Source organism: Burkholderia puraquae, from assembly GCF_002099195.1.
GTDB lineage: Bacteria > Pseudomonadota > Gammaproteobacteria > Burkholderiales > Burkholderiaceae > Burkholderia > Burkholderia puraquae.
Genome location: NZ_NBYX01000015.1, coordinates 1 through 57,671, shown reverse-complemented (window position 1 = coordinate 57,671; position 57,671 = coordinate 1). Strand labels below are relative to the sequence as shown.

Annotated in this window: 49 protein-coding genes and 1 pseudogene (1 of these 50 running past the window's edge); 13 read left to right on the top strand and 37 right to left on the bottom strand. The window is 68.0% G+C overall.

From position 1 onward, the window contains the following. Nucleotides 1-477, bottom strand: the 5' portion of a protein-coding gene (locus B7G54_RS25705; protein ID WP_085041628.1) for an MFS transporter. 870 nt of this gene lie to the left of the window's left edge; the window shows 477 of its 1,347 coding nt (coding positions 1-477); the start codon lies at nt 475-477; its stop codon lies beyond the left edge, outside the window. Between the two features lie 299 nt (nt 478-776). On the opposite strand from B7G54_RS25705, the gene B7G54_RS25700 reads away from it, so the two are divergent. From B7G54_RS25700 to dctA, 5 genes are all read left to right on the top strand, one after another. After that, a complete protein-coding gene (locus tag B7G54_RS25700; protein ID WP_174242182.1) occupies nt 777-1,814 on the top strand; it encodes a LacI family DNA-binding transcriptional regulator in 1,038 nt (345 codons plus the stop codon). 197 nt (nt 1,815-2,011) lie between these two features. Further along, the gene (locus tag B7G54_RS25695) at nt 2,012-3,793 is read left to right on the top strand and encodes an IlvD/Edd family dehydratase (RefSeq protein WP_085041627.1); all 1,782 of its coding nucleotides are present in this window, start codon (nt 2,012-2,014) and stop codon (nt 3,791-3,793) included. Nucleotides 3,794-3,826: 33 nt separating this feature from the next. After that, complete coding sequence (locus tag B7G54_RS25690; protein ID WP_085041626.1) at nt 3,827-5,008, top strand: fumarylacetoacetate hydrolase family protein; 1,182 nt, start codon at nt 3,827-3,829, stop codon at nt 5,006-5,008. A 172-nt stretch (nt 5,009-5,180) separates the two neighbouring features. After that, nucleotides 5,181-6,104, top strand: a complete 924-nt coding sequence (locus tag B7G54_RS25685; RefSeq protein WP_085041711.1) for a LysR family transcriptional regulator — start codon at nt 5,181-5,183, stop codon at nt 6,102-6,104. Nucleotides 6,105-6,138: 34 nt separating this feature from the next. Further along, nucleotides 6,139-7,467 carry a C4-dicarboxylate transporter DctA gene (gene dctA / locus B7G54_RS25680; RefSeq protein ID WP_085041625.1) on the top strand — a complete coding sequence of 443 codons (1,329 nt, stop codon included), beginning with the start codon at nt 6,139-6,141 and terminating at the stop codon, nt 7,465-7,467. A gap of 24 nt (nt 7,468-7,491) precedes the next feature. Here the strand turns inward: dctA and B7G54_RS25675 are convergent, their stop codons facing one another. After that, nucleotides 7,492-8,274 (bottom strand): substrate-binding domain-containing protein, encoded by a 783-nt coding sequence (locus tag B7G54_RS25675; protein WP_085041710.1) that lies wholly within the window; start codon nt 8,272-8,274, stop codon nt 7,492-7,494. A gap of 71 nt (nt 8,275-8,345) precedes the next feature. Further along, on the bottom strand, nt 8,346-9,641 hold the full coding sequence (tcuC, locus tag B7G54_RS25670) for an MFS transporter (protein WP_085041624.1): 1,296 nt from the start codon (nt 9,639-9,641) through the stop codon (nt 8,346-8,348). Between the two features lie 359 nt (nt 9,642-10,000). Here tcuC and B7G54_RS25665 point away from each other — a divergent pair, with 359 nt between their 5' ends. The 3 genes from B7G54_RS25665 to B7G54_RS25655 all read left to right on the top strand — a co-directional run bounded on the left by B7G54_RS25665 (nt 10,001) and on the right by B7G54_RS25655 (nt 15,399). Then, nucleotides 10,001-11,521: a sensor domain-containing diguanylate cyclase gene (locus tag B7G54_RS25665; protein ID WP_085041623.1), complete on the top strand. Its 1,521-nt coding sequence runs from the start codon at nt 10,001-10,003 to the stop codon at nt 11,519-11,521. A gap of 138 nt (nt 11,522-11,659) precedes the next feature. Next, nucleotides 11,660-13,246, top strand: a complete 1,587-nt coding sequence (locus B7G54_RS25660) for a methyl-accepting chemotaxis protein (protein ID WP_085041622.1) — start codon at nt 11,660-11,662, stop codon at nt 13,244-13,246. Nucleotides 13,247-13,437: 191 nt separating this feature from the next. Beyond that, a complete protein-coding gene (locus tag B7G54_RS25655; RefSeq protein ID WP_085041621.1) occupies nt 13,438-15,399 on the top strand; it encodes a phosphatase PAP2 family protein in 1,962 nt (653 codons plus the stop codon). Between the two features lie 62 nt (nt 15,400-15,461). On the opposite strand, the gene B7G54_RS25650 is transcribed toward B7G54_RS25655, so the two are convergent. The 9 genes from B7G54_RS25650 to B7G54_RS25610 form a co-directional block, all read right to left on the bottom strand. After that, nucleotides 15,462-15,740: a hypothetical protein gene (locus tag B7G54_RS25650; protein ID WP_085041620.1), complete on the bottom strand. Its 279-nt coding sequence runs from the start codon at nt 15,738-15,740 to the stop codon at nt 15,462-15,464. Between the two features lie 55 nt (nt 15,741-15,795). Beyond that, nucleotides 15,796-17,319 (bottom strand): UxaA family hydrolase, encoded by a 1,524-nt coding sequence (locus tag B7G54_RS25645; protein WP_085041619.1) that lies wholly within the window; start codon nt 17,317-17,319, stop codon nt 15,796-15,798. Beyond that, on the bottom strand, nt 17,316-18,497 hold the full coding sequence (locus B7G54_RS25640; RefSeq protein ID WP_085041618.1) for a mannitol dehydrogenase family protein: 1,182 nt from the start codon (nt 18,495-18,497) through the stop codon (nt 17,316-17,318). Before B7G54_RS25640 ends, B7G54_RS25645 begins: the two co-directional genes overlap by 4 nt. Nucleotides 18,498-18,528: 31 nt before the next feature. Continuing rightward, nucleotides 18,529-19,539: a zinc-binding alcohol dehydrogenase family protein gene (locus tag B7G54_RS25635; protein WP_039356079.1), complete on the bottom strand. Its 1,011-nt coding sequence runs from the start codon at nt 19,537-19,539 to the stop codon at nt 18,529-18,531. Between the two features lie 22 nt (nt 19,540-19,561). Further along, on the bottom strand, nt 19,562-20,437 hold the full coding sequence (locus B7G54_RS25630) for an amidohydrolase family protein (RefSeq protein WP_085041617.1): 876 nt from the start codon (nt 20,435-20,437) through the stop codon (nt 19,562-19,564). Further along, complete coding sequence (locus B7G54_RS25625) at nt 20,434-21,450, bottom strand: aldo/keto reductase (protein WP_085041616.1); 1,017 nt, start codon at nt 21,448-21,450, stop codon at nt 20,434-20,436. Before B7G54_RS25625 ends, B7G54_RS25630 begins: the two co-directional genes overlap by 4 nt. 74 nt (nt 21,451-21,524) lie before the next feature. Next, on the bottom strand, nt 21,525-22,472 hold the full coding sequence (locus tag B7G54_RS25620) for an ABC transporter substrate-binding protein (protein ID WP_085041615.1): 948 nt from the start codon (nt 22,470-22,472) through the stop codon (nt 21,525-21,527). Between the two features lie 42 nt (nt 22,473-22,514). After that, a complete protein-coding gene (locus B7G54_RS25615; protein WP_085041614.1) occupies nt 22,515-23,546 on the bottom strand; it encodes an ABC transporter permease in 1,032 nt (343 codons plus the stop codon). Further along, nucleotides 23,539-25,083: a sugar ABC transporter ATP-binding protein gene (locus tag B7G54_RS25610; protein ID WP_085041613.1), complete on the bottom strand. Its 1,545-nt coding sequence runs from the start codon at nt 25,081-25,083 to the stop codon at nt 23,539-23,541. Before B7G54_RS25610 ends, B7G54_RS25615 begins: the two co-directional genes overlap by 8 nt. 233 nt (nt 25,084-25,316) lie before the next feature. Here B7G54_RS25610 and B7G54_RS25605 point away from each other — a divergent pair, with 233 nt between their 5' ends. Both B7G54_RS25605 and B7G54_RS25600 read left to right on the top strand, forming a co-directional pair. Then, nucleotides 25,317-26,018, top strand: coding sequence for a FadR/GntR family transcriptional regulator (locus B7G54_RS25605; protein WP_034209092.1), 702 nt, complete (start codon nt 25,317-25,319; stop codon nt 26,016-26,018). A 442-nt stretch (nt 26,019-26,460) separates the two neighbouring features. Further along, on the top strand, nt 26,461-28,566 hold the full coding sequence (locus tag B7G54_RS25600) for a TonB-dependent siderophore receptor (RefSeq protein ID WP_085041612.1): 2,106 nt from the start codon (nt 26,461-26,463) through the stop codon (nt 28,564-28,566). 36 nt (nt 28,567-28,602) lie between these two features. Here B7G54_RS25600 and B7G54_RS25595 read toward each other — a convergent pair whose 3' ends face one another. The 6 genes from B7G54_RS25595 to B7G54_RS25570 form a co-directional block, all read right to left on the bottom strand. Further along, entirely contained in the window at nt 28,603-29,856 is a 1,254-nt protein-coding gene (locus B7G54_RS25595; RefSeq protein WP_085041611.1) for an arsenic transporter, read from the bottom strand. Nucleotides 29,857-29,893: 37 nt separating this feature from the next. Next, entirely contained in the window at nt 29,894-31,153 is a 1,260-nt protein-coding gene (locus B7G54_RS25590; protein WP_085041610.1) for an MFS transporter, read from the bottom strand. Nucleotides 31,154-31,174: 21 nt separating this feature from the next. Continuing rightward, the gene (locus B7G54_RS25585; RefSeq protein ID WP_085041609.1) at nt 31,175-31,723 is read right to left on the bottom strand and encodes a hypothetical protein; all 549 of its coding nucleotides are present in this window, start codon (nt 31,721-31,723) and stop codon (nt 31,175-31,177) included. 42 nt (nt 31,724-31,765) lie between these two features. Beyond that, complete coding sequence (locus B7G54_RS25580) at nt 31,766-32,293, bottom strand: hypothetical protein (RefSeq protein WP_244289424.1); 528 nt, start codon at nt 32,291-32,293, stop codon at nt 31,766-31,768. Between the two features lie 408 nt (nt 32,294-32,701). Further along, nucleotides 32,702-34,078: a sigma-54-dependent transcriptional regulator gene (locus B7G54_RS25575; protein ID WP_085041607.1), complete on the bottom strand. Its 1,377-nt coding sequence runs from the start codon at nt 34,076-34,078 to the stop codon at nt 32,702-32,704. Further along, the gene (locus B7G54_RS25570) at nt 34,060-35,550 is read right to left on the bottom strand and encodes a sensor histidine kinase (RefSeq protein WP_085041606.1); all 1,491 of its coding nucleotides are present in this window, start codon (nt 35,548-35,550) and stop codon (nt 34,060-34,062) included. Before B7G54_RS25570 ends, B7G54_RS25575 begins: the two co-directional genes overlap by 19 nt. Before the next feature lie 194 nt (nt 35,551-35,744). Between B7G54_RS25570 and B7G54_RS25565 the strand changes: the two genes are divergently transcribed. After that, complete coding sequence (locus B7G54_RS25565) at nt 35,745-36,701, top strand: mannuronate-specific alginate lyase (protein ID WP_085041605.1); 957 nt, start codon at nt 35,745-35,747, stop codon at nt 36,699-36,701. A gap of 16 nt (nt 36,702-36,717) precedes the next feature. On the opposite strand, the gene B7G54_RS25560 is transcribed toward B7G54_RS25565, so the two are convergent. The 15 genes from B7G54_RS25560 to xylA all read right to left on the bottom strand — a co-directional run bounded on the left by B7G54_RS25560 (nt 36,718) and on the right by xylA (nt 53,433). Then, on the bottom strand, nt 36,718-37,839 hold the full coding sequence (locus tag B7G54_RS25560; protein ID WP_085041604.1) for a porin: 1,122 nt from the start codon (nt 37,837-37,839) through the stop codon (nt 36,718-36,720). Between the two features lie 160 nt (nt 37,840-37,999). Continuing rightward, nucleotides 38,000-38,974, bottom strand: a complete 975-nt coding sequence (gene speB, locus B7G54_RS25555) for an agmatinase (protein WP_085041603.1) — start codon at nt 38,972-38,974, stop codon at nt 38,000-38,002. A 45-nt stretch (nt 38,975-39,019) separates the two neighbouring features. Continuing rightward, nucleotides 39,020-40,609, bottom strand: coding sequence for a gamma-glutamyltransferase family protein (locus tag B7G54_RS25550; RefSeq protein WP_085041709.1), 1,590 nt, complete (start codon nt 40,607-40,609; stop codon nt 39,020-39,022). A gap of 14 nt (nt 40,610-40,623) precedes the next feature. Then, nucleotides 40,624-41,994: an aspartate aminotransferase family protein gene (locus B7G54_RS25545; RefSeq protein ID WP_085041602.1), complete on the bottom strand. Its 1,371-nt coding sequence runs from the start codon at nt 41,992-41,994 to the stop codon at nt 40,624-40,626. Between the two features lie 79 nt (nt 41,995-42,073). Continuing rightward, nucleotides 42,074-42,838 (bottom strand): ABC transporter ATP-binding protein, encoded by a 765-nt coding sequence (locus B7G54_RS25540; protein ID WP_085041601.1) that lies wholly within the window; start codon nt 42,836-42,838, stop codon nt 42,074-42,076. Then, the gene (locus tag B7G54_RS25535) at nt 42,835-43,575 is read right to left on the bottom strand and encodes an ABC transporter permease (RefSeq protein WP_085041600.1); all 741 of its coding nucleotides are present in this window, start codon (nt 43,573-43,575) and stop codon (nt 42,835-42,837) included. The genes B7G54_RS25540 and B7G54_RS25535 overlap by 4 nt, the downstream gene beginning before the upstream one ends. Further along, a complete protein-coding gene (locus B7G54_RS25530; protein ID WP_085041599.1) occupies nt 43,572-44,270 on the bottom strand; it encodes an ABC transporter permease in 699 nt (232 codons plus the stop codon). Before B7G54_RS25530 ends, B7G54_RS25535 begins: the two co-directional genes overlap by 4 nt. Before the next feature lie 85 nt (nt 44,271-44,355). Further along, the gene (locus tag B7G54_RS25525) at nt 44,356-45,141 is read right to left on the bottom strand and encodes an ABC transporter substrate-binding protein (protein WP_046546481.1); all 786 of its coding nucleotides are present in this window, start codon (nt 45,139-45,141) and stop codon (nt 44,356-44,358) included. 141 nt (nt 45,142-45,282) lie between these two features. Next, on the bottom strand, nt 45,283-45,960 hold the full coding sequence (locus tag B7G54_RS25520) for a GntR family transcriptional regulator (protein WP_085041598.1): 678 nt from the start codon (nt 45,958-45,960) through the stop codon (nt 45,283-45,285). Between the two features lie 342 nt (nt 45,961-46,302). Then, nucleotides 46,303-46,620 (bottom strand): hypothetical protein, encoded by a 318-nt coding sequence (locus B7G54_RS25515; RefSeq protein ID WP_085041597.1) that lies wholly within the window; start codon nt 46,618-46,620, stop codon nt 46,303-46,305. A gap of 37 nt (nt 46,621-46,657) precedes the next feature. Beyond that, nucleotides 46,658-47,869, bottom strand: coding sequence for a sugar ABC transporter permease (locus tag B7G54_RS25510; RefSeq protein ID WP_085041596.1), 1,212 nt, complete (start codon nt 47,867-47,869; stop codon nt 46,658-46,660). After that, nucleotides 47,866-49,425 (bottom strand): D-xylose ABC transporter ATP-binding protein, encoded by a 1,560-nt coding sequence (gene xylG / locus B7G54_RS25505; protein ID WP_085041595.1) that lies wholly within the window; start codon nt 49,423-49,425, stop codon nt 47,866-47,868. The genes B7G54_RS25510 and xylG overlap by 4 nt, the downstream gene beginning before the upstream one ends. Before the next feature lie 66 nt (nt 49,426-49,491). Further along, complete coding sequence (xylF, locus tag B7G54_RS25500; protein ID WP_085041594.1) at nt 49,492-50,520, bottom strand: D-xylose ABC transporter substrate-binding protein; 1,029 nt, start codon at nt 50,518-50,520, stop codon at nt 49,492-49,494. A gap of 107 nt (nt 50,521-50,627) precedes the next feature. Then, the gene (gene xylB / locus B7G54_RS25495) at nt 50,628-52,106 is read right to left on the bottom strand and encodes a xylulokinase (protein ID WP_085041593.1); all 1,479 of its coding nucleotides are present in this window, start codon (nt 52,104-52,106) and stop codon (nt 50,628-50,630) included. Between the two features lie 4 nt (nt 52,107-52,110). Continuing rightward, nucleotides 52,111-53,433, bottom strand: coding sequence for a xylose isomerase (xylA, locus tag B7G54_RS25490; protein ID WP_085041592.1), 1,323 nt, complete (start codon nt 53,431-53,433; stop codon nt 52,111-52,113). A gap of 266 nt (nt 53,434-53,699) precedes the next feature. Between xylA and B7G54_RS25480 the strand changes: the two genes are divergently transcribed. Both B7G54_RS25480 and B7G54_RS25475 read left to right on the top strand, forming a co-directional pair. Continuing rightward, complete coding sequence (locus tag B7G54_RS25480; RefSeq protein ID WP_085041591.1) at nt 53,700-54,893, top strand: XylR family transcriptional regulator; 1,194 nt, start codon at nt 53,700-53,702, stop codon at nt 54,891-54,893. A 27-nt stretch (nt 54,894-54,920) separates the two neighbouring features. Then, the gene (locus B7G54_RS25475) at nt 54,921-56,009 is read left to right on the top strand and encodes an aldose epimerase family protein (RefSeq protein WP_085041590.1); all 1,089 of its coding nucleotides are present in this window, start codon (nt 54,921-54,923) and stop codon (nt 56,007-56,009) included. 128 nt (nt 56,010-56,137) lie between these two features. On the opposite strand, the gene B7G54_RS25470 is transcribed toward B7G54_RS25475, so the two are convergent. From B7G54_RS25470 to B7G54_RS25460, 4 genes and pseudogenes are all read right to left on the bottom strand, one after another. After that, entirely contained in the window at nt 56,138-56,830 is a 693-nt protein-coding gene (locus B7G54_RS25470) for a YoaK family protein (protein ID WP_085041589.1), read from the bottom strand. Next, a complete protein-coding gene (locus tag B7G54_RS39170; RefSeq protein WP_165765620.1) occupies nt 56,827-56,970 on the bottom strand; it encodes a hypothetical protein in 144 nt (47 codons plus the stop codon). The genes B7G54_RS25470 and B7G54_RS39170 overlap by 4 nt, the downstream gene beginning before the upstream one ends. A 37-nt stretch (nt 56,971-57,007) precedes the next feature. Further along, nucleotides 57,008-57,454 carry a DoxX family protein gene (locus B7G54_RS25465; protein ID WP_085041588.1) on the bottom strand — a complete coding sequence of 149 codons (447 nt, stop codon included), beginning with the start codon at nt 57,452-57,454 and terminating at the stop codon, nt 57,008-57,010. Nucleotide 57,455: 1 nt separating this feature from the next. Continuing rightward, nucleotides 57,456-57,671: pseudogene (locus tag B7G54_RS25460) on the bottom strand (amidohydrolase); the annotation flags it as partial.

Below are 57,671 nucleotides of genomic sequence, written 5' to 3'. Positions count from 1 at the left end.
CTGGCGGCGCGCCGGGAACCAGTAGTTCATGTACAGGATCACGCCCGGAAAGAAGCCGGCTTCGCACAGGCCCAGCAGGAAGCGCAGCGCGTAGAACATCGTGGACGTCTGCACGTGGAAGAACTGCGCGAGCGGCACGATGAACGCCATCGACGACGACACGATGCCCCACGTGACCATGATCCGCGCGATCCAGAAGCGCGCGCCGTAGCGGTGCAGCAACAGGTTGCTGGGCATCTCGAACAGGAAATAGCCCCAGAAGAAAATGCTGGCACCGAGCGCATAGACGCCGTCGCTCAGGCTCAGGTCGTCGAGCATCTGCAGCTTCGCAAAGCCCACGTTCACGCGATCCAGATAGGCCACGACGTAACAGAGCAGCAGCAACGGCAGGATGCGCCGCATCACCTTGCGATACAGGGCGTCGTCGGATGAATCGGCCGCGGCCGGGGCGGCAGCGGCCTGCGTAATGGATGGCATCGGTCTGTCTCCTGATTGTGTAGGTCTTCTTCGTACCGGCGGGTTCTTCGACACATCGATGTTACCGATAACATTTCGTGGCAAAAAAAACGCCGACGAGGCAGCGGGGAGCAATCGACGCAGTGATACCGGTAACGAACCGGAAGGTAGCACGCGTCAACCGGCGCGTACAAGGGCCGGCGAACGCGTGGTTTCCCCTAGTGCGCGCATCGCCGCGACGGAGCGGCGCGGCACGCATGAACGCGGATGCGGCACCGGTATGATGTAGCCTTTCCAGCTTCCGTCCGATCGCGATTCCGATGCCCAGTCCCACCGCCGTCCGGCCTGCCGGGCCGCCCCGCATGTCCGACGTAGCCCGCCTCGCCGGCGTATCGAAGATGACGGTGTCGCGCGTGCTCGCCGGCCACAGCGTGGCCGCCGAGACGCGCGCGCGGGTCTGCGCGGCGATCGACCAGCTCGGCTACGTGGCGGACGCGGCCGCAGGCGCGCTGTCGTCGGGACGGTCGGAATTCGTCGCGGTGCTGGTGCCGTCGCTGTCGAGCTCCAACTTCTCCGACACCGTGCGCGGCCTGACCGACGCGCTCGAACCCGAAGGTCTCCAGCTGCTGCTCGGCGACACCGACTACGATCTCGAACGCGAGGAGCGGCTCGTGCGCTCGATGTTGCGGCACCAGCCGCGCTGCATCGCGCTGACGGGGGCGCAGCACACCGATGCGACACGCAAGGTGCTCGAACGCTCGGCGATCCCGGTGGTCGAGATGTGGGACCTGCCCACGCATCCGATCGACACCGCCGTCGGCTTCTCGAACGTGCGCGCCGCCCGGGCGATGGTGCGCCACCTGGCCGAGCGCGGCTACCGGCGCATCGGTTTTCTGGGCGGCGCGAGCGAGCTGGATCGGCGCGGCCTCGACCGGCTCAAGGGATACCAGGCGGAGATCAAGGCGCTGAAACTCGGTGAGCCGCGCATCGTGCGGCTGGGCGAATCGCCGATCACGATGGGCCATGGCGGGCCCGCGATGGCCGCCCTGCTCGAACAATGGCCGGATACCGATGCGGTGATGTGCGTGAGCGACATGTCCGCGTTCGGCGCGATCATGGAATGCCACCGGCGCGGGCTGTCCGTGCCCGCGGACATGGCCGTGGCCGGATTCGGGAATTTCGAAGTGGCCTCATGCTGCCACCCGGCCATCACGACCGTGTCGGTCGACGCGTACGGCATCGGGCGACGCACGGGCGAAGCGTTGCTGGCCGCGCTGCAGGCGCGCGACGGCGGCGAGCGCATCGAGCCGCAAAGCATCCGCATCGACTATACGATCGTCGCGCGAGAAAGCGCGTGATGCGCTGACGATCGGGGCGGGGCGGCGCGTCGGCGGGTCGCGATGCACGCAACAACGCCCCGTCCCCTGCCCTCGCGCCGCCCGTCGCGCACAACACTCCCTTCCTCCGTACAAAAAACCCGTGCTAACATCCAACCGATGTTACCGGTAACTATCCGGTGCGCCAGAACGAAAAGCCCCTTCGGAGACAGCCCGCCATGTCACACACCCCTCGCCGCCTGCGCAGCCAGGAATGGTTCGACGATCCCGCGCATGCCGACATGACCGCGCTCTATGTCGAGCGCTTCATGAACTACGGGTTGACGCGCGAGGAGTTGCAGTCGGGCCGCCCCGTGATCGGCATTGCGCAGACGGGCAGCGACCTCGCGCCGTGCAACCGCCACCACATTGAACTGGCCGAGCGCACGAAGGCGGGCATCCGCGATGCGGGCGGCATTCCGATGGAATTCCCCGTGCATCCGCTGGCCGAGCAAAGCCGCCGGCCGACCGCCGCACTCGACCGCAACCTCGCGTACCTCGGGCTGGTGGAAGTGCTGCACGGCTTTCCGCTGGACGGCGTGGTGCTGACGACCGGCTGCGACAAGACCACGCCCGCCTGCCTGATGGCGGCCGCGACCGTCGACATGCCGGCGATCGTGCTGTCGGGCGGGCCGATGCTCGACGGCTGGCACGACGGCAAGCGCGTCGGCTCGGGCACGGTGATCTGGCATGCGCGCAACCTGCTCGCCGCCGGCGAGATCGACTACGAAGGCTTCATGCAGCTGACCACGGCTTCGTCGCCGTCGATCGGCCATTGCAACACCATGGGCACCGCGCTGTCGATGAACAGTCTGGCCGAGGCGCTCGGCATGTCGTTGCCGGGCTGCGCGAGCATCCCCGCCGCGTACCGCGAGCGCGGCCAGATGGCGTACGCGACCGGCAAGCGCGCGGTCGAGCTCGTGCGCGAAGACGTGCGCCCGTCGGCGATCATGACGCGCGCGGCGTTCGAGAATGCGATCGTCGTCGCGTCCGCGCTCGGCGCATCGACCAACTGCCCGCCGCACCTGATCGCGATCGCACGCCACATGGGCGTCGAACTGGGCCTGGACGACTGGCAGCGCCTCGGCGAGGCCGTGCCGCTGCTCGTCAACTGCATGCCGGCCGGCGAGTACCTCGGCGAGAGCTTCCACCGCGCCGGCGGCGTGCCGGCGGTACTGCGCCAGCTCGATGCGGCCGGCCTGCTGCGGCGCGACTGCGCGACCGTTTCCGGGCGCGCGATCGGCGAAATCGCCGACACCGCGCCCGACGCCGACAGCGACGTGATCCGCACGCCCGACGCACCGCTCAAGCATGGTGCGGGCTTCATGGTGCTGTCGGGCAACTTCTTCGACAGCGCGATCATGAAGATGTCGGTGGTCGGTGAAGCGTTCCGCCGGACCTATCTGGCCGAGCCGGGCGCGGAGAACACGTTCGAGGCCCGCGCGATCGTGTTCGAAGGCCCCGAGGACTACCACGCGCGCATCAACGATCCCGCGCTGCACATCGACGAGCGCTGCATCCTCGTGATTCGCGGCTGCGGCACGGTCGGCTACCCGGGCAGCGCGGAAGTCGTCAACATGGCGCCGCCGGCCGAACTCGTGAAGCGCGGCGTGACCTCGCTGCCCTGCATGGGCGACGGGCGCCAGAGCGGCACGTCGGCCAGCCCGTCGATCCTGAACGTGTCGCCCGAGGCGGCGGTCGGCGGCGGCCTGGCGCTGCTGCGCACGAACGACCGCATTCGCGTGGACCTGAACCGCCGCAGCGTCGACGTGCTCGTGGACGAGGATGAACTCGCGCGCCGTCGCGAGACGGCGAGCTTCACGGTGCCGCAGGCGCAAACGCCGTGGCAGGCACTCTATCGCCAGTTCGTCGGCCAGCTGTCCACCGGCGGCTGCCTCGAGCCCGCCACGCTGTACCTGAAGGTGATCGAACAACGCGGCAACCCGCGCCATTCGCACTGACCCTCCCTGTCCACGACCCTTGCCGAGCTGACCATGCGTACTCTTTCCGTTTCCGACTGCCTGCCGCACGACCTGGCGCAAGCGCTGCTGATCGGCCGTGTGTGGCGGCACGACGGCGCCCATGCGGGCCCGAGCGTCGTTGCCGTGCGCGACGGCGAAGTGATCGACATCACGCGCACCGTACCGACCACCGCGGACCTGTTCGACCGCCCCGACGCGGCCGCCATCGCTCGCACGGCGCCCGGCGAATCGCTCGGCCGCGTCGAGCCGCTGCTGCAGGCGGCGCTCGACGGCACGCGCGGCGCGACCCCCCTGCTCGCACCGTGCGACGTGCAGGCCGTCAAGGCATGCGGCGTCACCTTCGCCGTCAGCCTGATCGAGCGCGTGATCGAGGAACAGGCCGGCGGCGACCCCGTGAAAGCAGCGGACGTGCGCGCGACCATCGCAGCCACCATCGGCACCGATCTGTCGAAGATCGTGCCGGGCTCGGACGCCGCGATGCGGTTGAAGGCGGAACTCGAGCGCCGCGGCGCGTGGTCGCAATACATGGAAGTCGGCATCGGCCCCGATGCCGAGGTGTTCTCGAAGGCGCAGCCGATGTCGGCGGTGGGCTTCGGCGCGGACGTGGGGCTGCTGCCGGTATCGGTATGGAACAACCCCGAACCGGAGATCGTGCTCGCGGTTTCCAGCGACGGCAGGCCGGTGGGCGCCACGCTCGGCAACGACGTGAACCTGCGCGACATCGAAGGCCGCTCGGCGCTGCTGCTCGGCAAATGCAAGGACAACAACGGCTCGTGCGCGATCGGCCCGTTCGTGCGGCTGTTCGACGACGGTTTCACGCTGGATAGCGTACGGCAGGCCAGCGTGTCGCTGCACGTCGAAGGCGCGGACGACGGCTTCGTGCTCGACGGCATCAGCCACATGCGCGAGATCAGCCGCGACCCGGCCGACCTCGTCGCCCAGACCTGCGGCGCGCATCACCAGTATCCGGACGGCTTCATGCTGTTCCTCGGCACGATGTTCTCGCCGATCCAGGACCGCGACGCGCCCGGCGGCGGATTCACGCATCACCTGGGCGACCGCGTCACCATCTCCACGCCCGCGCTCGGCGCACTCGTCAACACCGTGCGGCTGTGCACCGAGATCGCGCCGTGGACCTTCGGCGTGCGCGCGCTGTATGCCAATCTGGCCGCACGCGGCCTGCTTGCGCCGTAAGAGACGCAGCCTCGACGCCCCCATCGACATCGACGCGCAGCGGATCGACGGCCAGGCCGCACGCTCACGCACGCGGTTGCGATCAAGGGTTGCGCGGATGCGTGCCGCGCCGATGCGGCCGCCCGGCGAAATCATGCAAAATACGCCCCATCTGAGATGGGGAGACGCGCCCGTGGGAATCAACTTCGATTTGAACGACTTGCAGGCGTTTCGCGCGGTCGTGGAAACGGGCAGTTTCCGAAAGGCCGCGGAATCGGTCAGCATTTCCCAGCCCGCGTTGAGCCGCCGGATCGACAAGCTCGAGGAAGCGCTCGGCGTGCGCCTGTTCGAGCGCACCACGCGTCGCGTCGCGCTCACCACGGTCGGCCGCGTGTTCGCCCAGAGCGCGGAACAGCTGCTCGACGATCTCGATGCGGCCCTGCTCGGCATTCGCGACGTGTCGTCGAGCCGCCTGGGCCATGTGACCATCGCGTGCGTGCCCTCGGTTGCCTACTACTTTCTGCCGGCCATCATCGCGCGCTATCATCACCGCTTTCCGCGCATCCGGGTCAAGCTGCTGGACGCGAGCGCGAACGAGGTGCTGGGCGCCGTCATCAGCGGCGAGGCCGATTTCGGCGTGAGTTTCATGGGCAGCCAGGAATCCGACATCGAATTCAAGGTGTTGCTCCAGGAGCGGTTCGTTGCTGCCTGCCGCCGCGACCATCCGCTCGCGCGCAAGAAGCGCGTGACCTGGAACGAACTGTACGAGCACGATTACGTGTCGGTGGACAAGACTTCCGGTAACCGTCTGTTGCTCGACCAGGCGCTTGCCGCCGTGGCGCCGCGTGGGCCGAGCGTATGCGAAGCGCGCCACGTGACGACCCTGCTCGGATTGATCGAGGCGGGGCTCGGCGTCGCCGCGGTGCCCTCGATGGCGATGCCCGGGCACGACCACCCGATTCTCACGAGCGTGCCGCTCGTCGAGCCGGTCGTCAAACGCCGCGTGGGCATCGTGAAACGGCGCGGACGACCGCTCACACCGGCCGCCGAAGCATTTCACCGGATGATCGTCGACGCGAAGCGCGGCGGTATCGCAAGCAGCGATGCATCGGTGTGACAACGACAGACGAGACACGAAGGAAGACCGTCCAGTGAGGCTGGCCAGGCTGCTTAAATCGCTTTACGTGCAGGTCCTGCTCGCGATGATGCTCGGCGTGACCGTCGGTCACGCATGGCCGGGAGCAGGCGCGATGCTCAAGCCCCTCAGCGATGCGTTCGTCGGCCTCGTGCGGATGACCATCGCGCCGATCGTCTTTTGCACGATCGTGTCGGGCATCACGTCGCTGGCGAACGGGAAGGCCATCGGCCGCACGATCGTTCGGGCGCTGGCACTTTTCTATCTGCTGACCGCCGTCGCGCTCGCGATCGGGCTCGCCGCCGCGTTCGTGCTGCGGCCGGGCGCCGGCCTGCACATCGATGTGCACCATCTCGATTCGAGCGTCCTGGCTCAGTACGCGAGGGAGGCGCAGCCACGCGGGCTCGTGGCGTTCGCGCTGAGCGTGATTCCCGATACGATGCTCGGCGCGTTCGAGCAAGGCGAAGTGTTGCCGGTACTGCTGCTGTCGCTGCTGTTCGGCTTCTCGCTGAATGCGCACCGGAAGGCCGGCCGGCCCGTTCTTGCACTGATCGACGGTGTGGCCCAGGTTGTCTTTCGCGTGCTGGCGATGATCATGCGGCTCGCGCCGCTCGGCGCATTCGGCGCGATGGCCTTCACGGTGGGCCGCTTCGGGATCGGCTCGGTCGGCTCGCTTGCGAAGCTGGTGGTGTCCTTCTATGTGGCGTGCGCGCTGTTCGTCGCGCTGGTGCTCGCACCGCTCGCGCGGCTGCACGGCTTCGCGCTGTGGCGGCTGTTGCGCTACCTGCGCGAAGAGTTGCTGATCGTCCTCGCGACGTCCTCTTCGGAGCCCGTTCTGCCGCGCCTGATCGTCAAGCTGGAGTCGCTCGGCTGCGACAAAGGCGTCGTGGGGCTCGTGCTGCCGGCAGGCTATTCGTTCAATCTGGACGGTACCGCGATCTATCTGACGCTCGCCGCATTGTTTATCGCGCAGGCGTGCGACGTGCCCCTTTCCGCAACGCAGATCGCGATGATGCTCGCCGTCATGCTGCTCACGTCCAAGGGCGCGGCCGGTGTTTCCGGTAGCGGGCTGGTTGCGCTGGTCGCCACGCTCGCCGTCATGCCCGACCTGCCCGTTGCCGGGGTGGCCCTGCTGGTCGGGATCGACCGCTTCATGTCCGAGGCGCGCGCGCTGACGAGCGTGATCAGCAATGCCTGCGCGGTGATCTTCGTTTCGATGTGGGAAGGCGCGTGCGATCGCGCGCGTCTTGCGCAGAGGCTCGCCGTGGGCGGTTCGGCATCCCTGAATGGGGCCGATGAAGACCGTGTCGCGGCAGATGCGGACGGTAACGGGAAGGCCGTCTGACGCAAGCCCTCCCGTCGGTTGGACTCAGTGAGCGGAAACGGAATCGAGCCCGGTCGAGTTCACGTCCGCCTGCACATCGGGCGACGCAAGATAGTCGAGCAGCGCCTTCGCTTCCTTGGGATGCTGCGCGCCAACGGGGATGCCGGCCGCGAAACGCGTGACCGATTGCAACGATTCGGGAATCTTGCCGACGAAGGTCGCCCCCTTGACCGGCAGCAGCTCGCTCACCTGCTGGAAGCCGATTTCGTAGTCGCCGTTCGCGACGACCGATGCCACCGGAATCCGCGGAATCATCTTCGCCTTCGACTTCACCTGGTCCTCGATGCCGAGCTTCCTGAACAGCTCGCGTTCGATATAGACGCCGCTTGCGCTGTCCGAGTAGGCGATCGACTTCGCGTGCAGCAGCACCTGCTTGAGGCCGTCGGCGGAGCTGATGTCGGGCTTGGCCGCCCCGTCGCGCACGACCATGCCGATGCGCGAGTCGGCCAGCTCGACCCGGGATCCGGGGACGACCTTGCCCTGCTTGATCAGCTCGTCGAGTGCGTAGCCGACCATGATGACGGCGTCGGCGGGCTCGCCGCGCGCGAGCCGGTTCGGAATCGCTTCGGGCGACTTGCCCATCGACGGGCCGAGCGCGGTATCGAGCGTATTGCCCGTCGTCGTCGCAAACCGGGGGCCGAGCAGTTTGTACGCGGCGGTGAAGCCGCCCGAGCTCATCACGTGCAGTTCGGCAGCCTGCACGTTGGCCGCAACCGCCGTGGTGGCAACGAGCGCGGTCGCACAAAATTTCAGGAGCAGATTTCTCATGGTCGTGGTCTTGGTCGTGCGGATTCGCATGGGTTCGTGTGGTTTCCTGAGCATTCCGGGTGGGGCGGGCATCAATGCGCCGGCGTCAGCGTCGCGGCACGGTGCCGATAGAGCGCGAACGTCGCAAGAAGCGCGCACACCGCGGCGAAGCTCATCCAGTAGCCCGGGGCGGCCTTGTCGCCCGTCATGTGAATGAGCGCGGTCGAGATGGCAGGCGTGAAGCCGCCGAACACGGCCGTCGCGAGGCTGTAGGCGAGCGAGAAGCCCGCGACACGCACCTGCACCGGCATCACTTCCGTGAGCGCCACGACCATCGCACCGTTATAGATCCCGTACATGAACGAGAGCCAGAGGAGGACGAGCAGCATGTTGACGAACGACGGCGCGTGAGCGAGCAACGACAGCGCCGGGTAGGCGGTCACGATGGTGAGCACCGTCATGCCGACCAGCAGCGGCCGGCGGCCGATCCTGTCGGACAACGCACCGCCGATCGGCAGCCACACGAAGTTCGACACGCCGACGCAGAGCGTCACGAGCAGGCTGTCGGCGGTGCTCAGATGCAGCACCGTCTTGCCGAAGGTCGGCGCGTAGACCGTGATCAGATAGAAGCTCGTGGTAGTCATCGCGACCAGCATCATGCCGGCAATCACGATGCCCCAGTTCTGGACCAGCGTACCGAACACTTCCTTCATGCCCGGACGATGCTTGCGCGCCTTGAACTCCTGGGTTTCCTCCAGGTTGCGGCGCAGCATGAAGATGAACGGCACGATCATGCAGCCGACGAAGAACGGCGCGCGCCATCCCCATGCGGCGATGGCCGACGCGCTCAGCCATTGATTGAGCGCAAAGCCGAGGCCCGCGGCAACGACGATCGCGACCTGCTGGCTGGCGGACTGCCAGCTCGTGAAGAAGCCCTTGCGGCCGGGCGTGGCCAGCTCGGCGAGATAGACCGATACGCCTCCCAGTTCGGCGCCGGCGGAGAAGCCCTGCAGCAGCCGCCCCAACAGCACGAGCGCGGGTGCCAGCAGGCCGATCGTCGCGTAGCCCGGCACGAACGCGATCAGGATGGTGCCGCTCGCCATGATGGACAGCGTGACGATCAGGCCCTTGCGCCGGCCAACGTCGTCGATGTACGCGCCCAGCACGATTGCGCCCAGCGGCCGCATCAGGAAGCCGGCGCCGAACACGGCGAAGGTCATCATCAGCGAAGCGAACTCGCTTTGCGCGGGAAAGAAAACGTTGGCGATTTGCGTGGCGTAGAAGCCGAACAGGAAGAAGTCGAACTGCTCGAGAAAATTCCCGGCGGTGACGCGGAAAACTGCAGCGGCCTTCGAACGTTCGTTCGGAAGGCTGGACGAGGGGTGCATCGGGGTGTCTCCTGAAAATCCGGAAATACGCGGGAGGGTGGATCGATTGTCGTTTTCCGGCATGTTCGCTCGTCGCCAGGCAAACGATAAGTGCAATTTTTGGAAGGATTGATGTCGATGGGTTATCAATCGACGGGGTATCGGCGCGTGTCGCCGCACATCGTTCCGCGCACGGCGAACGCCCGATGCAGGGCTTTGCAGGACCAGCCAGACGGGCTCGCACACGTTTGCGCGCCCGTGCGCGATCGCTCGCGCCCACGGACGGCCCTGCGGACCTCGATTTTCTGTTAACCGTGCCGTTAACCCAGGTTTGACCCGCGCCGGCCCCACTGCCGCCGGCATCCCATACGAGCACGAGCATGGCCGCAACCACCTCGATCGAGAAAATCGCCGACTGGGCCGGACGCAACCATCTTGTCGTCGGGGCACTGGGCACGTTGATGTCGCTGGCGGCGCTCGGGATCAGCGCGGCGACACTGTGGGTCGGGCGCAGCGAAGTGATCGACCACGCGCACGAGACGTCGCGCAACGTCGCCGCCGTACTGGTGAGCCAGATCGCGCGCACCGTCGAAACGTCGAACGACGCGCTGGTCGCGCTCGCGTCCGATCTCGGCAACCCCGCGGTGCGACGCATGGATGCCGGGCTGCGGCACGATCTGCTGTTCGAGCGCACCGCCGCGCAATACGTGACCGGCATGGGCGTGACCGACCGGCACGGCCGGTTGATCGACGGATGCTGCGGCACGACCCATCGTTGGGATTTCAGCGATCGCGACTACTTCAAGGTCCATCGCGATGCCGACAACGTCGGCCTCTACGTGTCCGAGGCCTATCGCGCACGCTCGCGCGGCGGCAAGGAATCGATCGCGCTGTCGCGGCGCATCGACCGGCCGGATCATACGTTCAACGGCATCGCGGTGGTCGCCGTCGACATCGCCTATTTCGAGCAGCTCCTGGCCGGTCTCGATGTCGGGCCGAACGGAGTCAGCGCGATCCTGCGCGCGGACGGCACGATCCTCGCGAGAAATCCGTCGTTGAACGACAACCAGATGAACCACCTGCGTCGCTCGAAAGCCTTCGACCGGATGGTGCACAGCGAATCGGGCTTCTACCCCGCTCGTTCGGTCATCGACGGCACCGTGCGGCTGTATACGTACCAACGGGTGCCGGGCACGCCGCTGATCGCCGTCGTCGCGCCGGCCGAGCGCGACGTGCTGGCGAGCATCGCGCGCCTGTCGTGGACGGTAGGCGTGTCCGCCACCATGATCAGCGCGCTCTTCTGCGCGGTGGTCTGGCTGCTCGCGTTTTCGCTGCGGGACAACCTGCGCAAGCAGACGCTGCTCACGGACCTCACCCGGACCGATCCGCTGACGAGCCTGTGCAACCGCCGCGCGCTCGATATCGCGCTGGCCGACGAATGGGAACGGCTGCAGCGGGGCAACAACGGCAGCCTGTCGATCCTGTTCATCGATGCCGACCACTTCAAGCAGTACAACGACCGGCACGGTCATGCGGTGGGCGACACGGCACTGCGCTTTCTCGCCGAATGCATCCGCGCGCACACGCGGCGGCGCGGCGATCTCGCCGCGCGCTACGGCGGCGAGGAGTTCGTCGCGGTGCTGCCGGATACGGACGAAAGCGGTGCCGCGCAGGTCGCGGAGGCGATTCGCCGCGAAGTCGAACGCAACCGGCTCGACGGGTTCGCGGAAACCGTTCCGGCCTTCACCGTCAGCATCGGCTGCGCGACCGGCCATCGCGCGCGCCCACCGTCCGTGCATGCGCTGTCGCATCAGGCGGACATGGCGCTTTATCGTGCGAAGCGCGAAGGCAGGAATCGGGTGTGTTGCGCGGAAACGGAGCAAATCGCTCACCGGGCTTGACCGGCCACGCAGCGGGCCCGCATTTTTTCGGCAGCGGAGCATACGCAAACGATTGCTTCGAAAACTGTCCCAAATTGTTCATGTACCATTCAGATAATAAGGAAAACTACTCGATGTCAACGAAACTGGACTTTTCACGTGAATGATCAACGATTAACGGTTCGCACGAAGCTGACGCTGGCTTTCAGTCTCCTGACGTGCATGGTTCTGCTCGTCTCCATTCTCGGCGTCGTATCGCTCGGCAATGCGAACGCGGCATTCGAGAACTATGTCAACGGCATCAACGCCCGCGCGACCCTGGCGGACAAGATTCTCGCGGCGGTCGACCGGCGTGCGATCGCCGCCCGCAACCAAGTCCTGGCGAACGGGACGCGCGATGCGGACATCGAGAAGGAAGCGGCGCTGCGGGCGGATCGCGAAGTCGGCGCGCTGCTGGGCGAACTGACGAATGCAGTCCGCGAGGGCAGCGGCGCGACCGACAAGGCCCGCGAACTGGTTCGGCAAATCGGGGCGGTCGAGGCGCAATACGGCCCCGTGGCGCGCGCCATCGTCGAAGCAGCGGCGAACAACCAGCGCGATCAGGCGATCACGATGATCAACGAACAGTGCCGACCGCTGCTGGCCCAGCTCGTCGCGGCCACCGACGCGTATGCGACGTTCTCGCGTACGTTGGCCGCCCAACTGGTGAAGGACTCGGACGACCGTTATACGTCGCGGCGACTGATGCTGATCGCGATCTGCATCGCCGCCGCCGCGGCGGCCGCGATCTCGGGCCTCTTCATCACCCGCGGCCTGCTGCGCTCGCTGGGCACGGAGCCTGCCGTGCTCAGCGAGATCGCCGGCCATATCGCCGCCGGCGATCTCGGCGCCGAATCCACGACCGGCGCCGCGCCCGCCGGCAGCGTCCTGGCTTCGATGCGCGACATGCAGGCGAACCTGATCCGCCTGATCTCGGAGGTCCGTACCGCATCGAGCAACGTCGCGACGGGCGCCGGCGAAATCGCGTCCGGCAACCAGGACCTGTCGTCCCGCACGGAACAGCAGGCCGCCTCGTTGCAGGAAACCGCGTCGAGCATGGAGCAACTGACCTCCACCGTGCGCCTGAACGCCGATAACGCGCAGCAGGCGAGCGGGCTGGCCAACAACGCATCGGAAGTCGCCCAGCGCGGCAGCACGGCAGTCGGCCTGATGGTCGACACAATGACGGACATCAGCGCCAGCTCCGCCAAAATCGCCGAGATCACCGCGATCATCGAAGGGATCGCATTCCAGACCAACATCCTCGCGCTCAACGCGGCCGTGGAGGCCGCCCGCGCCGGCGAACAGGGCCGCGGCTTTGCGGTGGTGGCCAGCGAAGTCCGGAGTCTCGCGCAGCGCTCGTCGAGCGCCGCGAAGGAAATTCGCGAGCTGATCTCGCAATCGGTCAGGAAGATCCAGGACGGCTCGCATATCGCGAACAACGCGGGCGAGACGATGAACCAGGTCACGCACGCGATCTCGCGCGTGACCGACATCATGGGCGAGATCGCTGCCGCGTCGAACGAGCAGAGCCGCGGCATCGAGCAGGTGAATCTGGCCATTACGCAAATGGATGAAGTCACCCAGCAGAACGCCGCGCTCGTCGAACAGGCGGCCGCCGCATCGAAGTCGCTCGAAGAACAGGGAGGCCGGCTTGCCGAGGCGGTATTGCTGTTCCGGCTCGACACGCGGGCGGCCGGCGCATAGGCCGGTGCCCGGCGCCCTGTCTCGATGACGGACGACGCATGAATTCCGGTGTCCGTCATGGTCAGCACTGGAAATTAACCAAATAGTGGGAACTTTCGCCCGCTGCGTGCGAAACGAAACAATTCCGTAACGGCCGCGTAACGATCGCTCACCACAATCCTCCATCTTCTACCATCAGGATGGAGTCTTGCATGTTTGCGTCACGAAGCCGTTTCCCGCTGCACGTTGCAGCCTTGTCGAGTGCGATCGTGCTGGCTGCCTGCGGCGGCGGCGATGATGTCGTGTCGACCGGCACGATCGCCGCGGCCGTTCCCGCGCCGCCCGCCGACCCCGGCTTCGTCGACAGCGCGCCGATTCCGAGCGCGCCCGCTTTCGTCGACAACGTCGCGACCAACCAGCGCGGCGATGCGCGCTATGCGACGCTGTCGACCAACGCAGCGGTGCGCGTGTTGAGCCGCTTCCTCGATCTCTGGCAGCCGGCGACGATGCTGGTCGACGCGGGCGTGAGCGCGCCGGCGAACGGCGCGTTCCCGGCCATCTCGCCGTCGACCTGCTCCGGGCTGCCGAACAGCGGCGTGCCGTGCGGCACGATCCTGAACGATGCGGTGCTGTCGGCCAACGTGCAGTACGTGATCAACGCGACGACCGCCCGCACGCCGCAGCAGGCCGATGCCGCGTACTACGACGACCGGCGCGGCAAGGGTTACAGCGTGACCGACGGCATGGGCCCGCTCACCGCCGCGTGGCGCACCGCGGCCCAGCAGACGACCAGCATCACCAGCGTGCCCGCCGATGCGACCACCGTGCTGTACAACGACTCGGGCAACAACGTCGGCGTCGGCAGCAGCAGCGGCAACGCCAGCTTCGGGAAGGTCGTCGACCTGCTCAACGAAATGGGCAACAACGCGTCGACCGAACCGTCGAAGCGCTTCTTCAAATATGCGCGCCCGTACCGCTGGAGCACGAGCGTGATCGTCGCGCCGACGCTCGTGCCGGCGGAAAGCACGACGCCCGCGACGGACGGCGGTTTCATCAGCGGCCATACGGCCGAGGCTGTGCGCGATGCGACGACGATGGCGTGGCTCGTGCCGGAGCGCTTCCAGGAAATGATCAGCCGCGGCCTCGAGCTCGGCGAGAACCGGATCCTCGCCGGCATGCATTCGCCGCTCGACGTGATCGGCGGGCGCATGCTCGCGCTGGCCGTCAGCGCGGCGAACCTGACCGCGTATGCCGGCGACGCGCAGGCCGCGTACACGCAAGCCCATCAGACGCTGCAACAACTGACGGGGACGAGCGCCACGACCTTCTCCGCATTCGCCCACTCCGGCACGACGGCCACCGACCGGTTCGCCGACTACACGACGAACCAGGCCGCGTTCCTGCGCCGCATGACGTTGGGCTTCGGCGCGATCGAATCGACGAACGCACCGCCGGTCGTGCCGAAAGGCGCGGAGATCCTGCTGCAGACGCGCTTCCCGTACCTGAGCGCCGACCAGCGGCGCGTCGTGCTGAAAACGACCGAACTGTCGTCCGGGTATCCGGTCATGGACGATGCGGAAGGCTGGGGCCGCCTGAACCTGTTCGCGGCAGCCGATGGCTACGGCGCGTTCAACGGCAACGTGATCGTGTCGATGGATGCGTCGCAGGGCGGGCTCAATGCGGCCGACCTGTGGCGCAACGACGTCGCGGGCGCCGGCAAGCTGACGCTGCAAGGCAGCGGCACGCTGACGCTGGCGGGCAACAACAGCTACACGGGCGGCACGCAGGTGAGCGGCGGCACGCTCGCGGCCACGTCGGCGACGGCGTTCGGCAAGGGCGACGTGTACGTCGGCTCGGGCGGCGGCGTGAAGATCGCGGCCAATGCACCGGTGACGATCGCGACCCGCTATACGCAACTCGACAACACGACGCTCGAACTCGACATCGACGGCAACGGCGGCGGACGCCTGCGCGTGGGCGGCCCGCTCACCGTCACGGGCGGCACGCTGCATGTGAAATTCGTGAACGGCTACACGCCGAAGGCCGGCGACACCATCGCGCTGATCGACGGCGCGGCGGCTGCCGCGAAGTTCTCGACGGTGACGGTCGACGGGTTCAAGGCAACGCCCGTTTATACCGCGACGGGCGTGTCGATCACGCTGTCGGCGGCGTAACCGGCAGCGAAGAGCGTTCCTGCAACGGCGCCGCCCACGGGCGGCTCCGGCTTCGGGTCGGGCTACGCGAAGCGACCGGACGCTGTCATGCCGGCGCCGTCCGGGCCGGATCGCGCACCGAAGCGCCGTTGCAGTTCGATGATCGTCGGCAGGTTGAAATCGTGGACGTCCGGCGCGGCGCCGCCCTGCCGCCGGCTGACCTCGACACAGAGTTCCAGCGCACGCGCGCGCGTCTCGGCGAGCAAGCGCAGCGCCTCGGCCAGCAAGCCCTTCTCGAGTTCCGACAGCGAGCCGTCGTGGCCGGTTTCGCCGATCATCGGCTCGCTCATGCTGGTTTCCATCGCGGGTTCTCCTTCGCTGTCCGATTACGCACGCGGACGCACACCGCCTTTCCCGTCACATGACCGCGCCGCGCAGCCACGGCACGAACTCGCGTTCGCCGATGCCGTTGTCCTCGCTGCGGGACCGTCGCCCGGACGCGACGTCGAGCATCAGCCGGAACAGCCGCTCACCCGCTTCGCCGACCGAGAGCGAACCGGCGACGATCCCGCCGCTGTCGAAATCCATGTCCGATTGCATCCGCTCGAACAGTCCGGTCGTCGTCGCGATCTTGATCGTCGGCACCGGCTTCGAGCCGAACACCGAACCCCGGCCCGTCGTGAAGCACACGAGATTCGCGCCGCCGGCGATCTGCCCGGTGGCCGACACCGGGTCGTAACCCGGCGTATCCATGAACACGAGCCCGGCTTGCCGCACCGGCTCCGCATAGTCGTAGACCGCGCGCAGCGGCGAGCGGCCGCCCTTCGACACCGCACCGAGCGACTTCTCGAGAATCGTCGTGATGCCGCCGGCGAGGTTGCCGGGCGACGGGTTGTTGTTCATTTCGCCGCCGTTGTCGGCGACGTAGCGCTCCCACCACTGCAACCGGCCGAGCAAGCGCTCGGCCACGTCGCGCGACGCCGCCCGCGCGATCAGCAGATGCTCGGCGCCGTAGATCTCGGGCGTCTCGGACAGAATCGCGGTGCCGCCGTTGCGGGCCAGCAGATCGACGGCCGCGCCGAGCGCCGGGTTCGCGGTGATGCCCGAGTAGCCGTCCGACCCGCCGCATTGCAGGCCGACCGTCAGCCGCGAGGCCGGCACGGCGCTGCGACGCGCGCCGTCGGCCGCCTCCACCAATTCGCGCACGATCGACACGCCTTTGGCCACGGTGTCGCGCACGCCGCCCTCGTCCTGGATCACCAGCGTGCGCACGGTACCGGGCGCTGCCGCGTCGAGCCGTTGCGCGAGCGCGCCGACCTGGTTGACCTCGCAGCCGAGACCGACGAGCAGCACGCCGGCGAAATTCGGGTTCCGCGCATAGCCGACGAGCGTGCGCCGCAGCAGTTCGATGCCGTCCCCGGTCGCCGACATGCCGCAGCCGCTCTGATGGGTGATCGCGACGACGCCGTCGACGTGACCGAACGCATCGAGCGCGCCGTGCCGGTATGCATCGGCGATCGCATGACAGACGCTCGCCGAACAGTTGACGCTCGCGATCACGCCGACGTAGTTGCGGGTCCCCACGCTGCCGCCGGGCCGCACGAAGCCGTCGAAGGTATCGCGGCGATCCGTCTCGACCTCATGCGCGTCGCCGATCGGCCCGTCGTCGTGCGCATGCCGGTCGGGCATCCCGACGTTGTGCACGTGCGCGTGCTCGCCCGCGGCGATGTCGCGCAGCGCGACGCCGATCGGCTGCCCGCATTTGACGATCGCGTCGCCGCGCGCGATCGGCGCGGTGGCGACCTTGTGGCCGGCCGGTATCGCGTCCGCCGGTCGCAACGGTTCGCCGCGCACGTCGATCGGCACGTCGGGCGCCAGCGCGTCGAGCGCGACGGCGACGTTGTCGTTGCCGTGAAGAATCACGATTGCCGGTTGCTTCACGATGCCTCTCTCCCTGTCGTTGCGATGCCGGCCGCCGCAGCGCCGGCCGCCGGTTCATAGCGGGCGACGAGTTGCCGCAACCGCGGTTGTTCGGCCGGCAGCGCCAGCGAATCCGCGAGCGCGAGCAGCGGCTCGATCCGCCGCGCCACCTTCTCGCGATGGTTGACCGCGATATCGGCGATGCGATGCGCGAGAAACGGATTGAGCAAGCGCTCGCGCACGCTGTCGACGTAGCGTTCGGCCGTTTCGCGCAAGCCCAGCGCCACGAATACCGGCGCGACTTCATCGCGCCACACGGCCTCGAGACCGTCGCGCAGCCGCGCATCGTTCATCGCGTTCAGCACCGTTTCCGATGCGTCGCGCCCCGCCGCGAGCCACTGCTCCGCGAGCCAGCTGTGCCCGAGATTGAGGAAGAACAGCTTCAGGCGCTCGTGGCTGCGCAAATCGTCGGTGACGACGATCTGCGCGTGCCGGCACGGCAGCGCCATGCCGGCACGCCGTTCGATCGCCCATAGCGCGTAAGGCTCCGCGATCGCGCCGACCGGATGAAGCGGCTCGGACACGATGCGGTCGACGAGCGAGTTGACCCATATGCAGCAGTTGCCCAGATAGTCGGCGAACGCGTCGGGCAGCCGCCACTGGCGCGCGAGGCCCAGCACGATGTCGCGCAGCGTGTCGCCGTTGTTCGTCACCAGTTCGCAAGGCAGGATGGAAACGCCGTCATCGGGCCGCGCCTGCCAGCGCGCATGCAGCAGCGCGAGCAGCTTCGCCGGAAAACCATGCGGTGCGTGCTCGGGCTCGGCCAGCAGGTCCGCGGCGTCGCGCGGATCGGCGCGATAGCCTGCGTCGCCGGTGTTCGACACGATCACGCGTACCGTCTCGATCGCGGCGCCGCGTATTTCTGCCCAGTCGCGCTCGGCGTCCCACGCGCGCTGCACGGCGCGGCACTCGACGACTTCGTCGACCACGCCGCCGCGCTCGCGCCCGCGAATCCGCACCGGATAGCGGCCGGTGGCGCGCAACGCGTCGATGCGGGCGCGGCTGGCCGGATTGCCGGTCGTCTGCACGATGCCGATGCCGCCGATCGCGTTGCCGTCGTCCAGCGCCTGGGAGACGAACAGGTCGACGTGCGCGAGCAGGAAGCGGCTCGTGCCGAACTGCAGGATCGGCGGCGTCATCGCGTGCGCTCCGCGTGGCGGATTCGACGGATCAGCATTCGACGAGCGCCTTCACGACGGTCTGCCCGGCATCCAGCAAACGCGGCAGCGCGTCCGGCACCTCATCGAGCCGCATCCGGTGCGTGTTCAGCGCGCGGTCCGGAATGCGCCCCGCGCGCATCGCGTCGAGCACCGTCGCGAAATCCTCGGCCGTCGCGTTGCGGCTCGCGAGCAGCGTGGTTTCCCGCTTGTGGAATTCGGGATCCGAAAACGCGACATGCCCGCGCACGATCGAGATCAGCGTGTATTTGCCGCCGTGCGCGACGAATTCGAAACCGCGATTCATCGCATCGAGGTTGCCGGTCGCGTCGAACACCGCGTCGAAATACTCGCCGTTCGTCAACGACGCGAGACGCTCCGCGTCGCCTTCCCCGACCTCCACCGCCGCATCGACAGCCAGATGCTGGCGGCAGAACGCCAGCCGGTCGGCCCGCGTGTCGAGGCACGTGACGTCGGCGCCGCGCAGCTTCGCGAAGATCATCGCGGCCATGCCGATCGGCCCCGCGCCGACGACCAGCGCGCGCTGCCCGGCGCGGATGTCCGCGCGCCGCACCGCATGCGCGCCGATCGCGAGAAATTCGAGCATCGCCGCCTGGTCGAGCGAAATGCCGTCGGCCTTGTGAACGAACTGCGCGGGCACGCTCAGGTATTCGGCGAGTGCGCCGTCGCGATGCACGCCGAGCACCTTGATGTTCACGCAGCAGTTCGTGTTGCCGTGCCGGCAGGCGACGCAGTGTCCGCACGACAGATACGGCATCACGTACACCGCGTCGCCGGCGCCGAGCCCCGATTCGGCTTCCGCCTCGACGACGACCGCCGAAAGCTCATGGCCCATCACGCGCGGATAGTCGAGGTACGGCTGGTTGCCGGTGAAGATGTGCAGATCGGTGCCGCAGATGCCGACCCGTTGCACGCGCAACAGCACTTCGCCGCTGCCGCGCACGGGCAGCTCGCGATGCTGCACGCGCAGCACGCCGGGGGATTCGCAAATCACGCTGAGCATGTCGGTTTCCTTTCGTTCTGGTTCATTCGTCGTGGCGTGCGGTGTCGATCCGGTAGAAGCGGCGCGCGTTGCCGCCGAAAAGGCCGTCGAGCGCCGCGGCGCCGAGCGACTGCGCGCAATCGTCCTCGCACGCGGCCAGCCATTCGCCGTAGCCGCCGCACGCCGACGCCAGCCTAAGCACCGGCCAGTCGCTGCCCCACATCAAGCGCGCCGGCCCGAACAGATCGGCCAGCGCGTGGACATACAGCCGCGTGCGTGTGCGCACGGCATCCGGGCCGGCCGACGGCCCGGCCTCCGTCCAGAGGCCGGACAGCTTGCAATGCAGGTTCGGCAGGTTCGCGAGCCGGCGCATCGACGTTAGCCACGGCTGCATCTCGCCGCGCTCGATGAACGGCTTCGCGCCGTGGTCGATCACGATCGGCAGATCCGGATGGCGTCGCGCGAATGCGAGCAGCGCATCGAGATGGCGCGGCATCACCAGCGCATCGAAGCGCAGCCCGTGCTCGAGCATCGCGGCAACCGCGCGATCCAGCCGCGGATCGTCGATCCACGCGTCGTCGGGCAGATCCTGCAGCATCGGTCGCAAGCCGCGCGCCTTCGGCGCGGATGCGAACGCCGCGATCCGCGCGGGTGCGTCGTCGGCCTTCAGGTCGACCCAGCCGACCACGGCGCCGACGCTCGGCGTTTCAGCCGCGAGATCGAGCAGAAAGCGCGTGTCGGCTTCGCTCGGCAGCGACTGCACGAGGACGGTGGTGTCGATGCGCGCGGCGTCGAGCAGCGGCGCCAGATCGGCGGGGCCGAAATCCCGGTGAATCGCATCGAGCTCGGCCGGCGGCCAGCAGCCGGCCCGCGCGCCGATGCGCCAGTAATGCTGATGGGCGTCGATCCGTGCGGTCATGCGCGTGCTCCCGGCACCGGCGCGTGCGCATCGATCAGCCCTTCGTCGCGCAGCGCATCCCACAGTTCGGCCGGCGCGGGGCGCTCGAACCATGCGATGTTCTGCTTCAGTTGAGCCACGCTGCGCGCGCCGACCACGCACGACACGACGGCCGGATGGCCGAACGGGAACTGCAAGGCCGCGGCCGGAAGCGGCACGTCGAAGCGGTTGCACAGCGCGCCGAGCCGCGTCGCCTTGTCGATCACGTCGGCGCTCGCGTCCGCATAGTTGAACTTGCCGTTGCCGGCGAGCAAACCGGAATTGAACACGCCGCCGATCACGATCGCCGTCCCTTCACGGGCACACGCGTCGAGCAGCGGTTCGAGCGCCGTCTGTTCGAGCAGCGTATAGCGGCCGGCCAGCAGCACCGCATCGAGCGCCGCTTCGTTCAGCGCGTCGGCCGCGACCTCCCATTCGTTCACGCCGAGACCGAACCCGCCGATCTCGCCGCCCGAGCGCAGCGCATCCAGCGCGCGAAGCCCGCCGCCGCGGGTCAACTGGTCCCAGTAGTGCGCGTGACGATCGCCGTGCGTCATCGCGCCGATGTCGTGCACGTACAGCATGTCGATCCGCGCGAGCCCGAGCCGTTGCCGGCTGTCGTCGTGCGAGCGCATGATCCCGTCGTAGCTGTAGTCGTAGACCGGCCGGAACGGCAGCGGCTCCGCCCAGCCGTCGTCGCCCGGCCGCACGCTCGCGTCGGCCCGCATCAGCCGCCCGACCTTCGTGCTGAGCGTGAAGGCGCGACGCTCGCGCGGGGCGAGCCCCGCCCCCACGCGCCGCTCGGACAGCGTGTAGCCGTAATACGGCGCGGTGTCGAAATAGCGCAGGCCGGCCGCCCACGCGGCGTCGACGAGCGCGGCGGCATCGGCGGCCGACATCGGCCGATAAAGGCCGCCGAGCTGCGAGCAGCCGAGGCCGAGTGCGGACACCGTCAGCCCGCTGCGCGGCAATGTGCGCGTATCGTTTGCGTTCATGAGTCGTGACTGGATGCGAAAAAAGAGGCACGGCCGCCGGTCGCCGCCCGCGCGCGGGCGGCTGGCGGGGCCGCTCAGTACAGGACATTCTTCGCCGCCTCCGAATCGAGGTTCTGCTTGTCGACCATCACGACGCCGGTATCGATCAGCTTCGGCGCGGGCTTGCGCTCGATCACGTCGAGCGCCGTACGCACGCCCTGGTTCCCCATTTGCCACGAGCCCTGCACGGCGATCGCCTGTACGGTGCCGTCGCGCACGAAGCCCTGCAGGTCCTCGTTGCCGTCGAACCCGATCGCCACCACCTTGCCCGCCTTGCCCGACTGCTTCAACGCACGGCCCATCCCGACCGCGGTCGGCTCGTTCGCGCCGAAGATGCCCTTCAGGTCTGGGTTCGCCGACAGCACGTCGGTCGTCTGGTTCAGCGCGGTCGCCATTTGCGATTGCGAGTAGTACGGGCCGACGACCTGCAGCTTCGAATGGCTCTCGATGTACTTGCGGAACCCGCCGACGCGGCTGACCTCGGACCCCGCGCCCGGCACGTACGACATGATCGCGATCTTGCCCGACTGCCCGACGCGGTCGATCAGCGCCTTCGCGCACAGTGCACCCGCCTTCTCGTTGTCGGTCGACAGGAATGCCTGGTAGTACGGCTTGCCGGCGTCCGCGATCGCCGAGTCGATCAGCACGACGGGAATGTGCGCTTCCCATGCCTTCTTGATCGCGGGCACCAGCGCATCGGGATCGGACGGCGCGAGCACGATGCCTGCCACGTGACGCGTGACCGCGTTGTCGACCATGTTGACCTGGCCGCTGATGTCCGACTCGGCCGCCGGCCCCTGGAACGTCATCGTGTAGCCCTTGGCCCCGTCGAGCGCCGCCTTCGCGCCTTTCTGCACGTTCTGCCAGTAGTTCGAATTGACCGTCTTGACGATCACCGCGATCTCTCCGCCCGCCGCATACGCGCCGCTGCTGCACACCGCGAACACGCACGCCGAGGCCGCCAGCAGGATGGATTTGTTCATGTCTCGCTCCGCTTCTCGTTGGTGGGGACTGCTTGCTGCCGGTCAGGGCCGGCGATTGCGCAACTGGTCGATCCACACCGTGCCGAGGATCACGACGCCGATGATGATCTGCTGGATGAAGCTCGATACGCCGTTCATGTTCAGGCCGTTGCGCAGCACGCCGATCACGAACGCGCCGATCGCCGTGCCGGAAATCGTCCCGACGCCGCCCATCAGCGACGTGCCGCCGATGACCGAGCTGGCGATGGCGTCGAGTTCATACATGACGCCCTCGTTCGGCTGCCCGGTGACGAGCCGCGACATCAGCACGCAGCCGGTCACGCCCGCGAGCGCGCCGGACAGCACGTAGGTGAAGAGTTTTACGCCCTGCACGTTCACGCCCGACAGCCGGGCCGCTTCCGCGTTCGACCCGACCGCGTAGATATGGCGGCCCAGTGACGTTCTCGACAGCAGCACCGACACCACGACGAACAGCACGACCATGATCACGACCGGATACGGAATGCCGGGAAATGTCGTGTCGGGGAACCCGTCCGCGCCGATGCGCGAGATCCGCAGCAGCGCGCCGTTGCCCAGCGCGCCGAACGCGTCGCCGAGATCCGATACCGGCCGCGCGCCGGTGATCTGGAGCGCGATGCCGCGCGCGACGAGCATCATGCCGAGCGTCGCGATGAACGGCGGCAGGCCCATCTGCGTCACGCAGATGCCGTTGACGAGCCCGCACAGCGCGCCGACCAGAATCCCGGCCGCCATCGCGGCGGGCACCGGCACGCCGGCCTTGACCAGCAGCGCCGCGCAGACGCCGGCCAGCGCGAGCACCGAGCCGACCGACAGGTCGATGCCGCCCGTGATGATCACGCAGGTGGCGGCCACGCCCAGATAGGCGATGGAAGTCACCTGCAGGCCGACGGTCATCAGATTGTCGACCGAGAAGAACGCCGCGCTCGATACCGAAAACGCGAACACGAGCACGACCAGGCTGCCCAGCGCCGCGAACTTCTGGATCAGGTCGCGCCGCCGCTGTCGCGCCGCCCGTTCGTCGGCCTGGCTTCGATCCGATGTCATTTCAAGCATGGGTACGCCCCGACGCATAGTGCATGATCTCCTCCTGACTGGTGTGTTTCGTGTCGAGAAACGCGGTCAATCGACCTTCGTGAAAAACGGCGATCCGGTCGGTCATGCCGAGCAGCTCCGGCAGCTCAGAACTGATCAGCACCACGCCGACGCCATCGGCGGCGAGCCGGTCCATCAGCCCGTAGATCGCGAATTTCGCGCCGACGTCGATCCCGCGCGTCGGCTCGTCGAAGAACAGGATCTTCGAGCCGCGATAGAGCCATTTGCCGATGACGACCTTCTGCTGGTTGCCGCCGGACAGGTTGCGCACGCGCTGGTGCACGGACGGCGTGCGAATCGCGAGGTCCTGCACGTAGCGGCGCGCGACGTCGAGTTCGTCGTCGAAGCGCAGGAACCCGAAGCGCGACGTGATGCCGCGCACGTTCGCGAGCGTGAGGTTCGCCGCGACGGGCATCGGCAGCGCGAGCCCCTCCGTCTTGCGGTCCTCCGACAGATACGCGATCCCGTGCCGGATTGCCTCGCGCGGCGAGCGGATCGTCACGGGCCGGCCGTGCAGCGCGATCGTGCCGCCGTCGGAGCGATCGGCGCCGAAGATCGCGCGGGCGATCTCGGTGCGCCCGGCGCCCATCAATCCCGCGAAACCGAGGATCTCGCCGCGGCGCAGCGCGAACGACACCGGCCCGAACACGCCGTCGCGGCGCAGGTCCCGCACGTCGAGCAGCACCTCGTCGGTCGGCACCGATTGCCGGGACGGATAGGCGTCGTCGAGCGTGCGTCCGACCATGCGCGCGACGATGTCGTCGATGCTCACGTCGGCGAAATCGTCCGTCGAAATGTGGCGCCCGTCGCGCAGCACCGTCACGCGATCGACGATCTGCGCCATTTCGTCGAGCCGGTGCGAGATGTACAGAATCGCCACGCCGCCGGCACGCAGTTCCTCGATGATGCGAAAGAGCTGCACCGTTTCCGCTTCCGTCAGCGACGACGTGGGCTCGTCCATGATCAGCACGCGCGCGTCGTGCGACAGCGCCTTCGCGATCTCGACCATCTGCTGCTGCGCGATGGACAGCACGCCGACCTTCGTCGTCGGAGCCACGTTCAGCCCGATGCGCGCGATGCAGCGCGCCGCATCCGCGTTCATGCGTTTCGTATCGACGAAAGGCCCGCGCCGCGGCTCGCGCGCGAGGAACAGGTTCTCCGCCACGCTCAGGTGCGGGACGAGATTGAGTTCCTGGTGAATGATCGAGATGCCCGCCGCCTGCGCTTCGGAGGCCGAACGAAAGCGCACCGGCGCGCCGCGATAGTGAACGACGCCGTCGTCGGGCAGGTACTGCCCGCTGATGATCTTCATCAGCGTCGATTTGCCCGCGCCGTTCTCGCCGCACACCGCATGCACCTCGCCGCGGCGCAGGTCGAGGCGAATCCCGTCGAGCGCGAGGACGCCCGGGAAGCGCTTGCGAATCCCGTCTAGGCGCAGGATCTCCCGGTCCGATTCATCGTGCGCGGCCTGACCGGGCAGATTGCGAGGCATTGCCATTGCGTCTCCTTGGGTTGGATCGACCTCGGCGCTATCTGGTCAGTCCAATTTGGATGAATTACAGCAATCAAACCACTTTTGGTCAAGCCAATTTAACTATTCACATCTGATCTTACCAATGGTGAAAACCCGGACATCTGGATGAACGCCCCGCCGCACGGGGTAATGCGGCAAGCGTGATAGACTCCGCGACACGCGCTTGCGCCCAAAGCGCATTGATCCCAATCAATCGGATGAAATCGACAGAACCCAAGCGGCTTTACCAATCGGTCGCGGCCCAGATCGTCGCGTTGATTCGTCAGGGCGAATTCGCGATCGGCGAGCGGCTGCCGCCGGAGCGCGAGCTGGCGCTGACGCTCGGCGTATCGCGTCCGTCGCTTCGCGAGGCGCTGATCGCGCTGGAAATCGGCGGCCAGATCGAGATCCGGATGGGCTCCGGCGTGTATGTGCGCGACACCGCGGCCGACGCCGTCGGCCCGATGGCCACGCTCGGCGACAGTCCGTCGGAATTGATGCAGGCTCGCGCGGCCGTCGAAGGCAGCGTCGCCGCACTGGCCGCCGCGCGGATGACGGCTGCGATGCTCGAACGACTGCGCCGCACGGTGCAGCGCATGAAGCGGCTCGCGGAGGCCGGCAAATCCCCGGTCGAAGCCGACCGGCAGTTCCACATGCTGATCGCGGAAGCCGCCGGCAACTCGGTGCTCACCCGCTTCGTCGGCGAGCTGTTCGACAGCCGCCACGACCCGATCGCGACCGCGATGCGCGGCCACGCGGAGAATCCGCAGACGTGGACGGCCGCCGTGCGCGAGCACGAGGACGTGCTGCTCGCATTGCAAGCCGGCGATCCGATCGCGGCGCAGACGGCCATTCGTGCGCATCTTCGCGCGTCGGAAGCGCGGTGGATCGAGGGTGGGCTGAAAGCCGATCCGGATTGAGCCGCGCATGGGTACCGGCACGCTCGTCGTCACTGGAAAACGCACGGCATCACGACGGCGGGACGGCGTCGATTTTCATGAAATCCGTCGATGCGTGATTCGAAAAAAGTGCCGCGACGCGCGCCGGCGTTACATCGGTTGACGTCGACTCGCGGAAATCGAACGGCGCAAGACGCGACGAACTGAACATTGCCGATCGACGACTTGCCGCGCGGCGAAGCGGATTCCGGCAGCCCGGAATGTCGTGTAAGCCGGGCCCCCACATCTTCCGAGACTATCGCCGCACCCGTCGGCGGTCCTGCCCATCGCCCATCCTGAAATTACGATTGCAAATGCCTCTCATTTGCATTAAATTGCCGCGCAAATGTACTGTTTGGAACACAGATGTCGGCGCGAGGCCGCCCGCCGTGCCCGAACGCGAATCACACAAAAAAGGAGGGGTATGAGCAGGAGGAACTGGGCGGCCGCACCGATGGCCATCGTCGTCGGCACGGCCGGCATGGGCGCCGCCGACGCGCAGGAAACGGCGCTACCCACCATCGAGGTGTCCGCCCAACGCGCGACGGCGCCGTTCCGCACGCGCGAATCGACGAGCGCGACGCGCAGCGAGGCGGACGTGATGGAGATTCCGTTCGCGGTCAGCAGCGTCGATACGAAGCTGATCCAGACCGTGGCCGCCACGCGCGGCGACGATCTTTACGACTGGGTCGCGGGCGTGTCGCGCCAGAACAACTTCGGCGGCCTGTGGGACAACTACGCGGTGCGCGGCTTCGCCGGCGACGGCAACACGTCCGGCACCGACTACCTGGTCAACGGCTTTTCGTGGAATCGCGGGATGAGCGTGCCGCGCGACACCGTCAACCTCGAGCGCATGGAAGTGCTCAAGGGGCCCGCGTCCGCGCTGTATGGCCGCGGCGATCCGGGCGGGATCATCAGCTATACGACGAAGCAGCCGCAGTTTGCGCGCGCGAACACCATCGGCGTGTCGGCCGGCAGCTACGGCGCATTGCGCCAGACGCTCGATTCGACCGGCCCCGTCACGAAATCGCTCGCATACCGCTTCGTCGCGATGAACGAGAACAACGGCAGCTTCCGCGACACGGTGTCGAGCAAACGCTACCTGTTCTCGCCGTCGTTCACGTGGGACATCGGCGCGGACACGACGCTCCACTACGAATTCGAGAGCGCGCGTCAGCGTGCGCCGCTCGATCGCGGCGTGCTGGCGGTCAACGGCCAGCTCGGCGTGATCCCCGCGTCGCGCTTCCTCGGCGAGCCGCGCGACGGCGATTACGACGTGCGCAACACGGGCCACCAGTTCACGCTCGAGCATCGCATCGATTCAAGCTGGTCGATCAACGCGGGCGTCGCGCAACGCAACACCGACCTGACGGGGCGCTCGTCCGAGGCATTCGCGTTGCAGCCGGACGGCCGCACGCTATGGCGCCGCTACCGGCAAGTCGCGTTTCACTCGAACGACCTGCAAGGCCGCGTCGAAACCACCGGCTCGTTCCGCACGGGCGGCATCGGCCATACGCTCGTGATGGGCGTCGACGCGTATCGCTTCAACTACGACCAGTTCGTCGCGCGCTCGACGCCGAGTGCCGCCGCGCCGTATGCGATCGACATCTTCGATCCGGTCTACGGCCAGCCCGCGCCGACGCCGCGCACCGCGACCAACCTGCTCGAACGCGATGACGGACAAGGCGTCTACGCGCAGGACACGCTCGCGTTCGGGCCGCACTGGAAGATCCTGGCCGGGCTGCGCTGGGATCGCTTCCACCAGTCGATCGACAACCGCCTGAAGGGCGTGACGACGAGCCAGTTGCAGACCGCGGTGAGCCCGCGTATCGGCGTCGTGTATGAAATGAGCCCCGCGTGGTCGTTCTATGCGAACACCGCGTATTCGTTCCGGCCGAACAACGGCGCCGACGTCGGCGGCAACGCGTTCGATCCCGAGAAAGGCCACGGCTACGAAGCCGGCGCGAAATGGGCGGGCGCGCGCTCGCTCACGACCGTCTCGGCGTTCTACGTGACCAAGCGCAACGTGCTCACCGCCGATCCGGCGAATGCCGGCTTCTCGCGCGCGGCCGGCGAAGTACGCAGCCGCGGCGTCGAATTCGAATGGAGCGGCGACCTCGGGCACGGCCTGCGCGGCATCGCGAACTTCGCGTACGTCGACGCCGAGGTCACGCGCGATACCGTGCTCGCGCCCGGCTCGCGCCTCGTCGACGTACCGCGCCTGAGCGGCAGCGCGCTGCTGATGTACGAGACCACCCTGCCGTTCGCGGACAAGGCCGGTGCCGGCGCCGGCGTGATCTATGTCGGGCGCCGCGCCGGCAACACGGCCAACACGCAGGACGGCTTCGAACTGCCGGCCTACGCGACCGTGCAGCTCAACGGCTACGTGCAGGTCAACAAGCACCTGCGTGCGTCGGTCGTGCTGAACAACCTGTTCAATCGCACCACCTACGTCAGCTCGTACAACAGCCTGTGGGTCACGCCGGGCGCGCCGCGCAGCCTGTTCGCGTCGCTCGCGTACTCGTTCTAGCGCGGCCGGGACGGCTGACGCGACGCGCCTCGCGCGTCAGCCGCCGATCACGAACCGCGCGCCCAGCGCGAGCAGCACCGCAGGCGGCATCACGCACGCGCCGACCGCGAGAAATTCGCGGAAACCGACTCGCAGCCCTTCGCGCCGGATCGCCGCCAGCCACAGGATCGTCGCGAGCGATCCGGTGATCGACAGGTTCGGGCCAAGATCCACGCCGATCAGAATCGCGTCGACCACCGTTTGCGGGCTGTGCGCGGCGTGGATCGTCGAACTCGCGATCAGCCCGGCGGGCAGGTTGTTGACCCCGTTCGACACCAGCGCGACCGCGACGCCGGCCACGGCCGCGGCGACGTGCTCGCCGCTTTGCATCAGCATGTGCAGCAGGCCCGCCAGCGCGCGCACCGCGCCGGTCCGGTCGAGCGTCTCGACGACGACGAACAGCCCCGCCACGAGCGGCAACACGCTCCATGAAATCGCGCGAACGATCGGCACGCACGCCGCTCGATCCCGCATCGCGACGCACGCGACCGTGACGACGCCCGCCAGCGCGGTCGGCAACCCGAGCGGGCGATCGGCGACCGACACCGCCATCAGCGCGACGGCCGTCGCGGCGATGCCCGCCAGCGCGATGCGCCCGCCGCGCGTCAGCGGCTGCACCGGCAGCCCGGACTCGCAACGGCCGGACAGCGCACGTCGCTGCACGATCCGCAGCATCACGAACGTGCAGACGATCGACGCGACGGACGGCGCCGCGAAGTGCGCGAGCCATACGCCGAGCGCCGGCATGTGCGCGCCGTACAGCACCAGGTTCGCCGGATTCGAAATCGGCAGCACGAAACTCGCGGCATTGGCGACGAGCGCGCAGCTGTACAGCAGCGGCATCGGGTCGGCCTTCGCGCGGCGCGCGGCGGCAAGGACCGCGGGCGTCAGCACGACGGCGGTCGCATCGTTCGACAGGAACACCGTGGTGACGACGCCGACGCCGTAGATCAGCGCGAACAACCGCCGCGGCGAGCCCTGCGCGAGATTCACGACGTGCGTCGCGACCCAGTCGAACAGCCCCTCGCGATGGGCCGCCTCCGACAGCAGCATCATGCCCGTCAGGAAGAGGTACACGTCGCCGCCTTTCGCGACGGCGTCCAGCGCCTGGGCAGCAGGCAACAGGTTCAACACGACCAGCAGCAGCGCGCCGCTCACGGCCCATGTGGCCTCGGGCCAACCGAACGGACGCGTGATGACGCCCGCGGTGGCGAGCGCGGAAATCAGCCAGGCAAGCGAAACAGGATTCATGGGCAAGTGGACGGAGGGATGGGAATCGACATCGCCTTCACGACGATGTCGCCGATAGATCCGCGGGCTTGCCGCACACGCTGCTCAGCGAGCGTGCATGACCGAGCCACAGCGCGAGCGAGCCTGTCGACACGGCGCCCAGCACGACGAACGCGGCCGGATAGCCGAAGTGCTGCGCGAGCACGCCGCCCAGCACGGGACTGAGCGCCGCGCCGATGCCCTGCGCGGTCGCGACGGCGCCCTGCCCGGCATTCACGCGGCCGGAACCGTGCAGCAGGTGAACGACGAGCGCGGGCACGACCACGCTTTGCAGCCCGGCGCCGATGCCGTCGAGCACCTGCACCGGCCACACGCCCGCTTCGCTCATCCACGCCGCGGCGACCAGCCCGCGCACCGGCAGCACGAGGTACGAGAACAGCAGCACCCGCCAGTAACCGTGCGCGCGAATCAGCCGGGGCGCGAGCCACGCCGCCGCGATCATCACGCACTGCGCGATGACGATCGTCTGTGCGGTGAATGCGCTCGCGTTGCTGCGATGCGTGACGACGACGCCCATCCCGTAGAGCGGCAGCATCGCGGCGTTGCCGAGATGAAACAGCGCGAGCGACGCGCCGAGCAGCACCAGCGGCCGATTCTCGGCGAGCGTGCGCAGGCCGCCGACGCGCGACGCCGCGTCCGACGCCTGCGGATGCGCAGCAACCGTTCCCGGTGCGGCACCGGCAGGATCGAGACCCCGTGCGGACGCGTGATCGATCGCGTGCCCGGGGATCGCCAGCGTGCTCACGATGGCGAGGACCGTGAACACGCCGACCAGCGCGAACACCGCGTCGAATCCGACATGCCAGCCGAGCCACCCGGCGAGCGCCGCACCGGCGACGTTGCCGGCGTGGTTCGCCATCTGGTTGCGCCCGAACTGCCGGTCGAAACCCTGCCGGCGCACGATGCCGAGCGTCACGCCCGCGGCGGCCGGCGCGAGCACCGCGCCGCTGACCGCCGCCACGATCTGCGACGCCGCCACCGCCGGATAGCCGTGGACGAACATCATCGCCAGCGACGCAAGCGCCGTCACCGCGGTCGCCACGACGATCAGCGCCCGCTTCGCGCGCACCGCATCGACGAGCGCGCCGGCCAACGGCGTCGCGGCCATCGCGGCGAGCCCCGCCAGCGTCATGACCGAGCCGATCGCATCGGCGCCCCAGCCGCGCGACAGCAGGATGACGCCGATGAACGGGCCGATGCCGGCCTGCACGTCGGCCAGGAAGAAGTTGAGCGCTTCGAGCGCGCGCGCCGGTCTCATGGCCGCCTCACCGTCGCTCAATCATTCGGCATCCGCATCGACGAGCTCGGCGATCTCGCTCACGTCGAGCGTCGTGCCGTGCGGCGTGACGACACCTTGCCCCCACGCCTGCACATGGACACCGGGACGCAGATAATCGTGCAGCGCTTCAGCCGCATGCGGCGGCACCCGCAACGCGACGCCGCTCGTCAGCAACGCGCCGTTCACCTCGCCTTTCGGGCCGTGCAGCGCGAACGCGACTTCGCCGCTCGATTCCATCGGTTTTCGAGCGGCGTGCGTCGGCTTCGGCGGTGCAGCGTGCGCGGGCCCGTCGTCGACGATGTCGACGCCGTCGCGGCCGGTCAGTTGCACGGCCGCGATCATCGCCGCGCGACGCGGCTTGACGCCCCGCACGCGGATGCGGTCGCCAACCGCGACACGGCGCGCCAGTTCGCGGCCCAGATGCGGCGGCACGTGAACCTGCAGGTCGCCGTTCAGGATCAGGCCGTCGATGTCTCCGTGCGGATTGAGCAGGAACTGCGTGACGCGGCCGCGCGTTTCGGGCAGGCAGGCGGGATCGATCCAATGCATGGCAGGACTCCTTTCGATGGATTGGGGAAAAGCGCCGCGCGCTCAGCGCGCGACATCGTCATAGAGATTCACGACATGGCCCGGCGCGCCGAACGCCGTCGCCTGCAGCGCTTCGCCGTACGCGTTGCGCGTGCCGTAGCCGACCGCGGCCACGCGCTCGCCGGGGACGAGCAGCGCGCCGAATTGCTGGGCGGCCGGAACGGTCAGCTTGACGATCGCCCCGCTGTCGAGCATCACACCGTCCGGCTCGCCGCGCGGCGCGCGCGTCACGCGGCGCACGACGCCGGACACGCTCAGGCGGGCAAGGTTGACGCCGCGCAGCATGGGCGGCGGCGCGTGCGGCTGATCGGACAGCGACGCGCCGGTGCCGTCGTTGCGGACTACGCGGGCACGGATTTCATCGTCGACGCGTCGTTCGCCGGCTACCGTCACGCGGTCGCCCGTTTTCACGAGCGCAGTCAGTTGCGAACCGAGATGCGGCGGCAGGCGGACGAGCGTGCCGTCGGTGAGCACGAAGCCGTCGACGGTGCCTTCCGGATTGATCGTCAGGCGCGACAGCGTGCCGGACACCAGCGCATCCGAGGCGGTGTCGTTTCCGGGTACGGCAGGCACAGGCGCGCGAGGCCGAGGAGGAGCAGGAGGCGGCGGCATGGCGCCGGCCGGGTCGTCCGCGCGCGGCGCCGGCGGCACCTGCGCCAGGCTGACCGTTGCGACGGCAACGAGTGCGGCAGCGCAGAGCATGCGATACGAGCGGCGCACGGCGGCACGGCACGGCGGCCGCGATCGAACGACAGGCAGGTACGACTTCATGACGGGCTCCGGCGACGGGTTGCGATGCATCGATATCCGCAATACCCGTGCCAACCCGCGACGCCCCGCGTAGCCATGCGCCGAACGACGACGCGCGCGAAACATGTCGGATTTCCCGACACGTCGCTTCACCCGATGTCGGCATTCCCGACAGTCGAAACGGCACGCCTAGTCGTCGCGCTCGATCCCGAGATTCGCCATGCGCGCATAGAGCGACTGGCGGCCGATGCCGAGCTGCCTCGCGGCTTCCGCGCGGTTGCCGTTCGCGCGCTCGAGCGCGCGCAGGATCGCCGCGCGCTCGACCGTCGCCAGCGCATCGGGCAGCGACATGTCGAGCAGGTGCGCCGGCACCGCATCGGAGACCGATTCACGCGCCGGCACGGCGGCCAGGCCGAGATCGGCCGCGCTGACGGCCGGCCCGGGGGCGAGCGCGGCCGCCCGCTCCATCACGTTGCGCAGTTCCCGCACATTGCCCGGCCAGCGGTGATCGAGCAGCGCGCGCTGGGCGTCGTTCGTCAGATGCAGCGCGCGCATGCCCGCCGCGTTGCGCAGGAAATGCGCGGCGAGCGGAAGGATGTCGGCCACACGCTCCGCGAGCGGCGGCAGGTGCAGCGGAATGACGTTCAGCCGATAGAAGAGGTCTTCGCGGAACGTGCCGTTCGCGACGGCCGCGACGAGGTCGCGGTGCGTCGCGGCCACGACGCGAATGTCGATTGCCGTGGCGCGATCTGCGCCGAGCGGCATCACCTGGCGCTCCTGCAGCGCGCGCAGCAGCTTCGCCTGCATCGCGGCGGGCATGTCGCCGATCTCGTCGAGAAAGAGCGTGCCGCCGTCGGCCTCGACGAGGCGGCCCGCGCGATCGGCATGCGCGCCCGTGAACGCGCCGCGACGATGGCCGAACAACTCGCTTTCGAGCAGGTCGGCCGGGATGGCCGCGCAGTTCACGGCGACGAACGGCTCCGCATGCCGGGCCGATGCCGCATGCAGCACGCGGGCCGCCACCTCCTTGCCCGTGCCCGTCTCGCCGGTCAGGAGCACGGTCGCGTCGCTCATCGCGGCGCGGCCGACCTGCTTTTGCACGTCGCGCATCGCGGCGCTCACGCCCAGCAGTCGCGGTCGGTCCGCTGACGGTTCGCCCGCGAAATCGCTGTCGCGCGGCGTGAGCGCGGGCGGCTGATTCGCCGACACGATGCGTTCGAGCAGTTGCGCGATGTCGCGACGCCCGATCGGCTTCGTCAGGTGATCGAATGCGCCGAGCCGCATCGCTTCGATCGTGTTGTCGCTGGTCGCATGGGCCGTCAGCATGACGACCGGAATCGCGGCCAGCGCGGGATCGTCGCGCAGTTGCGCGAGCACGGCCAGCCCGTCCAGATCCGGCAGGCGGAAATCCAGAAAGATGCATTCGACGCCACCGCCGTCGCGCAGCGTGCTGAGCGCGGCCGGGCCGGTTGCAGCCTCGACGGCCCGATGACCGAGATCGGCGAGCGTTTCGGCGAGGCTGTCGCGAAAGGCCGCGTCGTCGTCGACTATGAGGATGTTTGCCATGGAATTTCAATCACGAATGCGGCGCCCCCGTCGAGGCGCGCGTGCCCGCCGTGCGCCGCCGCCACTTCGCGGACGACGGCAAGGCCGAGGCCCGTGCCATCCGCGCGGCCCGTCACGAACGGCTCGAAAATACGCTCGCGCTGCGCGGCCGGCACGCCGGGGCCGCTGTCCGACACGGTGATGCACAGCCAGTCGCGCCCGGCGAACGCGCGCCGCTCGGCGGCGAGCGTGACCGCGCCGCCGTCGCCCGCGTGGTGCAGCGCGTTGAGCAGCAGATTGTCGAGCGCCCGCCGCATCTGGTCGGGATCGAACGCGGGAAAATCCGACGGCCACGCAAGCCGTTCGCCCTGCCCCGCGAGCGACAGCGTCAGGTCGGTCGCTTGCCGCTGCGCCAGTTCGCGGTGCGCGTCGACGACCTGCGCGAGCCACGCATCGACGTCGACCCGTGTCGCATGCGGGCGCACCGGCTGCGTCAACGCGAGCAGGCTCGACAATTGCGCATCGATGCGCTCGATCTGCGCGAGGATCACGCGCAGCGCGTCCTGCTGCCGCCGGCCATCGCCGGCCAGCGCGTTTTCCGCCTTCAGCCGCATCGCGCCCATCGGATTGCGAATCTCGTGCGCGACCTGCGCGGCAAGCTTCCCCAGCATGCCGAAGCGTTCGGCCTGCGCGAGGCGCGTGCGCAGTTCGTCGGCCTGCTGTTGCAGCAGGTCCGCGCGCCGCGCCCGCTCGTTGAACGCATCGATGACGCGATCGAGATCGGGCTCGCCGACGTACGGCAGGTGATGCTCGCGACCGTCGGGCCCCAGCCCGCTCTCGATCCGCGCGAGATTGCGCTTCCATCGGCGCAGCGCCACGGCCAGCGCCGCCGCGATCGCCAGAATCACGGCGAGTACGGCCGCGAGGCCCGTGGCCAGCAACTCGCCGTGCCGGCCCAGCGGCGGGCGCGCACGCGTCAGCATCCACACGTACAGCCCCGATCCGCCGCGAACCGGGCAGGCCGCCGCGATCACGGCATCCTGCGCGCCTTCGACGACGTTCGCCGTCGCGGCATGCGTCGCGGCCGCGGCGCGCAGCGTGCGGACGATCAGCGGTGTTTCCGCTTCCGGAACGTCGTGTTTGACGCCGCTGCCCTGGTAGGTGGGAAAGGAATATGCGAGAAAGCCGCTCGCCGCAGGGGCGGCGCCGGGCATCCAGAACCCGCCCTCCATGTCGGGCGCGCGGGAGAGCACGATGTCGAGGATCGCGTGCATCAGCTCCGGGGAGGGCCCGGCGCCTGGCGACGCGGAAGACGCGCTGTAACGCGACGCGACCGCCTCGCATGCCGACGCGCCGGCGGCCTTCGCGCCGGCCACCTGCTGACTCTCGGCGGAACTCGCCGTGACCCAGACGACCGCGACCAGCGTCGCGCACAGCGCCGCGACGAGTGCCCAGAGCAGGACGAGTTGGGTGGAAAACGACGGACGCTTCATTAGATCGGGCTGGCGGTTGAGGACGACAGAATAGCGTATTGCCTGTCATGCGAAGCCGACACGATCGCCATGCGTCGCACGGGTGTCCTGCCGGGCCGGCGGCACCGGCTCGCCCCGGAAAGGCGGGCGAAAGCCTCGGGCGCTAGACTGCCTTCGGTCCAGCGTCCAGCCGGAACATCACCGTCGAGCCCCCCATGCGCGCCCGTTCCGTTCGAACCTTGTTCGCCGTCCTGTTCGCCGCCGGTACACTCATCGGCACGGCCTCCGCCAGCCACGCATGCGAAGTGCCTTCCCCCGTGCGGACGATCGACCCGCCCGGCTACTACGACGACCCCACCGGTTATGCGCGCGACGTGAAGCCGATGCGCGACTTCGTCGCCAAGCGGAACACGGCGGCCGATCACGGCGACTGGTCGTGCGCATTGACGCTGCTCGACAGCTGGGCGCAATCGGATGCGTTGATGGGTACCATCTCCGGTTATCAGGGGTACTACGAGCGCTCGTGGGCCGGCACCGATTTCGCGATGGTGATCCTGCGCATGCCGCGCGGGTTGCGCGACGCGAACCGCGGGAAATTCAACGCGATCGACCCATGGCTCGAACGCATCGCGATCGCGACCCGCAATGCGGAAGCGATCAACCACCTGCACAACAATCTCGTGTACTGGGCAGGGCTCAATCTGATCGCGATCGGCACCGTCACCGACAATGCAAGCCTGATCGATTCCGGCTTGCCGCGGGTGCGCGAAGGCATTCGCGACATCCGCCCGGACGGTTCGCTCGAGCGCGAGGTCAAGCGCGGCGACCGCGCGCTCCACTATCACACCTTTGCGCTGCTGCCGCTCGTGTTCGCGGCCGAACTCGTTCAGCGGCGCAACATCGATCTCTACCGAGAAAACGACGGTGCGATCGGCCGCCTCGCGAGCTTCGTGATCGACGCGGTGGAAGATCCCGCGAGTTTCAGGAAGATCACGCCGATCAAGCAGGACCTGTTTCCGTGGACGTTCCGCGACGAGCTGAGCTGGGTCGAGCCGTACTACGCGCGCTTTCACGATCGCCGCCTGCCGGCGATCATCGCGCCGCGCCGCCCGTTCAGCGAATGGCGGCTCGGCGGCGACGTCACGGCGGCATGGGGCGCGCCGCTGCCATGATGCGCGGCGCATTCGATCAGAATCGGTGGCGAATGCCGATGATCGCAAGCTCCTGGGTCGCCTTGCCGCCATCGACGTAGGCGTCCGCGATCACCGCCTGCGCGGGGCCCGCGCCGTTGCTGCCCGACGCGTGCCCGTAGCTCATCGTCGCGTAGAGATCGGTGCGCTTGCTGAGCGCGTAGTCGGCCGCGAGCGTGACCTGCTGGTACGTGGCCGACGAATCGCCGTGCGATTTCAGGTAGTTGTAACCCGTCTCGAACAGCAGCGCGGACGAAGCCTGCCACGCGACGAACACCGAGCCGTTGTTGTAGCGCTCGGCCGTCCCGAACGTCGAATTCCCGTCGCGCAGGTATTCGGCATAACTGTAGTGTCCGCCCACCGTGAATGCGCCGAGCACGTAGCTCACGCCGGCGCGCGCGATATTCACCGCGCTGGCCGTCGCGTACGCGTTGTTGACCGGCGACAGGAAAATCGTATCGGCACTGCTTGTGCCGCGCGTCGACAGCACCGCGTTCCCGTTGTCCAGATGCGCGTAACCGGCCGCGACGGTCAACGGCCCGGCCGTGTACGACATCGCCGCGTTGTACGCCTGCCCCGAGCCGACCGAGCCGGCCACGCCGCCGAACCCGTACATCGCGGCCACCTGAAGGCCGCCCCACGACGGGCTCACCCATTTGACCGCATTGCTGTTGCGAACCGAGCCGTCGGCATTGTCGACGTCGCCGGGCGCCGTGAAGTACTCGAGGAAATTGTTGCCCTGCACCGGCAACACCAGATCCTGCAACGTATCCTGCTGACGGCCGGCCGTCACCGTGCCGAATCCGCCAGCCAGCCCGACGAACGCCTTGCGCCCGAACAGCAGGCCGCCGCTCATCTTGCCGCTGTTCACGTTGAAGCCGTTCTGCAGGTTGAACAGCGCGCTCAGGCCGCCGCCGAGATCCTCCGTGCCTTTCAGCCCCCACTGGCTGACGGACATCTGCCCCGACTGCAGCTTGACCTGGTTGCTCGCGCCGCCGGTGTTGTGCGTGTACTGAATCGATTCGTCGATGACGCCGTAAAGCGTGACCGAGCTTTGCGCGAATGCGTTGCCGCACATGCCGGCCGCGCATGCGAGGGTGGTCGATGCGATCCATTTCATTGCCGTTCTCTCCTGTCGTTGCGTGGTTGATCCATCTGATTGACGTGCTTCGGACATCATTCGTCATTTGATTTGGATAACGAATTGATTAAGGCGATACGGGTCGCTGCATTTCCGCTGAACGCGACGGCGACACGCAGCGCCGGCGCGTCCCGAGGTTCTACCTGTACCGTACCGCGCGAGCGCGGTGCCTGAACAGGCAGATCAGTTCGCTCGCCACGTGCGCGGCGACCAGCGCGGTAATGTCCGCATGATCGTAGGCGGGTGCGACCTCGACCACGTCCGCGCCGACCAGGTCGACCGACGTGAGCCCGCGGATGATCGACAGCGCCTGCGCGCTCGACAGGCCGCCCGGCACGGGCGTGCCGGTGCCGGGCGCGAACGCCGGATCGAGCCCGTCGACGTCGAAGGTGAAATAAGTCGGCCGCGCGCCGACGATCTCGACGATGCGCGCGATGGTCGCGTTCACGCCGTGCTCATGCACCCAAGCCGCATCGAGCACCGACACGCCCATGAAATCGTCGTTCCATGTCCGGATGCCGACCTGCACCGAGTGGGCGGGATCGATCAGCCCGTCCTTGATCGCCTTGTAGAACATCGACCCATGATTGAGGCTGTCCGGCTGATCGTCGGGCCAGGTATCGCAGTGCGCATCGAAATGGATCAGCGCCAGCGGCCTGCCGTACTTTTCCGCATGGGCCACGAGCAACGGATAACTGATGTAGTGATCGCCGCCGAGCGTCAACATCCGGGCACCGGCATCGAGAATCGTGCGCGCATGCGTGACGATCGTCTCCTTGACGGTCGACGGATTGTGCAGGTCGAGCCAGCAGTCGCCGTAGTCGATCACTGCATAGTCGTCGAACGGATTGATCCCCCATGGATACGGCAGCAGCACGCCGAGCTGGCTGCTCGCCGCACGGATCGCGCGCGGGCCGAGCCGTGCGCCCGGACGGTTGGTCGTCGCGATATCGAGCGGCACACCGGTCACCGCGAGATCGATGCCGGCCAGTTCCTTCGTATACAGGCGCCGCATGAACGACACCACGCCCGCATAGGTGTTCTCCTTCGACGAACCATAGGGCGATTCGCGACGGATCGCGCCGTCTCCGCGTACGACCGACTGCTTCTGCATGATGCATCACCCCTTTTTCGTGTGCCGATAACGCGCACGCCCGTGTCAGATGCCCAGCGCGCAGCCGTCCTTGCGATGGTCGGACGCGCCGATCAGCGTGCCGGCCTCCCAGTCGATCCGGATCGCCTGCGCGCCGCCGATCGCCCAGCTCGGCGCGACGAGGTTGAAGCCGCGACGCGCGAGCGCTTCACGCACCGCCGCGGGCATCGTGCATTCGACCTCGACCTGATCGGTGCCCGGCCGCGGAAAAATGCGCGGCAGGTCGATCGCCGTTTGCAGGTCCAGGTCGTAGTCGAGCACCTTCGACAGGAAGTGCGCATGCCCCATCGCCTGATAGTGGCCGCCCATCACGCCGAACGTGATCTGCACCTTGCCGTCGCGGGTCACCATGCCGGGAATGATCGTGTGCATCGGCCTCGCGTGCGGCGCGATCGCGTTCGGGTGGCCGGCTTCGAGCGTGAAGCTCTGGCCGCGGTTGTGCAGCATCACGCCCGTTTGCGCGGACATGATGCCGCTGCCGAACGGATGAAACAGCGAGTTGATGAAGCTCGCGCAGTTGCGATCCTTGTCGACCACGCAGATGTAGACCGTGTCCTTGTGCTCCACCGGCGCCGCGACCGGCGCGCCGATCGCGTGCAGCGCCGCGATGCGCGTACGCAGCGATTCGACGGATGCCTCCGACAACAGCGTATCGACGTCCATCGGCCGCCGGCGCGGATCCGCCAGCAGCACGTCGCGCAGCGCATACGCGACGCGCGCGGCATCGATCTCGCGGTGCAGGCGCTCGGCGCCGAGCGGATCGTCGTTCGCGTCGAAGCCTTCGAGCAGCTTCAGCATCAGCAGCGCGATGACGCCCTGCCCGTTCGGCGGGCACTCGTGCACGTCGTAGCCGCGAAAGCGCGCGGTGATCGGCGTCACGTATTCGCCATGGAACGCCGCGAAGTCGTCCATCATATGCAGGCCGCCCATGCTGCGCAGGCGCGCCACGATGTCCTCCGCGACCCCGCCTTCGTAGAACACGCGCGGGCCCCTTTGCGCGATCGCCTCAAGGGTGCGTGCAAGCAGCGGCTGCCGATGCACGCTGCCTGCCCGCGGCGCGTGGCCGGCCACCAGCATCTGCGCGCGGCTCGTGGCGTCCAGCGACAGCAGTTGCGCCTGATGCGCCCAGTCCGCCGCCGCGCGCGGCGCGACCGCATAGCCGTCACGGGCGAACCGGATCGCGGGCGCGAGCAACGCGGAAAGCGGCAGCGAGCCGTGGTCGCGCGCGAGCGTCGCCCATGCGTCGACCGCTCCGGGCACCGTCACCGCGTGCGGCGAGTGGCGCTCGATCGCCGTGACGCCGAGCGCGCTCAGCCGCTCGACGCTGGCGGCGGCCGGCGCCCAGCCCGACCCGTTGAAGCCGACGATGTCGTCGCCGCCGCCGCGCGAATAGAGCGCGAAGCAGTCGCCGCCGATGCCGGTCGAGCCCGGCTCGACGACGCATTGCACCGCGCACGCGGCAATCGCGGCGTCCATCGCGTTGCCGCCCGCTTCCAGGATCCGGACGGCAGCCAGCGTCGACGCAGGATGCGACGTCGCGGCCATCGCGCCGGTCGACATCACGAGCGAGCGGCCCGGTTGTTCGAAATTCCTCATGGTGCGCTCCCGATTCAGCGTGCCGCCAGCGACCGGCGCCACGCGAGCGTGTCGTCGAGCGCCCGTTTCGACGCGTCGAACAACTGGTCGATTTCGTCGTGCGTGATGATCAGCGGCGGGCAGAAATTGAACGCATCTCCGAGCGCGCGCGTGATCACGCCGTACGCGAGCGCCCGCTCGCCGGCATGGGCGGCCACGCCTTCGGACGGCGGGAACGGCGTTTTCGTCGCCTTGTCGGCAACCAGTTCGACCGCCGCGAGCAGCCCGGCCCCGCGCGCTTCGCCCACGACCGGATGCCCGGCGAGATCGGCCACGCGCTGCTGGAAGTGCGGGATCACGCTGCGCACGTGGTCGAGCACGCCGTCTTCGTCGTAGATACGCAGCGTCTCGAGCGCGACGGCCGCGCAAACCGGATGGCCGCTGTACGTGAAGCCGTGGCCGAACGTGCCGATCTTCTCGCTTTCGGCGACGAGCGCGCGATAGATCGCATCGTTGACCATCAGCGCCGAGATCGGCAGGTAGCCGGCCGACAGCTGCTTGGCGACGACGATCATGTCGGGCTGCATGCCGAAGGTTTCCGAGCCGAACATGTTGCCGGTGCGACCGAACCCGCAGATGACCTCGTCGGCCACGAGCAGGATGTCGTACTGCTTCAGCACGCGCTGGATCTTCTCCATATAGGTGGCCGGCGGCACGATCACCCCGCCCGACGCCATGATCGGCTCGGCAAAGAACGCGGCGATCGTGTCGGGCCCTTCGCGCAGGATCAGTTGCTCGAGCGACTCGGCGCAGCGCGTCGCGAACTGCTCTTCCGATTCGCCAGGCAGCGCATGACGGTAGTAGTGCGGGCAATCCGTATGCAGGATGCGGTCGATCGGCAGGTCGAAGTCGCGATGATTGTTCGGCAAGCCGGTCAGGCTCGCGGACGCGATCGTCACGCCGTGGTACGCCCGCGTGCGTGCGATGATCTTTTTCTTCAGCGGCCGCCCGAGCGCGTTGTTGTAATACCAGATCAGCTTCATCGCGGTGTCGTTGGCTTCGGAACCCGAGTTCGCGAAGAACACCTTCGACATCGGAACGGGCGCCATCGCGATCAGTTTCTCGGCCAGCATGATCAACGGTTCGGACGACTTATGACCGAACGCGTGATAAAACGGCAGTTTGCGCATTTGCCGGTCCGCCGCGTCGGCGAGCCGCGATTCGCTGAACCCCAGCGACGCGCAGAACAGGCCGCTCAGCGCCTCGATATAACGGTTGCCTTCCGTGTCGTACACGTAGACGCCCTCGCCGCGCTCGATCACCATCGGCCCGACATCGCGATGGCGGCTCAGGTTCGTGTACGGATGAAGGACGTGATCGATGTCGTTCTGCTTCAGAGTGTGCATGAGTACCTTCCTGGTTTCGTCTCTTCCATGGTCGTGTCTTGCGTGTACGGCACCGGCCTGAACAGGCCGCCGGTTCCCGCTATTTGAGCCCGCCGGACAGGAACTTCTGCAACCGTCCGCTTTTCGGCGTCTTCAATATGTCACGCGGATGGCCTTCCTCCTCCACGATGCCCTCGTGCAGGAACATCACGTGGTTCGACACTTCGCGCGCGAAGCCCATCTCGTGCGTGACGACGATCATCGTGCGGCCTTCGCGCGCGAGATCGCGCATCACCTTGAGCACGTCGCCGACCAACTCCGGATCGAGCGCCGACGTCGGTTCGTCGAACAACAGCGCATCGGGCTCCATCGCGAGCGCGCGGGCGATCGCGACACGCTGCTGCTGGCCGCCGGACAGGTGCGCCGGATACGCATCGGCAAAGCGCGTCATGCCCACCTGCTCGAGATAGCGTTCCGCCCGCTCGCGCGCCTCCGCGCGGCCGAGCTTCAGTACGTGCAGCGGCGCCTCGACGACGTTCTGCATTACCGTCATGTGCGCCCACAGATTGAAATGCTGGAACACCATCGCGAGCCGCGTGCGCATCCGGCGCAACTGGACGGGATCCGAGATCCTGATCCGGCCGCTGCGGTCGAGCGACGTCCTGACCTCGCCGCCGCCGAGCGAGACGCGGCCCGACGATGGTGATTCCAGGAAATTGATGCATCGAAGCAGCGTGCTCTTGCCCGACCCCGACGAGCCGATCACGCTGATCACGTCGCCCGGGTGGGCGGCCAGCGAGACGCCTTTCAGGACCTCGTTGTCGCCGTAGCGCTTGTGGAGATTCTCGACGGACAGTGCATTCATGTGGCGTGGCTCCGCGATTGGGCGAGCGTGGAAAGCTGCAGCGGCCGCAAGTGAACGAGCAGGCGGCGCTCGGTTGCCCGGATCAGCAGCGCGACGAGCCCGGTCAACGCGAAATAGACGGTGCCGACAGAAATGAACGCCTCGAACGGTGCGTAGTAGTTCGCGTAGAAATCGCGCGCCGCGCCCGTCAGGTCGATCAGCGTGATCGCGCTGACGAGCGACGTGCCGTGCAACATCAGGATGACTTCGTTGCTGTAAGCGGGCAGGAAGCGGCGCAGCGCCGACGGCAACACGATGCGGCGCCAGGCGGTCGCTCGCGACATCCCGTACGCCTGCGCCGCTTCGATTTCGCCGTACGCGATCGCGCGGATCGCACCGGCGAGGATTTCGACGGTGTACGCGCAGGTGTTCGCCGTCAGCGCGATCATCGCGCAGCCGAACGGATCGCGCAGCAGCAACAGCAGCGGATTGCCGCGCTGCCACGCGTCCTGCACCCACTGAAACTGGCCGAAGCCGTAATACACGATCATCAGTTGCGCGAGCAAAGGCGTGCCGCGCATGAACCACGTATAGACCGCCACCGGGCCGTGCACGAAACGGTTCGGCGACACGCGCAGCACGGCGAGCGGAATCGCGAGCAGCAGCCCGAGAGCAAGCGAACCCACGGTCAGCTGTACCGTCACCCACAGCCCGCCTGTGTACGCACCAAGCAGCGACATCCATTGCTCATGGCTCATCCGTGCAGCCTCCCCTCGCGCATGCCGCGGTTCAGCCTTACGCGGGCACGCGCCACGCACGCCGTCGATCCCGACGTCACCAGCAGATACACCGCGCAGGCGGCGAGATAGAACGTCATCGGCGCCTGGGTCGTGCGGCCGGCCTGGTCGGAGATGAACATCACGTCGTGCAGGCCGATCAGCGACGCGATCGCCGTGGTCTTGAGCAGCACCAGCCAGTTGTTCAGGGCGGCGGGCAACGCGAGCCGCGCCATCTGCGGAAACAGGATGCGGCGAAACGCGAGCCAGCCCGAGAATCCGTATGCGCGCGCCGCCTCCATCTGGCCGCGCGGCACACCGAGGATCGCGCCGCGGAACGTCTCCGTGTAGTACGCGCCGAATATGAAACCGATCGTCAGCACCGCGGTGGCGAACGCGTCGACGTCGGGCGCATGCAGGCCGAACGCGGCCGACAGCCGGTTCAGCAGAATCTGGCCGCCATAGAACACCAGCAGCATCATCACGAACTCCGGCACGCCGCGAATCAGCGTGGTATACGCGGTGGCGGCGGACACCAGCACGCGCGAGCCCGACAGCTTGGCCATCGCGCCCGCCATGCCGATGCACACGGCGAGCGCGACGGACAGCACGGCGAGCACGATCGTCACCTGGGCGCCGCGCAACAGGGCCGGCAGGTATTGCTGTAATGCGGACATGACGCTCCTTTCCCGCGCTCTAGCGGTTCGTTCCGGCCGCACCGGCGCATACTTGCACGCCGGCGCGATGCCGATCGACGGACGATCAGTAGATGTCGAAATCGAAGTACTTCTTCTCGATGGACTGGTACACGCCGTTCGCGCGAATGGCCGTGATCGCCTGGTTCAGCTGCTGCCGGAGATCGTCGTCGGTCTTGCGCACCGGAATGCCGTAACCCTCGCCCAGCAGCGTCTTCTGCTCGGGCGTCGTACCGACGATCGGCGTGCCGACGAACTTGAAGTTCGCGCCTTCCGGTTTCGTCAGGAACGCGGAATAGGCGGCGGTCGCATCCTGCAACGCGGCATCGATGCGGCCCGAGCGCAGATCGAGATAGACCTCGTCCTGGGTCGGGTAGCGCACCAGCTGCACGCCGTTCTGCACCCAGTACGCGCTCGCGTACTTGTCGGCCAGCGTGCCGCGCTGGACGCCGACGCGCTTGCCCTTGAGTTCCGCCGGCGTCGCGTCCTTGATCGGGCTGTTCTTCGCGACGACCAGCCGGCGCGGCGTGTTGTAGTACTTGTCGGTGAACGCGACCTTCTGCTTGCGCTCGGCGGTGATCGCGACCGACGCGACGATCGCGTCGACCTTGTCGGCCATCAGGGCGGGCAGCAGGCCGTCCCAGCCGATCTGCACCAGCGTGCAATTGGCGTGCATCTGGGCGCACAGCGCATGGATGACGTCGATGTCGAAGCCCACCGGCGTGCCGTCGGGCTGCATCGACGAAAACGGCGGGTACGCGCCTTCATAGCCGATCCGGATGTCCTTCCACTCTTTCGCGTGGGCCTGCGCGGCCGCCAGCAGGACGGCGACGAGCAGCAGGAATCTCATCATGGGTCGTTTCATATCGACACTCCGTAACGTGTTTCGTGGGAAATGACTGCGTGATCGTGTTGCAGGTGTTTTGTCCGACAATTCGTTCGGATCACTTATCGATAGGCACGAGGCGACAACCATCGCCTCGTCCTGTTTCCGTCAGTGCCCGCCCGTCATCCAGTCGCGCACGGCCGGGACGGTCGCTTCGATGTGCTCGCGCACCGCGGCCTCGAGCGCGGCAGGATCGCAGCCCCGGATCGCGTCGATCAGCCCCATGTGGTCGTCGCGCGACGTCTTCGGCTTGTAGGCCCGCTCGAGCCACAGACGCATGTGCGGTTCCACCACCGTGTGCAGCCCGGCAATCTGCGTGATCAGGCGCTGGCGCCCGCACAGCTGACACAGATACTCGTGAAAGCTGCGATGCGCGGTCACCCACTGCTGGCCGTCCGGCTCGGCGCGCTCCATCACGTCGATCAGGCGCGTCAGTTCGTCGACATGCCGCGGCGTGATGTTCGGCAGCGCCATGCGCGCCGCCAGCCCTTCGAGTACGCCGCGCATGCCGAACACCACCTCCATCTCGTCGACGTCGAGCCCCCGCACGATCGCGCCGCGATTCGGACGGATCGCGACCAGCCCTTCGCTGGCGAGCCGACGGAACGCCTCCCTCACCGGCATGCGGCTCGTATTGATCTCGGCGGCGATGTCCTCGGGAATCAGGCGATCGCCGGCCTTGTACGTCCCCATCCGGATACGGTAGAGCACGTGTGCGTAGGCCTCTTCCTCGGCCGTGGCGGGAAATTGCGGATGCAGCGGCGGCGTACGTGTGTCCATGTTCATGCAATGACCTCTTTCGCGGAACGTCGGCATCGCCGCCAAATGCCCGCACACCGAAGGCGCATGGCAGGCTCGCGAACTTCCGTTCGATCTCGAATGAAAGGTTTGTGTAATAGTGGATATTTGTATCTACGGCTGCACTATACGACGCCAGAAATAATGTCGAATATGGGTTAACCCTTGGGATCGGCGAGGCACTGATGCGCCCTCAGCCGCCAACAAAAACGCCCGACGCCGGGAGTCCGACGTCGGGCGTATCACCCCATTGCAGCGTGCGCCGCGTTGAGCACACGGCATGCGTGGCGCTTTTTTAGCCTGCGGCCCGCGCGGCGGCCGCCTCGCCTGTCAGCGCGCGTCCGCGGGCACGGCAGCGCGCTGCGACGCGCCGTCCCGCTCGATCCGCTCGACGATACGAGCGAGCCGAATGATGTCGGTCAGCGCGAAATCGGCCGCATCGGGCCGGGGCCGGCCGCACTGGTCGGCCATGCGCATCGCGAACGCGAGCGCTTCGGAACGCTCACGCAGCAGCGCGCGCAGCGCATCCGCGATCACCTGCCGGTCGCGCGGATCATCCAGGCCCAGCACGGAACCGGCATCCGGTATCGCGAACGGCCCGGCCGCCCGCACGGCAACGTCCGGCACGCGCATCGTGTTTCGTTCCATGGTCTTCCTCTTCGTCGACTCGCGACCGACCGGCGCGTCACCGCCGGTTCGACCGCGATACCACGTCGATCCATACCGCCAGCACCAGCACCGCGCCCTTGACGATCATCTGCCAGTACGCGTCGACGTCCAGCATCGACATCCCGTTGTCGAGGCTCGCCATCACGAGCGCGCCGATCAGCGCACCATAGACGGTGCCCGACCCGCCGCGCATCGACGTGCCGCCGATGAAGCACGCGGCGATCGCATCGAGCTCGCCCATCGTGCCGGCGGACGGCGACCCGGCCGCGAGCCGCGCCGTGTTGACGAGGCCGGCAAACGCGCACATCAGCCCCATCAGTGCGAAGATCACGAGCTTCACGCGATCGGTGTCCACGCCCGACAGCCGCGTCGCCTCCAGGTTCGACCCCACCGCATAGATGCGCCGGCCGAATACCGTCTGCGTCGCGATCCACGAGAACACGCCGAGCAGCACGAGCAGCAGCAGCACGGGCACCGGAATGCCGCCGTAACGGTCGAGCGTCGCAACGAACGCGAACAGCACGGCGCCCGCGCCGACGATCTTCGCGACGTCCTGCCACAGCGGGGCGACCGTGAGCCGGTAGCGCCGCCGCGTGCCGCGCTGCCGCACCACCAGCAGCGTCGCGACCACGAACAGCAGCACCGCGAGGCCGTCCCCGGCGACGCGCGGCAGATAGCCCTGCCCGATGAACACGAAGCCGTCCGACACCGGCGCGATCGTCGAGCCGCCCGTCACGCCGAGCAGGATGCCGCGAAACGCGAGCATCCCGCCGAGCCCGACGATGAACGACGGCACGCGCCGATAGGTCGACCACCAGCCGTTGAAGAGCCCGATCAGCACGCCGAGCGCGAGCACGACGGGGACCGTGGCCGCGACCGGCCAGTGCCGGTTGACGTCGAGGATCGCGGCGACGCCGCCGAGCAGCCCGAGCAGCGAGCCGACCGACAGGTCGATCTCGCCCGCGATGATGACGAACACCATCCCGCACGCGAGCATGCCGGTGATCGACATTTGCCGCAGCAGGTTCGATACGTTGCGCGGCGTGACGAACGCGCCGTCCGTCAGCACCGAGAAGAACGCCCAGATCGCGACGACCGCGAACAGCAGCGCAAGCAGCTTGTAGCGCGTGAAGACGTGGCGCAACGCCAGCCGCGGCCCGCGCCCGTCGGGACGGCGCGCATCGGTATCCGGCGTCGCCGGGGTCGAGGAAGAAAGTTCGGAATTCATGTCGCACTCGCTGCGGTGGGTTCGGCGGGCAGCCGCGCGGGCTTCAGCGCGGCGCCGAGAATCTGTTCCTGCGTGAGGCCCTGGTTGACGAAATCGCCGCGCAGCTCGCCTTCGCCGATCACCAGCACGCGATCGGCGAGACCGAGCACCTCCGGCAGCTCCGACGACACGACGATCAGCGCGACGCCGCGCTTCGCAAGCGCGAAGATCAGCCGGTAGATCTCCACCTTCGCGCCCACGTCGACGCCGCGCGTCGGTTCGTCGAGGATCAGCACCTGCGGCTCGGTCAGCAGCATCTTCGCGAGCACCGCCTTCTGCTGATTGCCGCCCGACAGGCTCGCGATCGACAGGAACGGATGCGCGGCGCGCACCGACAGCCGCTGCATCTCGGTGCGGATCGCATCGAGTTCGGCGGCCGCGTCGATCCGCCCGCGTGCCGCGAAGCGCCGCAGCACCGCCAGCGTGATGTTGTGGCCCACGCCGAGCTGCGGCACGATGCCGTGGCGCTTGCGGTCCTCCGGCACCATCGCGATGCCTGCGCGGATCGCGTCGGCCGGCGAGCGGATCGACAGCGGGCGGCCGTTCATCGTCACGGTCGCCGTGCACGCGCCGGGATACGCGCCGAAGATCGCCTGCATCAGCTCGGTGCGGCCCGCGCCGACGAGCCCGGCGACGCCGAGGATCTCGCCGCGCCGCACGCTGAACGACACGTCGTCGACCCGCTTGCGGCGCGCGTTCGTCACGTCGCGACACGTCACGTGGCGGGCTTCCAGCACGACGTCGCCGATCTCGTGCGCCTCCCGCGGATACAGGTCGCGGATCTCGCGGCCGACCATCATCGCGATGATCCGGTCGGTGGTCAGCGCGTCCATCGGCTCGGTCGCGACATGACGGCCGTCGCGGATCACGGTGACCGTGTCGCAGACGGCCGCCACCTCGTCGAGCTTGTGCGAGATGTACACGCACGCCACGCCGCGCCGCTTCAGGTCGCGCACGATGTCGAGCAGGATGCGCGTTTCGGCGGCGCTCAGCGACGACGACGGTTCGTCGAGGATCAGCAGCTTCGCGTCCTTGTTCAACGCCTTCGCGATCTCGATCAACTGCTGGTGGCCGCCGCCGTAGTTCATGACCGGCTGCGCGACGTTGATCGAGTCGATCCGCAACTCGCGCAGCAGCTCCTCGGCGCGCCGGACCATCGCCGAGAAGTGCATGCGCCCGCCCGGCAGGGTGATCTCGTTGCCGAGGAAGATGTTCTCGGCAACCGACAGTTCGGGCACGAGCATCAGCTCCTGGTGGATGATCACGATGCCCGCCCGCTCCGTGTCGCGCACGCCGGATGCCGCGAGCGGCGCGCCTTCCCAGCGGATTTCGCCGTCCCACGTGCCATGCGGATAGACACCCGACAGCACCTTCATCAGCGTCGATTTGCCCGCGCCGTTCTCGCCGCACAGCCCGACGCATTCGCCGGGCCGCACGGTGAGGTCGATACCGTCGAGCGCTTTCACGCCGTCGAATTCCTTGACGATGCTGCGCATCGTCAGCAAGGGTTCCGTCATTCGTTCATTGCCTCGCAGTAAGCGCGGCCGCCGTCGCGGCGGCCGCGCGTCGCGTCCGTCGTACGCTTACTGGCTCGCCAGCTGGGCCTGGGTATAGAAACCGTCCTTCACGACGACGTCGACGTTACGCTTGGTCAGCAGCGTCGGCTGCAGCAGCACCGTGTCGACCTTCTTCCGGCCGTTGTCGTACTGCGCATTGAACGCAGGCTTCGTGCCCTTCGCGAGATCGACCGCGAGCTTCGCCGCTTCGCTCGCGATCAGCTTGAGCGGCTTGTAGACAGTCATCGTCTGCGTGCCGGCGATCACGCGCTTGACCGCCGCGAGATCCGCGTCCTGCCCGGATACCGGCACCTTGCCGGCCAGATGTTGCGCCGCGAGCGCCTGGATCGCGCCGCCGGCCGTGCCGTCGTTCGACGCGACGATCGCATCGATCTTGTTGTTGTTCGCGGTCAGCGCATCCTCGACGATCCGCAGCGCGGTCGACGCGCTCCACTCGGGCACCCACTGCTGGCCGACGACCTTGATGTCGCCGCGGTCGATCGCGGGCTTCAGCACCTTCAACTGCCCTTCGCGCAGCATTTTCGCGTTGTTGTCGGTCGGCGCGCCGCCCAGCAGGAAGTAATTGCCTTTCGGCTTCGCATCGTAGACGCCCTGCGCCTGCAGCTCGCCGACCTTCTGGTTGTCGAACGAGATATACGCGTCGACGTCCGCGTCGAGAATCAGCCGGTCGTACGACACGATCTTGATGCCGGCCTTCTTCGCTTCGGCGACGACGTTGCCGAGCGTCTTCGAATTGAACGGCACGATCACGATCACGTCGACGCCGCGCGAGATCAGGTTCTCGATCTGCGAGATCTGCCGCTCTTCGCTCGCGTCGGCCGACTGCACCGACACCTTCGCGCCGAGCTTCGTCGCGGCCGCGACGAAATAGTCGCGATCGCGCGACCAGCGCTCGACGCGCAGGTCGTCGATGCAGAAGCCGATTTCGGGCTTGTCCTTGCTCGCATGCGCGAGCGGCATGCCCAATGCGACGATCGCCAGCGCGGCGGCGCCGGCAAGCGAACTCAATACGGTACGACGCGTCACGGATTTCATGTCTCCAACTCCTTGTTATTGGACAACCTCACGAACGCCGGGCCGGCGCCGGAATGCGCCGCCCGCATCGAGTCACTGCTACGGACGGCCCAGCGGCGGGCCGCCGTTCATCCGCCCGTTGCAAACACCGGTTCGAGCGCGCGGTAGAGCGCGCGAAACGTCGGTCGGCGCACGTCGCGATACCACGCATGCCGCGCGGGATCGGGCTCGCGCACCGCGACGACGGGCGGCTGCGGGCACACGTCGCCGAGCCGCGCATGCGGTTCGACCGCCAGATGCGCGAGGCGCGCGGCGCCGAGCGCCGGCCCCACTTCGCCGCCCGCGCGCAGCGTCAGCGCGCGGCCGCTCAGGTCGGCGAGCATCTGCGTCCAGTACGCGCTGCGCGAGCCGCCGCCGATCACCGTGATGCTGTCGGGTGCGAGCCCGGCCGCATGCAGCGCGTCGATTCCGTCGAGCAGCGCGAAGCCGACGCCTTCGAGCGTCGCGTTCGCGAGATCTGCGCGCTGCGTGTCGGGCGTGAGCCCGTAGAACACGCCCTTCGCGTTCACGTCGTTGTGCGGCGTGCGCTCGCCGCTCAGGTACGGCAGGAACCACGGGCGGCTCGCGCGTGCGTTCGTCTCGGCATCGTCGAGCAGCGCCGCGACGCCGTCGTAGCCGGCCAGTTGCGCGGTGAAGTCGACGCAGCCGGCCGCATTCAGCATCACCGACATCAGGTGCCACGTATCCGGCAGCGCATGACAGAAGCTGTGCACCGCCGATTCGGGATTCGCACGAAACCCGTCCGACACCGCGAAATACACGCCCGACGTGCCCAGCGACAGCAACGCATCGCCGGGCCGCACGATCCCGACGCCCACCGCGCCGGCCGCGTTGTCGCCGCCGCCGGCCACCACCGGGATCTCGCGCAGGCCGAGCGCCCGTGCGACGGCCGGCAGCAGCGTGCCGGTGATGCGGTTGCCTTCGAACACGGCCGGCATCTGCGCGCGCGACAGCCCGCAGACGGCGAGCAGCGTGTCGTCGTAATCGCGCTTCGCGACGTCGAGCCACAGCGTGCCCGCGGCATCCGACGGATCGGTCGCGAACGCGCCGGTCAGCCGGTAGCGCAGATAGTCCTTCGGCAGCAGCACGGAGGCGATGCGCGCGAACACGTCGGGCTCGTGACGACGCACCCACAGCAGCTTCGGTGCGGTGAAACCCGGCATCGCGATGTTGCCGGCCACCGTGCGCAGCGCGGGCGCGAGCCGTTCGAGTTCGTCGCACTCGGCGTCCGCCCGGCCGTCGTTCCACAGGATCGCGGGGCGCAGCACGTCGCCATGCGCATCGAGCAGCGTCGCGCCGTGCATCTGCCCGGTCAGTCCAAGTGCGTCGATGTCGCGCGGGTCGATGCCCGCGGTGCGCGCATCCGAGACGAGCGCGGCAAGCGCGCCGCATGCCGCGTCCCACCAGTCGCGCGGCGCCTGCTCGGACCAGCGCGGCCGCGGCCGGCTCACCGTCAACGGGCGGCTCGCGCTCACCCGCACCGCGCCGTCGCGGTCGAGCAGCACGGCCTTCACGCCCGACGTGCCGAGATCGAGTCCGATGTACATGGCGTCAGCGCAGCCCGTAGATCGCCTGGTTCACGATGTTCTCGCACCGCTCCTGCGCGCCGCTCACGTGCTGCGGGTTCACGCCGCGCGCGAGCGCATCGGCCGCGAGCGACTCCAGCGTATAGCCGCCCGACAGGATCTTGCGGCCGAACGCGTCGTCCCACTGCGCGTAGCGTTGACGACGCAGCGCGTCGAGCCGGTCGTTCTCGACCAGCACCGCCGCGCGTTCGAGCGCGAGCGCGAGCACGTCGATCGCGCCGACGTGGCCGTAGAACAGGTCTTCCGGATCGACGCTCTGGCGCCGCACCTTCGCGTCGAAGTTCATCCCGCCGGTCGTGAAGCCGCCGTGGCGCAAGATTTCGTAGAACGCGAGCGTCAGCTCCTCGACGCTGTTCGGGAACTGGTCGGTGTCCCAGCCGTTCTGCGGATCGCCGCGGTTCGCGTCAACGCTGCCGAACACGCCGAGCGCGAAGGCATTCGCGATCTCGTGATGGAACGAGTGCCCGGCGAGCGTCGCGTGATTCGCCTCGATGTTCACGCGGATCTCGTTCTGCAGTCCGTACTGCACGAGAAAGCCATGCACGGTCGCGACGTCGTAGTCGTACTGATGCTTGGTCGGCTCCTGCGGCTTCGGCTCGATCAGCAGCGCGCCCTTGAATCCGATCCGGTGCTTGTGCTCGACGACCATCGACAGGAAGCGGGCGAACTGGTCGCGCTCGCGCTTCAGGTCGGTATTGAGCAGCGTCTCGTAGCCTTCGCGGCCGCCCCACAGCACGTAGTTCTCGCCGCCGAGCCGGTGGGTCGCGTCGAGCGCATGGCACACCTGGGCCGCGGCCCACGCGAACACGTCGGGGTTCGGGTTCGTCGCGGCGCCGGCCGCGAAGCGCGGGTGCGAGAACAGGTTCGCGGTGCCCCACAGGAGCCGCACGCCGCTCGCCTGCTGACGCTCGCCGAGATAGTCGACCATCCGCGCGAAATTGGCCGCATATTCCCGCAGGCTGTCGCCTTCCGGCGAGACGTCGGTGTCATGGAACGTATAAAAAGGCGTGCCGAGCTTCGTGAAGAACTCGAACGCCGCATCGGCCTTCATCCGCGCCAATTCGAGCGCGTCGCCCGGCTGCTGCCACGGCCGCCGGAACGTGCCTTGCCCGAACATGTCATGCCCCGGCCACACGAACGTGTGCCAGTAGCAGACGGCGATCCGCAGATGCTCGGCGAGCGTCTTGCCCAGCACGCGCTTCGCGGGGTCGTAATGGTGGTATGCGAGCGGATTGTCCGACTGCGGGCCTTCGTAGCGAATCGCGGGAATGTGTTCGAAATACGACATGGCGTCTCCGTGCAGGGTCTTGTTGCAGCGCAACGCGCGTCGCGGCGACGCACGCGGCCGAATTCGGTTGGCTGGATCGTGCCCGCGTGCCTGCCGGCCGGCAATTGCGAAATTGCGCAGCACGCTTAATGTTTCTTGCCAGCCGCTACGTGCGGCGCGCGTTCCGTCCTACAATCGCCGAACACCAGACCACCGCGCCCAGCCGCCCGAGGCGCACCCCGGAGACAACGGCACGACGCCCCCAAGGCACGCGCCCCGAGATCGAGATGACACGCGTTCCTTCCGCCCAGACACCGCATCGCATCGCGCTGCTGTTCAACGCGAACAAGGTCTACGACCGCGAGATCATCAGCGGCATCGGCCAGTACCTGCACACGACGCGCGTCGCGTGGGACCTGTTTCTCGAGGACGACTTCCGCTGCCGGCTCACCGGCATCGAGCGCTTCGACGGCGACGGCATCATCGCGGACTTCGACGATCCGGCCGTCGCCGACGCGCTCGCCGGCTCGTCGCTGCCCATCGTCGCGGTCGGTTCGTCGTACGAGGATCCAGCGCAATATCCGGACGATGTCCCATATATTGCGACTGACAACCCGAAGCTCGTGTCGCTCGCGTACACGCACCTGATCGGCGCGGGACTCGCGCACTTCGCGATGTACAGCCTGCCGGTCGCGCAGGAGAACCGCTGGGCGCAGCAGCGCGAGCTCGCGTTCGACCGGCTCGCGCGCGCCGACGGGCTCGATGCGCCGATCTACCGCGGGCTGTCGACGAGCGCGTCGGGCTGGAATCACGCGATCGAACAGCTGATCGGCTGGCTGCATGCGCTGCCGAAGCCCGTCGGCGTGATCGCGGTCACCGATGCGCGCGCGCGGCACCTGCTGCAGGCGTGCCTGATCGCGGGCATCGCCGTGCCGGAACAGGTGGCGATCATCGGCATCGACAACGATCCGCTCACGCGCACGCTGACTCGCATTCCGTTGTCGTCGGTGATCCAGGGCACCGAGGAAATGGGCCGCACCGCCGCGCACCTGCTGCACCGGATGCTGCGCGGTGCGCGCTTTCCGGGGCAGCGCATTCTCGTGCCGCCGGTCGGCATCAACGTGCTCGAGTCGACGCGCCACCAGCCGCTTGCGAGCCCGCACGTGATGCGTGCTCGGCATTTCATTCGCCAGTATGCGTGCCAGGGAATCAAGACCGAACAGGTCGCCGACTATGTCGGCGTATCGCGCTCGTTGCTCGAGGAGCACTTCCGGCGCGAACTGCAGCGCACCGTGCACCAGGAAATCCTGCGCCACAAGCTCGAGGCCGCGCAGGCGCTGCTCGCCGGCCGGCAGGCGTCGAGCGCCGAAGTTGCGATCCGTTGCGGGTTCACGTCGCTGCAGTACATGTACGCAGTGTTCAGGCGCGAGCTGGGCTGCACGCCGCGCGAATACCAGGAACGCGCGGCCACCTCATACTGACGCCCGCCGCCAATCTGACCTCCACCCATGCACATCGATACCGATTCTTCACACCTGACGCCCGGCGTGGCCCGCGTGCATTCCGAGCCGTGGGGCGCGTTGCCCGACGGCGAGCCCGTGCGGCGCTATACGCTGCGCAACGCGCATGGGATGCGTGTCGGCGTCAGCGACCTCGGCGCAACCGTCGTGTCGTGGCTCGCCCCCGACCGCACGGGGCGCTTTGCCGATATCGTGCTCGCGCACGACACGCCGGCCGAATACCTCGAATCCGGTGTCTACCTCGGCGCGACGATCGGCCGATGGGCGAACCGGATCGCCGGCGCGCGCTTCGAGCTCGACGGCATCAGCTACCAGCTCGACCGCAACGAGAACGGCAACCTGCTGCACGGCGGGTCGAACGGTTTTCATCGCGCGCGCTGGGACGTGATCGACGACTGCGGCGGGCTGACGCTTCGGCTCGATTCGCCGGAAGGCGACGCGGGATTTCCCGGCAACGTGTCCGTGCAGGTTCGCTACACGCTCGACGACGACGGCACGCTGACGATCGACTATGCGGGGTGGACCGATGCACCGACGCCGCTGAACCTGACGAATCACAGCTACTTCAACCTGAACGGGCGCCCGGGCAGCGACGTGCGCGGCCATCTGCTGCACATCGACGCCGACGCGTTCCTCGAAGTGGACGACGCGCTGATCCCGACCGGCACGGCCGACGTGACGGGCACCGCCTTCGATTTCCGGCAAAGCGCGCCGATCGGCGCGCGCCTCGACTGGCCGAACGCGCAACTGGCTCGTGCGCGCGGCTTCGACCACTGCTTCGTACTGGGCGGCGGCGCGCAAGAGGTCCGGCCCGTTGCGCGCGTCTACGATCCGGAAAGCGGCCGCGAATTGATCGTGTCGACCGATCAGCGGGGCCTGCAACTCTATACGGGAAACTATCTCGACGGCGTGCGCGTGAGCGGCGGCACGCTTTGCGCGCGACACGCAGCGCTGTGCGTGGAAGCGGGCGGCTTTCCGGACCAGGTCAACATGGCCGGCCTGCGCGACGACGTGATCCTTGATCCGGGCGCCGTCTATCGACAGACCACCCGGTATCGGGTGGCCGTTCATGCATAGTGTGCGCGGGCTGCATGACCGCCCGCGCCGGCACGACCGCGATACGCTCGAGGAAATTCCCGGCGCGTATCGAGGCTCGGCCGCATTGCCCTGACGGCATGCCGGCCGCTGGGCCGTGTCACGCCAACTCAGCTCCGCGCGGCGGGCGCCGTGTCGTGCGCGCCGGAGGTCAATGCCAGCACCGCGAGCGCGCCGGCCGGCGCGAGCAGCGCCCAGAATCCGACGTAGCGGAAGCCGATCGCGCCGGCCATTGCGCCGAGCGCGAATGCGACGATCGCCGGCAACATCTTGCCGAACCGCGCACGCGCGGCCGCACGTGCGCTCTCGGCCGTGCCGGCGGACAACAGGTCGACGACATCGAGAATCGCCTGCGTGACGTTGCCCGTCATCACCGTGTTCGGCACGCCGGCACGTGCGATGACGCGCGGGTGCGCGTTCTGCACGCCCATCGCAAACGTGCCGACGATGCCGGCCACCAGCACCGGCAGGCTGTCGGACTGCGTGACGGGCGTCGCCCACACACCGGCCGCGCAGAAGCCGAGCAGCAGCACGGCCTGCACCGTATGCAGCGCACGCGTGCCCTGCCATGCCGGCCGCGCGGACAGCGACCGCGCGATCAGGCTCGCCGCGACGACGCCGCACACGAATGCGGGAAACACGCTCAGCTTCAGCAGGATGCCCTGCCCGAACCCGGCAACGCCGGCGCCGATCAGCACGAAGTTGCCGGTCACGTGTGCGGTGAACAACCCGAACAGCGAGACGAAGCTCAGCGTATCGACGAACCCGGCGACCGCGGAAAGAATGGTGTCTTCAGATTTCAATTCGTGATGTTTGAGTAGAGGTTGGGCGACGCGGCGCCCGAAGACTGCACGACCGCCGCGTCGCGTTCGCCGGAAGTCAACGTCGCAACGAAGCCGCTTGCCGTCGCCTTGAAAAACCCTTCAGCGCGGCCTTTCCTCACGGCTTCGTTCCTTCGGTTTCGACGTCCGACCGGGCGCTCAGGGACTACCGTCGCCGTCCCCACGTTGACTATCGCCGACGATGGTGACAAGGACGAGCGCCGCAATCAAGCCCAGGTGCTCAAAAAAACTGTTGAGCGCCATGAAGCGGGCGACACCCGACTGGTTCCAGAAGTCGTTCGCCACCGCCATCGCGACGACGGTCAGCACGCCGAGCCCACCCGCGCCGATCCACGTGAACCGGCGAAACAGCACGCACAACGAGCCGCCGATCTCGACCGCAATCGCCAGTGCCGCCCACAGCGCGGGCGGGTGCAGGCCGAAATGCGCCTGCTCCGCGACCGCCTCGCCGAAGTGCATCGCCTTGTTCACCCCGCCGATCAGGAACGCGGAAACGAGCGCGAGCCGTACCAGCGAGCCGACCCACGCCTGCGAAAGGAGGGCACGAATCCACCCGGGGCTGCACCGGCCGGTTGCGATCGCCATGTCAGACCGCCCAGCACGAACAGCCGAACGCGCCCCAGAAGCCCTTCGCGTCCGAGGTCGGCAACGTGCGGCCCCATGCGCTTGCATGCGCATGACCGTGCATGCCGCACGCACTCGCGCAGCCGCACATCGCGGCGGCCGCCGCGCGCTGCAGCGGCGCGCCGTCGCGCTGCGTCGCACCCCAGCCGCCATAGCCGCCGTAGGCGCGCACCGGCGA

Excerpts from the sequence above, each read along its gene's own strand:
- B7G54_RS25700 (WP_174242182.1), top strand. The coding sequence starts at position 777 with ATGCCCAGTCCCACCGCCGTCCGGCCTGCCGGGCCGCCCCGCATGTCC.
- B7G54_RS25695 (WP_085041627.1), top strand. The coding sequence starts at position 2,012 with ATGTCACACACCCCTCGCCGCCTGCGCAGCCAGGAATGGTTCGACGAT.
- B7G54_RS25690 (WP_085041626.1), top strand. The coding sequence starts at position 3,827 with ATGCGTACTCTTTCCGTTTCCGACTGCCTGCCGCACGACCTGGCGCAA.
- B7G54_RS25675 (WP_085041710.1), bottom strand. The coding sequence starts at position 8,274 with ATGAGAAATCTGCTCCTGAAATTTTGTGCGACCGCGCTCGTTGCCACC.
- tcuC (WP_085041624.1), bottom strand. The coding sequence starts at position 9,641 with ATGCACCCCTCGTCCAGCCTTCCGAACGAACGTTCGAAGGCCGCTGCA.
- B7G54_RS25665 (WP_085041623.1), top strand. The coding sequence starts at position 10,001 with ATGGCCGCAACCACCTCGATCGAGAAAATCGCCGACTGGGCCGGACGC.
- B7G54_RS25655 (WP_085041621.1), top strand. The coding sequence starts at position 13,438 with ATGTTTGCGTCACGAAGCCGTTTCCCGCTGCACGTTGCAGCCTTGTCG.
- B7G54_RS25650 (WP_085041620.1), bottom strand. The coding sequence starts at position 15,740 with ATGGAAACCAGCATGAGCGAGCCGATGATCGGCGAAACCGGCCACGAC.
- B7G54_RS25640 (WP_085041618.1), bottom strand. The coding sequence starts at position 18,497 with ATGACGCCGCCGATCCTGCAGTTCGGCACGAGCCGCTTCCTGCTCGCG.
- B7G54_RS25635 (WP_039356079.1), bottom strand. The coding sequence starts at position 19,539 with ATGCTCAGCGTGATTTGCGAATCCCCCGGCGTGCTGCGCGTGCAGCAT.
- B7G54_RS25630 (WP_085041617.1), bottom strand. The coding sequence starts at position 20,437 with ATGACCGCACGGATCGACGCCCATCAGCATTACTGGCGCATCGGCGCG.
- B7G54_RS25625 (WP_085041616.1), bottom strand. The coding sequence starts at position 21,450 with ATGAACGCAAACGATACGCGCACATTGCCGCGCAGCGGGCTGACGGTG.
- B7G54_RS25620 (WP_085041615.1), bottom strand. The coding sequence starts at position 22,472 with ATGAACAAATCCATCCTGCTGGCGGCCTCGGCGTGCGTGTTCGCGGTG.
- B7G54_RS25615 (WP_085041614.1), bottom strand. The coding sequence starts at position 23,546 with ATGCTTGAAATGACATCGGATCGAAGCCAGGCCGACGAACGGGCGGCG.
- B7G54_RS25610 (WP_085041613.1), bottom strand. The coding sequence starts at position 25,083 with ATGGCAATGCCTCGCAATCTGCCCGGTCAGGCCGCGCACGATGAATCG.
- B7G54_RS25605 (WP_034209092.1), top strand. The coding sequence starts at position 25,317 with ATGAAATCGACAGAACCCAAGCGGCTTTACCAATCGGTCGCGGCCCAG.
- B7G54_RS25600 (WP_085041612.1), top strand. The coding sequence starts at position 26,461 with ATGAGCAGGAGGAACTGGGCGGCCGCACCGATGGCCATCGTCGTCGGC.
- B7G54_RS25595 (WP_085041611.1), bottom strand. The coding sequence starts at position 29,856 with ATGAATCCTGTTTCGCTTGCCTGGCTGATTTCCGCGCTCGCCACCGCG.
- B7G54_RS25590 (WP_085041610.1), bottom strand. The coding sequence starts at position 31,153 with ATGAGACCGGCGCGCGCGCTCGAAGCGCTCAACTTCTTCCTGGCCGAC.
- B7G54_RS25585 (WP_085041609.1), bottom strand. The coding sequence starts at position 31,723 with ATGCATTGGATCGATCCCGCCTGCCTGCCCGAAACGCGCGGCCGCGTC.
- B7G54_RS25575 (WP_085041607.1), bottom strand. The coding sequence starts at position 34,078 with ATGGCAAACATCCTCATAGTCGACGACGACGCGGCCTTTCGCGACAGC.
- B7G54_RS25570 (WP_085041606.1), bottom strand. The coding sequence starts at position 35,550 with ATGAAGCGTCCGTCGTTTTCCACCCAACTCGTCCTGCTCTGGGCACTC.
- B7G54_RS25565 (WP_085041605.1), top strand. The coding sequence starts at position 35,745 with ATGCGCGCCCGTTCCGTTCGAACCTTGTTCGCCGTCCTGTTCGCCGCC.
- B7G54_RS25560 (WP_085041604.1), bottom strand. The coding sequence starts at position 37,839 with ATGAAATGGATCGCATCGACCACCCTCGCATGCGCGGCCGGCATGTGC.
- speB (WP_085041603.1), bottom strand. The coding sequence starts at position 38,974 with ATGCAGAAGCAGTCGGTCGTACGCGGAGACGGCGCGATCCGTCGCGAA.
- B7G54_RS25550 (WP_085041709.1), bottom strand. The coding sequence starts at position 40,609 with ATGAGGAATTTCGAACAACCGGGCCGCTCGCTCGTGATGTCGACCGGC.
- B7G54_RS25545 (WP_085041602.1), bottom strand. The coding sequence starts at position 41,994 with ATGCACACTCTGAAGCAGAACGACATCGATCACGTCCTTCATCCGTAC.
- B7G54_RS25540 (WP_085041601.1), bottom strand. The coding sequence starts at position 42,838 with ATGAATGCACTGTCCGTCGAGAATCTCCACAAGCGCTACGGCGACAAC.
- B7G54_RS25535 (WP_085041600.1), bottom strand. The coding sequence starts at position 43,575 with ATGAGCCATGAGCAATGGATGTCGCTGCTTGGTGCGTACACAGGCGGG.
- B7G54_RS25530 (WP_085041599.1), bottom strand. The coding sequence starts at position 44,270 with ATGTCCGCATTACAGCAATACCTGCCGGCCCTGTTGCGCGGCGCCCAG.
- B7G54_RS25525 (WP_046546481.1), bottom strand. The coding sequence starts at position 45,141 with ATGATGAGATTCCTGCTGCTCGTCGCCGTCCTGCTGGCGGCCGCGCAG.
- B7G54_RS25520 (WP_085041598.1), bottom strand. The coding sequence starts at position 45,960 with ATGAACATGGACACACGTACGCCGCCGCTGCATCCGCAATTTCCCGCC.
- B7G54_RS25515 (WP_085041597.1), bottom strand. The coding sequence starts at position 46,620 with ATGGAACGAAACACGATGCGCGTGCCGGACGTTGCCGTGCGGGCGGCC.
- B7G54_RS25510 (WP_085041596.1), bottom strand. The coding sequence starts at position 47,869 with ATGAATTCCGAACTTTCTTCCTCGACCCCGGCGACGCCGGATACCGAT.
- xylG (WP_085041595.1), bottom strand. The coding sequence starts at position 49,425 with ATGACGGAACCCTTGCTGACGATGCGCAGCATCGTCAAGGAATTCGAC.
- xylF (WP_085041594.1), bottom strand. The coding sequence starts at position 50,520 with ATGAAATCCGTGACGCGTCGTACCGTATTGAGTTCGCTTGCCGGCGCC.
- xylB (WP_085041593.1), bottom strand. The coding sequence starts at position 52,106 with ATGTACATCGGACTCGATCTCGGCACGTCGGGCGTGAAGGCCGTGCTG.
- xylA (WP_085041592.1), bottom strand. The coding sequence starts at position 53,433 with ATGTCGTATTTCGAACACATTCCCGCGATTCGCTACGAAGGCCCGCAG.
- B7G54_RS25480 (WP_085041591.1), top strand. The coding sequence starts at position 53,700 with ATGACACGCGTTCCTTCCGCCCAGACACCGCATCGCATCGCGCTGCTG.
- B7G54_RS25475 (WP_085041590.1), top strand. The coding sequence starts at position 54,921 with ATGCACATCGATACCGATTCTTCACACCTGACGCCCGGCGTGGCCCGC.
- B7G54_RS25465 (WP_085041588.1), bottom strand. The coding sequence starts at position 57,454 with ATGGCGATCGCAACCGGCCGGTGCAGCCCCGGGTGGATTCGTGCCCTC.